Source organism: Halovibrio variabilis (assembly GCF_007991175.1).
Classification (GTDB): domain Bacteria; phylum Pseudomonadota; class Gammaproteobacteria; order Pseudomonadales; family Halomonadaceae; genus Vreelandella; species Vreelandella variabilis.
The window spans coordinates 1-55,947 of the sequence record NZ_BJXV01000020.1; the positions used below are offsets into that span (position 1 = coordinate 1).

Consider the following 55,947-nt stretch of genomic DNA (forward strand, 5'->3'; position numbering starts at 1 on the left):
CCTTATAACGGCGCTGATTCCCCGCATTGCGCCAGCTATGAATGAGTCCTTGCTGCTCGTAAAAGTGCAGGGTACTGACGTTAATGCCGCAGCGCTTGGCAACCTTGCCGACACTCCAAATCGTTTCTGCCATGACTTACCCCCTGAATCTTTTTTGCCATTTTTCCGCAAAAAATGCTTTACCTCAACTTAAGTTGAGGTTTTATCGTGGCATCTCACTTAACGCAAGGAGACGCTTATGTACTTGGAACACGTTAATCTGGTGGTTGCTGATATGAATGCCATGCTGGATTTTTACCGCGCAGTCTTCCCGCACTGGCGGATCCGCGATGAGGGCCATGGCGAGTGGTATGGCAAGCCACGCAAATGGATCCACTTTGGAGACAATGATCACTACCTGGCGTTAAGCGATCATGGCGAAGGGGAGAACCGTGATTTAAAAGGCCACAGCGTTGGGTTGGCCCACTTTGCTTATGTGACCGATAATCTCGATGCCGTTGTTACTCGATTAAACGAAGCGGGTTTTGCCATTGCCAAACCCGGCACCCCAGAACCGTTCCGCAAGAATGTCTATTTTGTCGATCCGGCCGGGTTTGAAGTAGAGTTTGTCGAGTACCTGAGTGACATCCCGACCGAGCGGAATTTAAACCGCGATGCTCAGTAAAGAACACTTTTGGCCGTTGCTCGTGCTGGAAACGCAAAGGTAGCGGCTTTCATGCCACTACAATGTGAGAAGGCGATGGTAAACAAGTCGGCGGTGTGAGCTGCACAATGCTTTTACAAGCACGGAATACAGACGCTGACGCTTATAGGAGCTCAACGATGAAGGTGTGTGCTGCTCAGCTTCGACCCATCGCGGGTAATTTTGCGCGTAACCGCGCGAAGCATCTTGAACTTATCGAGCTTGCCGTTGCGCAGCGAGCAGATGTCGTATTCTTCCCTGAGCTTTCGCTAACGGGGTTTGAACCGCGCCTTGCCGATTCCCTGGCTGTCGATATAAACGATCACCGGCTCGATGTGTTCCAGGCATGGAGCGATCAACACAACCTGTTCATCGGTGTTGGCATGCCGATCACCGTTGATGCGGGTGTTCAGATCAGCATGGTGTGGTTCACGCCGGGTAAAGCGCGTTGCCTTTACTCTAAACAACAGCTGCATGCTGATGAGCATCCCTTTTTTGTGCCAGGTTATGAACAACTTGTATTGGAGAGGGACGGCTTCAAACTGGCTCCGGGTATCTGTTACGAGTCGCTTCAAATGAGCCATGCTGATGAGGTGGCCGCCTTATCCGCCGAGTTTTACTTGGCGAGCGTTGCCAAACCCGCTGGTGGGCTAGCCAAGGCCATCGTTCATTATCCAGCCGTAGCGCGCCGGCATCATATGAGTGTGATCATGGCGAATTGTGTCGGGCCGAGCGATGATTTTATCAGCGTGGGCCAGTCGGCCGCTTGGAGTGTGCGTGGAGAATTGCTTGCGCAGATGGATGCCGAGTCGGAAGGGCTGGTTGTGCTAGACACCGTTAGCGGGCGTGCGAGTGTGGAGCAACTTGCTAATATAACGCTTTAGCCAACGCTAGAAAGTGACACGTTTGAGCTGAACAGTTGGGCGACAAAAGTAGGGCATTGATTCAATGGAACGTATAGTATGACATTATCATACTATTGCTGTTATAGGAGCGCCCACTATGAGTATGCACCGGAAAACCATCACTTTGACTGAACAACAAGACAGTTGGGTGAAAAGCCAGATTGAAAGTGGGCAGTTCGGCAATGATAGTGAATATATCCGCCATCTGATCCGTCGCGACCAGCAGGCCCAAGAGCGTCTTAACACGCTAAGGAAGGCTCTCGTTGAGGGTGAAGCCAGTGGGGAAGCTAAGCCGCTCGATATATCTGCTATCAAGGCAGCTGGGCGTAAGCGGATGAAGGCGGTTAAGTAGTGGTCAAGCTGAGCAACACACCGAAGGCGGAATCAGACCTTATCGATATTTGGGTATATACCTGCGAAGAAGGGGGTGTTGAACAGGCGGATAGATACCTGGATCAGTTAGAGGCAGGAATGAAGCAGCTGGCTAATCATCCGTCACTCGGCACGAACTACGCCCATGTTCTCCCTGGCTATCGCAGATTGCAGGTAGAGCGTCACGCCGTGTTTTATCAAGTGCTTGAAGCAGAAATTTTGGTCGTTCGTGTGCTGCATCAGGACATGGATGCGCCCCAAAGGCTTTTGGAATAGTGGCAGCTAACGTTCAAGCTTTTCACCCAGCCGCAATCTTTAGGAAAGAGGAGTTTCGAAATTGTTTGACTACACATTGATTCACTGGGCGACCTTTCTGGCAGCGGCGGTCCTTCTCAACCTTTCCCCAGGTCCAGATATTGCGTTCATTTTAGGGCAGACATTGCGCAATGGCCGTCGACATGGGGTCGCGGCGATGATAGGAATATGGACCGGTGCGGCGTTGCACGTAGTGATGGCGGCGGTAGGCCTTTCGGCAATCCTTGCCACTTCGGCCTTAGCATTTTCTATTGTTAAGTGGGTTGGTGCCGCCTATTTGATTTGGATTGGCATCAAAATGCTTCTATCGCGCGGTGATTCATTCATCTCCAATGAAGACGACAGCCATCAACGGCTGCTTTCTATCTACTGGCAAGGCGCGCTGGTTTCTGCGCTCAACCCGAAAGTAGCCGTATTTTTCCTTGCGTTCTTGCCTCAGTTTGTTGTGGAAGGTGCTGGCCCTGCAAGTGCTCAGTTATTACTGCATGGCACCCTGATTATTGTCGTGGCCGCTTGCATAGAACCGCCGTTGGTTCTTTTGGGGTCAAAGTTAGGGGTTTTCTTAAGACAGAATCGGCGAGTTGGCTTATGGATGGATCGAGGCCTTGGAGCCTTGTTCGTTGCGTTGGGCGCGCGGCTTGCAGCTAGCACAAGGTAACTGAACAGCGTTACCTTGTTGCCTTGGCTACAGACTATTCACAGGATGCCAAACTTTCCTTTTTGTCCAGGTTTTGGCATCGCTGCTGCGCGCCAACATCATTTTCAAAGCGCTGCAGTTATTAACGATTACTGTTTTTAACATAGTTCAAGTTTGACGCGGGTACTGCTTTTCGAACCGGAAAGTCTGCAATCTCTTTGCGCTCAATCGTATTTTTTAATCGCCTTTCAATGGCACAAAGATTTTTAAAGTCACTGATGTCTACAAGCGAGATGGCTTCACCTGAGGCACCCGCACGGCCGGTTCGGCCAATGCGGTGGATGTACTCTTCTGGCTGAAAAGGTAAATCGTAATTCACCACACGGCTCAGTTCACCAATATCCAAACCCCGAGCGGCCACTCCCGTGGCGACCAGATACTTGAGTTCGCCCGTTTTGAACTGAGCCAAAATCATTTCGCGCATGGCCTGGCTTCTACCGCCATGAATGGAATCCGCTTTGATGCCGCGTTTTTCCAGCTGAGCGACAAGCTTGGCCGCATTGTGTTTTTTCTCGGTAAAAATAAGTGCCTGATCCCACGCTTGTTCGTTAATCAAGTGACTCAGCAGGGCGGACTTAGTGTCTTTGTCGACTGTAATTAACCACTGTTTGATATTGGCGGCGGCGCGGACGTTGGGAGAAATGTTTATTTCATCCGCCAGATCGGTCATCTTGCTATCTGAAAAATCGTAGGCGAGGGCGCGAACGTCGTCGGTGATGGTGGCCGAAAACAGTAGGTTCTGACGTGTTTCAGGCAGGCGATCTATGATTTTCTTGATATCGTCGCCAAAACCCATGTCGACCATTCTGTCCGCTTCGTCCAATACCAAGACTTTAAGTTCATCAAAGTGCAGCGCACGCTGATGAGCCAAATCAAGCAATCTGCCCGGCGTGGCGACCAGAATATCCACCCCTGCGATTAGGCGCTCTTTTTGAGCTTCGGTATCCACACCGCCATACATCGCCATAGAGGTTAAGCGCGTGTGTTTAGCGTATTGAGCCACACTGGCTTCGACCTGAACCGCTAACTCACGGGTCGGCACGAGAATCAGCGCACGTATGCGTTTGCCACGTAACGTGCCCGCTGTACTAAACCGTTCTAGCAGAGGCAGAACAAAGGCAGCGGTTTTGCCTGTTCCTGTTTGTGCGGTAGCGATTAAGTCGTTACCCGAAAGAATGGCAGGGATCGCTTGTTCCTGGATGGGCGTTGGCGTGTTGTAACCTAGTTCGGTAATAGCTTGAACAAGAGGGGTGGATAATCCTAGTTTTGCAAATGGCATAAGGCGCCCTGACAGATTGTCGTAAGGTGTGTCGAAAATAAAAGATGAGGCAGTATAAAGTAAAAGCAGCCAACCGCTGAAGCGGAGGCTAATTGAGGCGCTAAATACCCATCCTTGGTGCCACAATTCTAACATCAACCAGCATCGGGCGGTTTATGCACGTTAACCGGCCTATCGGTCCACCCCATCCCGCTGCTCAGCCTGATCCAGGAGCACCGGGCCGCTACCAGATTCAGCCAGTTTGTTGTCAGGATTATAGAGCGGGCAATTGGCCATACTCAGGTAACCACAGCCGATTCAGCTCGTCAGATTATCGCGTAACTTTTGGAGATAAAAGCAATCCGGGCACCAAGCGGTGCCATGATGTCAATTAATTTGAAATTCCCACCGTGGACGACTAGGTTTTTAGAGCATGCGAGCTTGGACGCTCAGTCTTGCTTCAGCACTGAAGCAAGGCAAAATGCACAAGTCACGCATTCACCTGACTATTGCATTTCAATTGATTGATGAAACAAAAAGGGAGACTAATGATGCAAGCCAACGAAGTCATGACAACCCGCCCGGAGTACTTGAATGCTGACGCATCTATCCGCGAGGTGGCTAAACTGATGCGCGATACCGACTCGGGCTTCGAGCCTCTCGTGCGTGGTGAAAAGGTGGAGGGGGTACTCACTGATCGAGATATCGCCGTCCGCGGCACTGCCGAAGGCAAGAACCCTGAAGACAATGCCTTAGATATCGCAACGCAAGCCGCTCTGTATACCTTCTCAGACACCGATGTCGTCGAAGTGCTGAAGAACATGCAGGAGCAGAAGGTTCAGCGCCTACTGGTACTCAAAAGCCCGGATCAAAAAGACTTGGTAGGCATTATTACCGTGGGTGATATCGCCGATCAATGCAAAGAGGAGGCAGTGATCAAGGAGCTGGTCAACTGCGCCACACATTACCGTTAACTAAACGCTTTCATGGTCGACGGTTGCCCCGGTATGAGTGAGCGTTAAACGATGCATGGCGTGCGTACAGGCCAGGCCACGTAGAGCAGGTTGCGCTCCATGTTGATGGTGTGATTCTTTTCACTCGCTTCCGGGGCAACCACTTGATCAAACTCCAGCCCTTTGGCCATATGGGCGGTACAGATGATAATCCCACGGCCAAAGGGTGCGCTATGTCCACTTTTTAACTGCAAACGCACGCCATCCCCAAGCATCTGTTGCCAGTCTTCAACAGTCGGCGTGCGGTTATTGGGTAATAATAAGAAGGTCTGTTTAACCTCCTCCAAGCTAACGCCAACTTTCTGCGCGGCTTTTGATCACCTAAATCCGCCTTAGTGCTTCTGGTTTATAACGGCGCTGATTGCCCGCGTTGCTAGCCCTTGCTGCTCGTAAAAATCCAGGTGCTGACGTTAATCCCACCGCGCTTGGCTACCTTGCCGACACTCTTGCTTATGTGACCGATAACCTTGATGCCGTTGCCAAACCTGGCACCACAGAGCCGTTTCGCAAAAATGTCTATTTTGTTGATCCGGCCGGGTTTGAAGTGGAGTTCGTTGAGTATCTGAGTGACATCCCGGCAGAGCGCAATCTCCATCAGGATGCTCATTAATAAGCCGGTCGGCACCCCCTGTGAATATTCTGCTAAAATCCTGCAGCTTCCGGTGTAGTGAAAGCAAAAATGCTATTAGCTAGCAAGTGGCGATTCATAATTCAATGGAAGGAGCAGGCCTACCCTGACTCGGGCAAGGCATTCCGGCCTTATTTTATGCAGCTAGCTGCCAGCCTATCCCAGGTCTCAGCAGCCTTTCAGTAACGCCTTTGGCGCAGTTGACCCTCATTAGGAACCACTAAATGATTCGTAAATACCGGGAGGCAGATATTGACCAAGTTTTGGATATCTGGCTTTCAGCATCGATTAAAGCCCACTCTTTTGTTGGGCCAGCGTTTTGGAAGGCAAAAGTTAGTGAAATGCGTGATGTATACATCCCCGCGTCGGAGACCTTTGTATTTGAAGCTGATGAGCAGATAGCAGGATTTTACTGCCTTTATGGCGATACGTTGGCTGCTGTTTTTGTGTCACCAAGCTTGCAGGGGCAAGGTATAGGGTCAGCGCTGATGGACGACGCCAAAAGCAGAAGGGCGTGTTTGCAGCTCAGTGTCTACAGCCAGAACGCTCCCAGCATCAATTTTTATAAGCAACATGGCTTCATTTCACTAGGTGAGCAGATTGACGAACAAACGGGTGAACCTGAGTTCATCATGGAGCTTTACTGTTAATAACGCTGAGTGGTACAGCTGCTGAGGTCGGAGTTGATAGTGCTATCACCTCACCACAAAACCGGGAAATGATCGCCCGAAGGGCCACCCGCAAGGGGTATAATGTCATCGGCCACGAAGGGGCGGTTGCGTTGCAAGCGTTGATTTTCAGCGTTTTTTCACTTGTTACTGTTTTTAATAGAGAAAAGGTAGTCGTTCATGATTAACACCAAAATATACAAGGCAGTCTACGAACTCGCTGAAAAACTCATGAAGGCTGCCGATAAAGAGGATAGAGAAGCTTTCGATGCGCTCTATGCCGAATTGGAGGCGATTTGCACCGAGAACGAAAACACTGATAAAGATCACCCAGAGCAGTGGGAAACCCTGGCTGATTTTACAGAAGAGCTAGATGAGGCACTGGCTGTCTACGAGAAAGCCTTTGAAAAAGCCGTCGCGATCAATTCGAAAGACCACATGTCATCGATCGCGTTCTCCATGGCAAAACTGCAAGTTGAGCTAGGCCAGACCGACGCGGCGATCAATAATCTTAAAAATGCCCAAATCACCGCCAATAAAATTGAAGATGGCGAGCTTAGAGAAGAAATTGATGAGCTGCTTGAGACGCTGACGGCAGGCTAGGTTTGCTACGTTACTGATTTTCCAACTATTCATGATTGACACAGATGCACATATAGCCTGATTGTGCTGGGTTTGCCTAAGACTAGGGACACTATTTTGACCAATAATGATATTTTTCGCCGCATACGTTACACCTTTGATTTAAAAGACAGCACCATCGTGGATATCTTCGCCTTGGCAGAGGTCAGCGTGACTCAGCAGCAGGTCACTGCTTGGCTGAAAAAGGATGACGACGATGCCTTTGTGACGATGAAGAACAATGAGCTCGCGGCGTTTTTGAACGGCTTTATTAGCTTTAAGCGTGGCAAGCGCGAAGGCCCGCAGCCCGCGGCAGAATCGCAGCTGAACAACAACATGGTGTTCCAGAAGCTGCGCATTGCGCTGAATCTAAAGGCTGAAGATATTCTGGCAGCGTTTGAACTGGCTGGCTTCAATCTAAGTAACCATGAATTAAGTGCGTTTTTCCGCAAGCCCAGCCATAAGAATTACCGAGAGTGCAAGGATCAAGTGCTGCGCAACTTTTTACTCGGTATTCAGCTTCAATTGCGACCCAACCAAGAAGGCTCAGCGTTAGAATCCTAAGTTCATAGGGCTCTTGCTTGAGCGCATAACGATAGCTTTTTGTACCATGCCGCAGGGACATGAGGGCCGGCCATGGCCCTCATGTTCTCTTAAAAATACGATTAAGCTTTCACACAGACGAAAATCGCATTCCCTGAAAGCTTATCCCAGGGCTTGATAGTTTCGTAGTCGTGCTCAAACACATGCACTTCGAAGTGAGGCGCTAAGAGTGCGATTAACTCAACAAAGCTGACGGCTACCATGGGGTGTTCGTCGTTCCATACCTGGGTCGTTTCAGCGTTGGCTTTTTCAATGCTCAGCCTGAGTGACTGTTTTTCACCCTGCCCGCGATAGTGCCACCCAGAGCGGAACGTGAATAAATCGCTTCCTTGCTTGGCGGTGTGTTTAACGAATAAGTCATTATCAATTTTCTCTTTATCGACCGCGTTGAAACAGAATAGTCCGCCGGGTGTTAGCGCGCGATGCACACTGTCAATACACGCTTTGAGTTTTTCAATCTCAGCGTTGTAATGAATGGAATACAAAAAACAGGTGATTAAGTCAATGGGGCCATCAACTGCGAAATCACTCATGTCTTGCAACGAGAAGTGAGCTTCCGGGCAGCGTTTGGCCGCTATATCCAGCATGGGTTGATTGATATCCAGCCCGTGGCTTTGGTAACCGGCGTCGATAAAATGCCGCAGATGCGGGCCAGTGCCACAGGCTAAATCAAGGTGGGTAGTGCCGTCGTTACCGAAGATTTGATGAAATCTTTCAATGGCTTTGCTTTGCGCTGGGTAGTCGATATCTACGCACATCAAATCGTAGTAGCCAGAAAGGTCGGTATAGAGTGCGTTGACGGACATGGTCGCCTAATGATGGAAGCTGAAGAGGGTAGGGGCGCATGGTAAACGAGCGGGTAGGCTTTGAGAAGTTGGGATAGCGACCCGGCTGCGTCCAGCCGATAGCGGGTTAAAAGTGCTGCATCGCTGTTAAAGAAATTCTGCCAGTTTCCGATAATTATCTTAGGCCGCCAAAATTTTCTATCCGCCGCCCAATGCCACAAGAGCTAGCCATGCCCAAAACACTGAAGTTTGTCATCACCACTTTGCTTCTCGTGCTGTCCCCTGTCGCTCATTCGACCACTCAGGCGGCGGCGGAGGCGGCGGTGTTGGCGTGGCTAGAAAACATTGACAGTGGTCAATATGAACAAGCGTGGGAAAACTCCTCAACACTGCTGCAGGTGCCGCTGTCGGCTAGCATGCTGGCACGCACGGTTGGGCTAGCTCGGCGAGATTTCGGTGTGGTTGAGTCAAGGCGGCGAACGCGTGTCGTCCGAGAAACCTCAATGCCCGGCGCACCGTTTGGTGACTATATGGAATTCACGTTTCAAACACGGTTTGAAAACAAGCCGCAGATCACTGAAACCATTACCCCGCACTTAGACGGGGACACCTGGAAAGTCAGCGGCTACTACGTGCAGTAATCGGTGCCATAATCGCCAAAAAAGCGTCGCCACAAACGGTAGTTTTCAATCCAATACCCTAAACAGCTCATAACTCAGTGAGCTGTATTTGCATCCCCAACCTCCTGTTTACGTTCCCTTCATGACGAAGTGCCAAGCGGGTGCTACGTTTAATGAAAGACGCCGTTTTATTTTTTGTGCAAAACCTGTACGCAGCATATAGCCTGTAGAATAAGGTGGCACTGTGATGGCACTATTAGCGACTTCGTCAAGCTGTTAATGCGCACCGCGCGGGGGTGGAAATGCAGGCCCTTTCTTACAAATCGTACTGGCTGTGGCTACTTTGCGCGGGTTTACTGCTGGCTGCATGGTCGTTCACGTGGCAGGCCATGGCGCAAACCTCTTCGTCCAGCGCCCTGGTGCTCAATATAGATGGCGCTATCGGCCCGGCGACGAAAGACTACCTTGAGCGCGGGTTGCGCAATGCTCGCGAGCAGGGCAGTGAGCTTATCATCGTGGAGTTAAACACCCCGGGGGGGCTGGTAGAAACCACCCGCGACATGGTTACAGAAATGCTCAACGCTGATATTCCCGTGGTTATGTACGTTTCCCCTAGTGGTGCTCGGGCAGCTAGCGCGGGTACCTACCTGCTATACGGAAGCCACGTGGCGGCCATGGCACCGTCTACTCACCTGGGTTCTGCGACGCCGGTGCAAATGGGCGGTGGTGGGTTCGGCGGCGGTAGCCCTGGTGAAGAGGGTGCTGATGAAGAGGGCGAAAACGGCGCAGAGGAGTCAGAGGGCAATAGCAGTGCCATGGAACGTAAGGTGTTGGAAGATGCAGTGAGTTTTATCCGCAGCCTGGCTGAGCGTCACGACCGTAACGCCGATTGGGCTGAAGAAGCCGTGCGCGAGGCCGTCAACCTCACGGCCAATGCGGCGCTGGAACAAAACGTTATTGATGTAGTGGCGCGCGATATTGACGATTTGTTGGCGCAGATAGATGGTACGACCGTGGTGATGGAGCGAGGCGAATATACACTGGCAACGGCCGATCTCACTATTGAACGTTACGATCCCGATTGGCGTACCCAACTCCTATCGCTGATTACCAACCCCAATATCGCCTACTTCCTGATGATCATCGGCTTTTACGGGCTGATTTTTGAGCTTTCCAGCCCGGGTAGTTTATTCCCCGGCACCATCGGGGTGATTTGCCTGTTGCTGGCGCTGTTTGCTTTTCAAGTGCTGCCGATTAATTACGCCGGGCTGGCGCTCATCGTGGTAGGCATAGCGTTGATGGTCGGGGAAACCTTCATGCCCAGTTTCGGTGTACTTGGGGCAGGGGGCATCGTTGCCTTTGTGCTGGGCTCGGTGATGCTGATGGATGCCGAGTACCTGGCCATTTCGTTGCCGCTCATTGGCGGAGTCGCGCTGGTATCCAGCGGGTTGATGCTGTGGACATTAACGCGCTTTGCAACGCTGCGTCGTCGTCAGGTCCATACCGGTGCGGAGCAGCTCATTGGTGCGAGGGCTATCGCATTGGAGGATTTTGATACTAACGGCCATGTACGCCTGCACGGCGAACGCTGGAATGCGCTAAGCGATGTGCCGATCAAACAAGGCGATGAAGTGAAGGTCGTCCGCCTTGAAGGTTTAACGGTTTATGTATCGCCCGAGTAGCACTTGCCTACTGTAAGTTTCATCTTAACTGACCAATCGCAAAACGAGGTGTCCTATGTTGCTTTCATATTTAGTTCCCGTCGTGCTGGTGGTGATCTTAATCGCTGCGTCTATTCGCATTCTCCCGGAATACAAGCGAGGCGTGGTGTTCTTCCTGGGCCGTTACCAAACGGTGAAAGGGCCTGGGCTGGTCATCGTGATTCCCGCTATTCAAAAGATGCAGGTGGTCGATTTGCGCGTCATCACCATGGACGTGCCTGAGCAGGATGTGATTTCTCAAGACAACGTGACGGTTAAAGTGAACGCCGTGCTCTACTTTCGCGTCATTGACCCTGAAAAGGCGATTATCCAGGTCGAGAATTTCAGCCAGGCGACCAGCCAGCTGGCACAGACCACGCTACGTTCCGTACTGGGTAAGCATGACCTTGATGAGATGCTCTCCGAGCGCGATAAGCTCAACGACGATATTCAGGAAATCCTCGATTCCCAAACCGATTCTTGGGGCATCAAGGTGGCAAATGTCGAGATCAAGCATGTGGATTTGGATGAGAGCATGATTCGTGCGATTGCGCGCCAAGCGGAGGCTGAGCGTGAGCGGCGCGCTAAAGTGATCCATGCCGAGGGCGAACTCCAAGCTTCGAAAAAGCTGGTCGAAGCAGCCAATGTGATGCAGGAAAACTCTGCCGCGCTACAGCTGCGCTACCTGCAAACCATGAGCGATATGAGCAATAAAAACGCGTCGACCATTGTTTTCCCATTACCGATGGACATCATGGAGGCGTTCAAAGACATGAAGGCGAAGCACATGGCCCCAACGCCAGATAAAAAGCCAGATGACGGCTAGGGTTTGTTGATGTTTCGCTCACGGCGGCGCTGGTTCATTGCTGATATTTGGCGTGCTGGCCTTGGTTGTGAACGGGGCCGTTATGAGGTTAAGCCGATGCTGAAACATCAATAGGCCATAAGCTTGATTAATTAAATTTATACTTTGGTCTAAACATTCTCATTCTGAAGCCGATAATCATTAATGATACTTCAATTGAGGATGTTCAGATGTCACTTAGAAAGTCTTCTCTACTGGTTCTTTCGATTTTATTTCTTCTTTTTTTCTCCAGTATACTAACCAGCGTATGGTTGCTGGCGAGTAGTAATAACTCACTGAATGCGGTGAATAAAGAGATCCGTGTGGTGCTGTCGATTATCGATCCCATCAACCACAGCCGTACCCTTCGTGTACGCCTGATGGAATATATGAACACGGTGGAAAGTAGTAACCTCGAGTCGGCGTCAACTCTTAACGACCTGAGGGAGACCGTGGATAAAATGGATGGTGCATTTCAGGCTTACCTTGATGCGCCTAGGCTCGATGGTGAGGCGGCGTTGACGGATGCTTACCAATCCACTTATTTGGCTTACCGAGATAGGGGGATTGAGCCGCTGATTGAAGCTGCCGAAGCCAATGATCGACAACAGTTTCAACAGCAAATCGAAACAGTGGTGCAACTCGACAGGCAATTTGAAATTGAGTTGGACAATGTGCTGGCCCTGCACGAACAGAACGCTAAACGTTTAAACGATGAAGCCCAAAGCCGTTTTGTCTTGGGTATCTACCTTATTATCGCGTTCGGCGTGCTGTTTCTGATTGTGATGGCAGCTGTAGTGATACTGCTAAAACGCTCTGTGCTTACCCCTCTTGAAAATGCTAAAAAACACTGCGGACAGATTGCCGAAGGGATGTTGGCAACGCCTGTACCCGTCATAACGTCTTCTCGCAGCGAGATCCAAGACCTGATGCGCACGTTGGAACAGATGCGTCAGTCGCTGACCGGGATTATTAGTCAGATCCGCAATTCCACGCAGACAGTGTCCGATGCTTCGAAGGACATCGCCACCGGTAATGTTGATTTGGCTTCTCGAACTGACCAGCAAGCCGCTGCGCTGACTCAGACGGCTTCCAGCATGGTAGAGCTGAGCGCGACGGTAAAACAGAATAATGACAACGTTTTAGAGGCAAGCCGTTTAACCAGCGAAACGGTGGAAAATGCTAAAACCGGCGAAAAAATATCAGAAGAAGTTATCGCTACGATGGGCCTGATCAACAGTAACTCAAGGAAGATCGAAGACATTACTGGCGTCATCAATAGCATCGCCTTCCAGAGTAATATACTGGCGCTGAACGCCTCAGTTGAAGCGGCTCGTGCAGGTGAGCAGGGACGTGGTTTTGCCGTCGTAGCAGGGGAAGTGCGTAACCTCGCTAAACGCAGTGCAATTGCTGCACAAGAGATCGAAAGCCTGGTTGCCGAATCGGTTGCCAATATCCAAGCAGGTTCAGGTCAAGTTTCTCAAACGGGGAAGGCTATCGCGACGATTATCGACTCAATTAGTCGGGTGAATATAAAGATGGAACACATTTCTGCTGCGTCGGATGAGCAAAGCCAGGGCATTAGCCAGGTCGAGCAAGCGGTAACAGAAATGGACGGTGTGACGCAGCAGAACTCAATACGGGTGCAGGAAACAGCCGCCGCTGCCGCCTCGCTGGAAGAACAGGCGCTTCATCTTATGCAGGCCGTGTCCACTTTCTGCCTGGCTGACAATACCCAAAATCAGCTACCAGCCGGCGGGAAACTTGCACTTGGACATGGCGTAACGGTGTAAACCTGCACTACTTATTGCCAATAAATGTCGCAGACGATAAGTTTTAAAGATCAGGGAGGCGAGAAACAGCAATACTTAGCAGTCGTTTAGAAGCTCCACCGTCAGGTGGAGCGTTAAATCTTGATGCACTAAAGCCAGCAGGGTGGTCATATTAACGTCGTCAAAGCCTGCATTCCCAGCGCTACTATTAACACAACAACTCCTGCCACCAAACTAGTGAGCATGGCATGACGTTTCCATAAAATCAGTACGCGGTGACCAAAGCGGTAAACTAGCCAGGCCAGACCGAAATAACGTAGGCCGCGGGCGATTAGCGTTGCCAGTGCGAATAGCAGGATCGGGTAGCCAGAAAGCCCTGCAGTAATCATTGCAAGATGGTAGGGAAGGGGTAAAAAGCCAACCGATAGAATGGCAATAAAGCCATATTGATCGAAAAATGTTTGGAAGGCCTGGTAGCTCTCCTGCATATCCAACGATTCAATAAACCACGTTCCCACTGACTGATAAAGCAGCAAGCCAACACTGTAGCCAACCAGTGAAGCTATTAAACACCCAGCAGTGGTGACGGTTGCTAACCGCCAGAGCCGCTGCCTATTGACGGCCATTAGCGGGATTAGCACAAGCTCCATGGGGATAGGTAGAATAATAGTTTCCAGAAAGGAAAGAGTGCCCAAAAGCCACAGCATATTGTTTGAGCCGTTGATACGCTCGAACCACTGCCTCGGTTGTTTGAAGAGGATGGCCATATTAGCCTGCTTTACGTAGCGGGATTAATGCGGCGGTAAATAGACGCTAATAGGCTATAGAGGCCAAAGGCAAAGAGCCCCACCGCGACAAATGCAAGCAACCACTGTCCGTAGGGTTGGCTTCGCAGCGTGCTAAACACTTCACTAATACCGCCTGCTTCATTAGGGTTGATTTGATAAGCGGCAATGATAAAAAAGCTACCCACGATGACAAATACAAGACCACGGATTACTAAGCCGAAACGGCAAATTGGATAGGCCCACTGTTGAGTCTGTGTCGGCATAGCGAAATGTTTGTCGAATTTGGCCGTGTAGCCTTTAAATGCGTGCGCAATACCCACGCCAATCATGACTAAGCCAACCCCGCCTACCAGCCAGCGCCCGAAAGGCTGCTGCATCAACCAGCCCGCCACGCCTTGAGAGCCGCCGCCAGAACCACCTGAAGATCCTCCGAATTGGAAGATGAGACTGGCAGCAAAAAAGGCCAGCAGAAGGTGGGTGATGGCACTCACCATCAGACCTGTGCGAATAGCGAGGCCTTTGGCATCAGTGCCATGGTGGTCAGCATCGTTGACCGCCTGAATGGTGCGCCACATAGCGTAACCAACCAAGCCTATTGCCATGATCGCTAACAGTATTTTTCCAAAGGGGGCAGTAAGCACTCGTTCTAATGCACCACGGCTGCCCTCTGTTTGCCCGCCTTGACCAAACGCAGCCAAGGCGGCGAGGCCACCCACTAATAGATACACGATGCCCCTGGCAGCGTAGCCCATGCGGGCGAAAAGCCTGACCGCATCACGCTGATTGCTGGTTGTCATATTGTTGGCCATGACGTCCTCCTGACTCACAATGGCGTTGCTAAATGTCCGTATATGAATGGCTATCTATACTGTGGGTGTAGCATGCTATTGTCTAGCGTGGTGGAGGGTGGACGGTGCTTGATTGTGGCTATTCAGTCAGTAAACGATAGTACTGATTTTATAAAGGCAAGTGATTTTAAGCTAAACAATTCTTATACGAATTTCTAGTCTTAATTAAACTACTAATGCCCAAATACTGACCAGCCGGTACGTTGTACAAACATTTCCAGCGCTTGGGTGCCTAATAAGCTGTTGCCGTAGCTATCTAATCCCGGCGACCAGACGGCGATAGAACCATGGCCTGGCGCTATCGCCAGAATGCCGCCACCCACGCCGCTTTTGCCGGGCAGGCCGACGCGAAAGGCGAACTCTCCCGACGCATCGTAGTGCCCGCACATCATCATTAGTGAGTTGATACGTCGCGCCCGCTGGGGCGCAACTACGCGCATATCGCTGGGTTTGTTGATGCCATCCGAGGCCAAAAACAGCCCGGCATGAGCAAGTTGTTCGCAGCTCATGGCAATCGCGCACTGGTGGAAGTAGGTGCCCAGCACCTTATCGACATCGTGGCGAAGATGCCCAAACGCCTTCATAAAGTGTGCCAGAGAGGCGTTGCGGTCGCGGTGAGCCATTTCAGAGGCAGCCACAGCGGGGTCGAAACAGATGCAGTCGTCATCGGCGACATAGCGTACAAAGCTTAGAATTTCGCCTAGGGTCTCTTTGGGTTCATGCCCCATCATGATCGCATCGACCACCGCAATGGCACCGGCATTGATAAACGGATTACGCGGTTTGCCGCTTTCGTGTTCTAGCTGAACGATCGAGTTGAACGGGTCGCCTGAGGGTTCGCGGCCCACTTTTGACCAGAGTGAATCGCCCATCTGCCCCAGCGCGATGGTCAGCGTAAAGACTTTCGAGATACTCTGAATCGAGAAGGGCGTGGTCGCACAACCCGCCGAGTAAACGTTGCCATCCACAGTGGCGAGCGAAATAGCAAACTGCTGTGGGTCAACATGGCCAAGCTCGGGGATATAGTCGGCAACCTTGCCACGCTGTTCTGCTTTCGCCATGGCGGCTGCAATGTCATTGATCAAGTCTTGCATGGGCGTATCGTGTACCGTCGATTGAGGCGGGGCATTACCCTAGCGAAAATTGGTAAAAAAGTCTGTTAAACAGTGTGTTTAACAGAGCGTCTTATTATCCGCCAGTGCGCAAGATTCGGGTCGGTAAATAGCCCGTGAACGCTTAGGCTGATAGAGAACTAAGCGGCCCGCTATGCAATGGCTAGAGAGACAACACAATGAACGACTATGCGCGTATCGAAAAAGCCATGGCCTATATGGTGGCCCACGCGGCAGAACAGCCCAGCTTGGCAGTGGTAGCTGCTCACGTTCATTTGAGCGCTTTTCACTTCCAGCGGCTGTTTTGCCGCTACGCAGGCATTAGCCCCAAACGTTTTTTACAGGCGTTGACCTTAGAGCGCGGCAAGCAATTGATTCAATCATCCACTTCGCTGCTGGATATTGCCCATACCTTGGGGCTTAGCGGTGGCTCGCGGCTTTATGATCACTTTGTGCAGCTGGAGGCGGTTACGCCCGGCGAGTTTAAACGCCAGGGGGAGGGAGTGGAGATCGCCTACGGCGTGCATGAAACGCCGCTTGGCAACCTATTCGCCGCGGTAACACCCCGAGGTATCTGCCGAATGGGGTTTGTCGATGCGACTGATTCAAAAGCGTTATTGGCGAGGCTGGCCAAAGAGTGGCCGCGCAGCACCTTTCAGCATAGCCCTGAAACCACCCGCTATGCGGTGGAAAGGCTGTTTAATCGAGCCGACGAGGGCGCTGCCGCTTTGTCACTGCACGTAGCGGGCACTAACTTCCAAATAGCGGTTTGGCGGGCGCTGCTGACCATTCCTGAAGGCCAGCTGGCGAGCTACTCACATATCGCCCAAGCGTTGGGCACGCCTAGATCTTCTCGTGCAGTGGGTAATGCGGTGGGCGCTAACCCCATCGCGCTATGGATTCCCTGCCACCGGGTGATTCAACAAAGCGGCGCGCTAGGCGGCTACCGCTGGGGGGCGGCGAAAAAGCAGATGGTGCAAGCCTGGGAACTGGCGCAGCTAGGTGCTACACCACACTGAGCGCTGTCTATAAAACGGTATTTCAGTGCGCTATGAGGCTATGGTTATGAATGACAAGGCCATTTAAGAGGATACAACCAGTTTAAATGTTGATGCAATTGTAAACAGGTAGCAAGGTAAAAACTGCCTATTAATCAATTGAAATCAGTTCTTAGAATCAATACATTTAAAATCTACATTAGTATTGTATTTTGTAGCTTATTTTAACCCACAGTTAACCGTTTGCATTATTTTTCAGGTTTTTTAAACATTAGTTTTAATTAAATTTTTACTAAAAAATGGTGAATAAAAAAGGTTGTTCATAGGTTGATTGTTTGAAGTCAATTAGTATTAAATACGCTCGCCTCTCCCTCCGGTAGCTTACCTAGCGAGCGTTATTGCCTAATGATAATCTTTTCCCCTCGATTGTCTGTAATGTTTGACAAGCACACGCTTTTTTTGGCTGTCGCTGTTGCGCTGGGCAGCATTTCGTTGACCGCTTGCAGCTCAGGCGGTGGGGGCGTTAGCAGCAACACGGCTCCTTCAGATAGCGGTTCGACGACCAATATAGCCCCAAGCGAGCCTCTTAGCGTACGTGTGGCAGTCGCCGATACGGGTTTTGATGTGGATGACATCGTCAACAGCGAGTTGGTGATTGATAGCCTGAATATCTATACGGGGAGTACGGATGTCAGCGGAGGCGACGAATGGCACGGTAACGTGGTGGCGTCGACCATTACCGGTGGTTCGTTAGGCAATGCGCGCCTTGACCTGTTGAAAGTCGCTAACAGCGATGGCGACACCTTTAATAACGCACTGGATTACGCCATTGGAGAAGCTGCCCAGCGTGGCGCGAGAGTCATCAATGCCAGCTTTTCACGACGTCTTGAAGCAAGCGACTCGAAGCTCGCGTTTAACGGCGTAACATCGTCTGAGTCTTACCAACGAGTGGTAAGCGCCAACCAAGGGAAAGGCGCGATCTACGTGGTAAGCGCGGGTAATGATGGTGATGCGATTGATACCCAGGGTCGGCCAATTTATGCGAGCCAGCCCGAACTTTTTGACATGATGCTGATTGCAGTGGGGACGTCGCAGGATGGCCAAATTCACCCTGCCAGCAGCTATCCGGGGGAAGACACTGAGCTCCAGCGGCGTAGTATCGCGACTGACTTTGCTAATCCAGCGGTAGGTGCACAGGGAACGTCTATTTCAGCCGCCAGAATTTCTGAGTATGCGGCCGGTATTGTGGGTCAATGGCCTCATTTGACCGCACAACAAGCGAGCCAGCACTTATTGGATACGGCCAGCCAAACCAGCGTGCTTTATCAGCAAAATACGTGTGGCGATGCCGCGAATTTAAACTGTGGCACTTTTTACCTTGGCCAGGGGGAAGCCGATATAGACGCTGCATTAGCGCCAGATGGTGATTTGATAGTGCCTCAAAGCGATCGCGTGATGGCAGGCGGTGATTTGGCTGAGGTGTCTTATATGCAGCTTTCAGCAGCCTATGGTGATTCGCTGTCGGAGTCGGGCGTATTAGATGGCGTCGCTGTATTTGACTCCCTGGGGCGTGACTACCAAATGAACCTGGGACATCAAACGCAGCAGCGCTTAAGCCGTGCGCACCATTTACGTGATCAGATGGAGCGGATGTCGCTTACGTCGGCGCAGGCCACGCAAACGGAATCGATGCAAACGGATAATTTCCACTTTGCCTCGAGTGTGAATGCGGCGGGCGATGTGCTAAGTAGCCGTTTCGATGGCAGCGTTGGTAATGCCACCCTAAGCGCGTTCAACTACGCGGGTAACCAGATTGATCCAACAAGCGGGTATGCGGCTTCGGGTATGATACCGATGATTTCATTCCAGTCTGGCGCGGCGATTACCAATGCGTTTGAAAGCGTTAACGGCATAGAAGCGCGTTATTCTTTGACCGATAAGCTGAGTATCTCTACTTCCTATTGGGCGGGTGATGTTGAAGACGATATGAGTATCGGTAATGACTATCGTGCCAACCGCTCTGACGTTGAGTTAGCCTACCAACTAACGCCGGTCTTCACCCTGACAACGCATGTGGGCCGCTTGAATGAGGAAAATGGCCTGCTCGGTGGCAACGGCGCGGGGGCTCTTGCGTTTGGTGAGCGCAATCAGATGACGTTTACCGGTGCTGGTTTACAGGCGAAAGTAGCTAATGGGGTTGCCGCCTTTGCCGACTTTGAGCAGGGGCGCGGCGATGCCGAGGGGAGCGGTTTGATCGCCCACATTAACGATATTAGTGCCCAGGAAATGGCCGTTGGGCTTCAGTGGCAGAAGAACGATGAGCGAGCAGCGCTAACACTCCGCCAGCCTTTGCGCATTGATAGCGCGACGGCGACATTCGATGTACCCATTGGCCGCACTTTGGAAGGCGATGTACGCCGCGAAACGCGTGAAGCGTCGCTGTCACCTTCGGGTCGCCAAATGGATATCGAACTAGGCTATGCGTTCAAGCCCAGTGAACGTAGCCAGCTGCAGTTTAACTTGCTACATACGTTGGAACCGGGTCATAACGCTAATGCCAGCAGCGATAGCGCTGCAATGGTGAACTATCGTATTGATTGGTAGCAACACTCAGCGCGGCGACTGGTCTATGGGGAATGCTGCAGAGAGCGTCCGCTAGCCGTTGTTGCGCCGTTAACCCTCTCCCGCTACAGTCTCGCTCTTGTACACCTGGGCGAGACATTTTTATGGCCACATTGATGATTCAAGGCACCACCTCGGATGCAGGTAAAAGCACCGTGGTGGCTGCGCTCTGCCGTGCCTTGGCAAGGCGAGGAGTCTCGGTGGCGCCGTTCAAACCCCAGAATATGGCATTGAACAGCGCCGTAACCGAGGACGACGGCGAGATTGGCCGCTCCACTGCGTTGCAGGCACAGGCGTGCTATTTAGCCCCCCACAGCGATATGAACCCGGTGCTTCTAAAGCCGGAAACCGACCGGGGTGCCCAGGTGATTTTGCGCGGCAAGGTGCATGGCCATATGGACGCACTGGATTATCATGCCTATAAACGCATCGCTAAAGACAGCGTGATGGCGGCATGGCAGGCGTTGGAGAGTCGCTTTGACGTCATTATTGCCGAAGGCGCGGGCAGCCCCGCTGAAATCAATCTTCGTGAGGGCGATATTGCCAATATGGGCTTTGCCGAAGCGGCTGATTGCCCGGTATTGCTCGTCGGTGATATTGACCGCGGTGGGGTATTTGCCCAATTGGTGGGCACGCTGGCGCTATTGAGTGAGAGCGAGCAGGCGCGCACGCAGGGCTTTATTATTAACCGCTTTCGTGGCGATATGGCGCTTCTAAACCCTGGGCTTGAGTGGTTAGAGGAGCGCACAGGAAAGCCGGTGCTGGGTACGCTGCCCTATCTACAGGGGCTTGTGTTAGACGCGGAAGATAGCATCGGCCTGACACAGGCTGAAAAGCGCAGCATGGTGCTTAAGATTATTGTGCCAGCGCTGCCGCGAATCAGTAATCACACCGACTTTGACCCTTTGCGTCTGCACCCACAGGTAGCGTTGTCCTTTGTTGGGCCAGATCAACCGATTCCCGCCGCTGATGTGATCATTCTGCCCGGGAGTAAAAGCACCGCGAGCGATCTTGAGTGGTTAAAAAACGAAGGGTGGGATAAAGCGATTAAGCGCCACCTGCGCTATGGCGGTAAGGTGCTGGGTATCTGCGGGGGCTTTCAAATGCTGGGCGAGTGGGTGGAAGACCCTGACGGGTTAGAAGGCAAGCCAGGAAAAGTGGCGGGGTTGGGGCTATTGCCACTGACCACGCGCATGGTGGCAGGCAAACAGCTGCGTAATGTCAGCGGTGTGACAATGGCTGAAGGCGCGAACGTCACGGGCTACGAGATTCATAACGGTGTGAGCGAAGGTGCGGCACTGAGTACGCCGCTATTTGATATAGGCGGCCAACCAGAAGGGGCTATTAGCGAAGACGGCCAAATAATGGCTACCTACTTACATGGATTATTTGACCATCCGGAAGCCTGCCAAGCGCTGCTTACCCGATTAGGGCTCAAGGAGGCAGAACATGTCGATTATCAAGCCCACCGAGAGCGTGAGCTTGACCGCTTAGCCGACATGATTGAAGCCCACGTTGATGTAAGCTCCGTTATTGCGTTGCTGGGAGTTGGCGTTTCGCCATCACGGTGATTTCAACGCTGCTACCGCCGCAAATAGTAGGCGATTCGGTGCAGGTGCGCGCAGGGTAACGCCCTGGTTCAAAGTATTCCGCATAAACGCTATCCAACTCTTGGATATTATGTAGATCCGTCAGGTGGATATCCACCCGTACTATGTCCGCCAGGCTTCCGCCTTCCATTTCGAGCATGCGGGATAGCGCACGCATCACAAGCCGCGTCTCTTCTTTCACATCACCCTGGGCGGAGTGACCGTTGGAAAGGTCGTCAACAGTAAGCCCTGAAATAAACACATAATGGTCATCTACCACCATGTGGCTACCGGGAAAACTGGGTGCAGGCAGAGTAGGGTCGTTCGTAAATGTTGCCATTGAAGTTCCTTCTAAGTCACTGGTCACGATTACGCGATATCAGACAGGTGGGTATGCTTAGGGTTCAGTAAAAACCACATTGTCTAGGCTTAATCTATAGCATAATGCGCTGTCAAAACGGCGATGATTGCTCTAGGCTTGCGGTTTTTCTATCGGCAGGGGGCGTAAAATGAAGGTCGTACACGTTAGCAAAGAGACCGAACGCGATGCTTGTTTGGCACGCTTATGCGCCGAGGTATACGGTCAACAGGCCGGTCTGACGCCATTAGTCGTGTTTACCGGTACTTGCAGTGTGCTGTTTCCTCAACAGGCCGCGCGTCTATTTGCTGCCGTCAATGGCCAGGGTAAACCTCAAGCGCTGGCGCTGCTAGTGTTAGACGAGGAGGGCGAGGGCATGACGGTGACCCACACCTGCGCGCTTGATCATGCCGAAGCCCTGCAGCGCTTGATTAGTGAGCTTACCTTGAAAGCGCCGCTTCGTGTCGAAGTGGATAACGCCGAACAAGAAGCGTTCTATCAGGAGAGTGGTATCAAGCGTTGGTTTGGTGGAGCCGGTGGAAAGCGCATCGGCTTGGGCGCTCGCCACCCCGCTAAAAGCATCAGCGAACTGGCACCGACTCTGGGCTTGGATGAAGCGCTCATTCTGCGTCGCTTCAAACACGACCCAAAAGCCTTTGAGCAGGCTAAACAGGCATTTTTAGCCGGGCTTGATAACTTTCCTACCGTCCTATAGAACGCTGTGTTGCTGATCGAACATAAAAGCTGACTACTTCTTCGCCAGTTCGCGCATGGCGGTTTCCAGGCCTTCCATGGTCATCGGGTACATACGGTCGTCAATGATCTCGCGGATTAACTGGGTTGAGTAGGTGTACTCCCAGGCTCGGGGCGGCATTGGGTTCAGCCACGCCAAGCGGGGAAACGTTTCGCATAACCGCTTAAGCCACACACCGCCCGCTTCGTCGTTAAAGTGCTCTACGCTACCGCCGGGGTGGGTGACTTCATAAGGCGACATAGCGGCATCGCCGACAATCACGACCTGATAATCCGCACCGTAAGTGTGCAAAACATCCATGGTGGGAATGCGCTCGTTGCCGCGGCGTAGATTGTTACGCCAAACGCCTTCGTAAAGGCAGTTGTGAAAGTAGTAGTGTTCCAGGTGCTTGAACTCTGAGCGGGCGGCAGAGAAGAGCTCTTCGCAGACACGAATATGGTCGTCCATTGAGCCGCCGACGTCTAAGAACAGCAATACCTTAACGGCATTATGGCGTTCCGGGCGCATCTGCACATTGAGTAGCCCGGCATCCTTGGCGGTTTCGCGGATGGTGCTGTCCACGTCAAACTCCTCCAAGGCCCCTTGGCGGGCAAACTTGCGTAGGCGGCGTAGCGCCATTTTGATATTGCGGGTGCCGAGCTCTAGCGAGTCATCATAATCGCGGAAGCGCCGCTCGTCCCATACCTTGGTAGCGCGTCGATGACGCGAGCCGTCCTGGCCAATACGAATGCCTTCCGGGTTGTAGCCGTAGGCGCCAAAGGGGCTGGTGCCGCCGGTACCAATCCATTTATTGCCCCCCGCGTGGCGCTCTTTTTGCTCCTCCAGGCGTTTTTTAAACGTCTCAATAAGCTCTTCGAGGCCACCCAGCGATTCGATCTTGGCTTTCTCTTCGTCTGTGAGTTGCTTCTCAAATTCCCGACGCAGCCACTCATCGGGGATTAACGCTTCAATGGCGGCGTCCATGTCCTCAAGCCCCTCAAACCAAGCGGCAAAGGCGCGATCAAAGCGGTCAAAGTGGCGTTCATCCTTGACCATTACCGTGCGCGCCACCTGATAGAAGGCTTCCATATCGGCGAACACCACGCCGCGCTCCACTACCGCGTGGAGATCCAGCAGCTCGCGCAGCGATACCGGCACACCGGCGCGTTTTAAGGTCTCAAACAGGCCAATAAACATGGCTTAGCGGCCTCTGCCTTTCTGGCGACGCAGCATAAACGCCAGGCGTTCAAGCAGCTGGGTGTCCTGCTCGTTCTTGACCAAGGCGCCGGCCATGGGCGGCAGCGCTTTGGCCGGGTCGCGGCTGTAGAGCGCTTCTTGGGCGATATTGTCCGCCATTAACAGCTTGAGCCAATCAACCAGCTCAGACGTTGACGGTTTTTTCTTTAGCCCGGGGGCGTCGCGTAGTTCAAAAAAGACCTCAAGGGCTTCGCCGACCAGCTTAGGGGCGATATCCGGGAAGTGCACATCGACAATCGCCTGCATAGTCTCTCTATCAGGGAATTCGATATAGTGGAAAAAACAGCGGCGCAGGAACGCATCCGGCAGCTCTTTTTCGTTGTTCGAGGTGATAACGATAATCGGGCGCTGCTCGGCGCGAATAGTTTCGCCAGTTTCATAGACATGAAACTCCATACGATCCAGCTCTTGGAGAAGGTCGTTGGGAAACTCGATATCGGCTTTGTCGATTTCGTCGATCAGCAAAACAACGCGTTTGTTCGCGGTAAACGCTTCCCACAGTTTGCCAGGCTTGATGTAGTGGGCGACATTCTCTACGCCTTCAACGCCTAGCTGGGAGTCACGCAGGCGGCTGACGGCATCGTACTCGTACAGCCCCTGGGCCGCCTTGGTGCTGGATTTGATATGCCAGGTAATCAACTGCGTATCGAGAGATTCAGCCAACTCTTCAGCCAGCAGGGTTTTGCCGGTACCCGGCTCGCCTTTGATTAACAGCGGCCGCTCAAGCACCACGGCAGCATTGACCGCCTGTTTCAGCGCATCGGTGGCGATATAGGAAGAAGTGGATTCAAACGCCATGGGAGAGCCTCGGCTTGTCGAAAGCGGGGTTATAAAAGGATAAAGGGATTCAAACAAGTGTACGTGAGGCTAAACCTCAAGGCCAACTAGCGAATTAAGCCATGGGTGCTTAGCCCTGTCAGTTCGGTGGAACAATGCCTTAGTGGCTCTTGCCGTTATTCGGCGTAGATCATTTTGCGGGTCATGCCACCATCGGCCACGAAGTTTTGGCCGGTCACAAAGCGGGCCTCATCAGAAAGCAGAAACCTGGTGAGTGATGCAATATCGTCGGGTGTGCCAACGCGACCGGCAGGGTGTTGCGCAAGGTCTATTGAGCGGTGCTCCACCGGCTGTTGACGGCTTGGCTTTTGCCAGTCGCCAACTTCTATCCAGCCAGGGCTAATCGCGTTCACGCGAACGTCGGGGCCGAGGCTGACCGCCAGCGCGTGGGTGAGCGCCACAATACCGCCTTTACTGGCAGCGTAGGCTTCTGTATCAGGCTCAGACTGTAGGGCACGCGTCGACGCCATCATCACGATGCTACCCTGCTGTTTGCGCAGGTGTTTTGCTGCGTGCTTGGCGCACAGGAATGCACCGGTAAGGTTGGTATTTAAATACGCCTGCCAAGTAGACAGGGTTAATGCTTCAACAGGACCATGAAACGGGTCGGCAATACCGGCGTTATGCACCACACCGTCCAGCTGACCAAAATGGCTGACAGCCTGGGTAAGGCTGTCGATTACGTGCTGCTCATTGCTAACGTCGGCGACCAGCGTTAATAGCCGTTCGCTGTGCTTCAAACGGCTGGTCGCCGCGCTTAGCGCCTCTTGGTCGATATCCGTGATCACCACACGGTAGCCGGTATTAAGCAGGTAGTGGGCGATACCAAGACCAATCCCCTGAGCACCGCCCGTCACATAAACTGTTTTGTTATCTTGCATTGGCTGCCTTCCCTAGCGTTTGAGCGTTAGTCACGGATGCGCATTGATCAAACAAAGATTAACGATGGCGGCCTCAAATGCCAAGCGCAACCGATTAGCCTGCCTGCTGAGTTTCTCGCTTTCGCGATTCTCTAGGACGACGGTTGGGAAGGCGCTGCCTCGCTATGAGGCATAGCGGGTTAAAAACGCGCGTTGTTGGTGCGTATTGTGGCTGCGCGTTGGGAGTGAAGGGAGGAGAATGTTTTCGTTGCAACACGATGTATTTTTTAAGATATTGAATTTTAAGTATTTTTAAAAAATTGGCACACAGTTCGCTATATAAAAAGTAGAAAGTAAATGAATAGAGATGCTTAAGCTATATGTTTAACAGACTGTTAAACATAGACTGTTAAACATAGACTGTTAAACAAAGTTCTCTCCCTTCTTTGCTACATCGCTCCGGTAAGTGACGGTAGGCGATAAACTGAGTGAGCTGGCGTGCTCCACCTGGGTCCCCTTCGGGGGACTTTTTTTATGCGTGGATTTTATGCGTGGATTTTATGCGTGGAAAAATTATCAGGGGTGAATTACCTATAACGATATTTTACAGAATGTTTGGAAACACTGTTCTAATACTATATACTGTATAGGTAAGCCGGATATCCGGCACTGCAATACCTAAGCGCAAGGAACTGCGCGCAGCGATAATAGGATGACCCTGATGAGTAATATGAAATTAATTTCTGCCGCTGTAATCACTGCTGGTTTCGCACTGGCAAGCCAAGCGGCTCTCGCTTATAACGCCGGTGACGTTTTCGTCCGTGGTGGCGTTGCCCAAACGGATACGGGTTCAGGTAATGGCGATGTAGCGGGCGAATCACTGAGCGTAGATGAAGCACGTGGCTTCACCTTCGGCGCTGGTTACCTGTTGACTGATAAGGTTGGTGTTGAACTCAACAGCTCTGAGAAATTTGAGCATGACCTCAGCACTGCCACTCAAAGCGATGCAGGTAGCGTTGATCGCCTGCCGGTTAACCTGATGGTGAACTACTATCCGATGGGCGGCCTGGATTCACGCGTACAGCCTTACGTTGGCGCCGGTCTGAACTACACGCGCTTCTCTGGTGAGCCAAGCGGTTTGGACATTGACGACAGTTACGGCGCGATTGGTCAAGTGGGTGTGGATCTGGCCGTAACTGATAATATTATGCTTAATGGTTACGCAAGCTACGCGGACGTTAACGCAGACATCAGCGGTGGTGGTGAAGTCGATATGGAGCCAGTCACCGTTGGCGGCGGCGTTACCTACCGCTTCTAGGCTTAAATTGCTGCAGCATCGTCAATCAACGCCCGGCCTTGCGCCGGGCGTTGTGCGTTTTAGGGGATAGAAAAGCGCTTCTTCGGTAATAGAAGGGAGCGTTAGGGGGTTAGCTTTTTATAGCCGCTTTCTGTCACCGCCACGTTATCTTCGATGCGGATACCGCCACAGGGCATAAGCTGATCGACCAACGGCCAGTTAATAGCCACTGAGGTATCGCGCAGTGGGGCAAGTAGCATATTAATAAAATACAACCCAGGCTCAACGGTGACGACCATGCCTGGGCGCAGCGTCCGTGTTAGTCGCAATGCAGGGTGCTGCTCGGGCGCAGGGGCGGGTGTGCCATCCGAGTGGCGTAATCCAGCCACATCGTGGACTTGCAGGCCCAGCGAGTGGCCCAGCCCGTGGGGGCAGAATGCTGTCGTGACGCCATCTTCAACCGCTTGTTCGGCGGTGCCTTTGTAGAGAGCGTGGGCGACTAAAATTTCCCCTAGCTGGTAATGCATCTGTTCGTGAAGGGTAACAAAGTTCACTCCTGGAGCGACCCCTTTTAGCAGCTCGTCTTTTAACTCATGCATCGCGTTAACCAGTTCGCCAAACACCGCGGGGGCGTCGGGGCCTGCATACGTGCGGGTAATGTCAGCGCAATAACCGCGGAACCGACGGCCCGCATCGACTAACAGGCTGTAACGGTGCTTAGGGGCGTTAAGAGCGTAGTGTTGGTAGTGGAGAACACCGGCATGCTCATTTAAACCAATAATATTTTGATAGGGTACATGGGACTCGCGCTGACGGCTGGCCGTTAGGTAGGCCAGTTGAATATCCAACTCACTGGCGGCACCTATAAAAGCGGCTTGTGCTGCCTGGTGGCCCGCTATCGCTAAGCGGTTGGCTTCACGTATACAGGCAATTTCATAGGGTGTTTTAAACAGACGTAGCTCGTCAAGGGCACGAAGAAGGCGCTCGGGCTGAAAGGCTGCTTTTGACGTCGGCTGGTTGCTGGTAGTGAGTGGCTCAATGTCGCCAATAATCGCGGCATTTGCGCTTAACGGCGGCGTGATTTTGTCACTGCCTAGTTTGTCACTACATAGGTGAACGTCGAACTCGGCGACCCATGGCTCATCCGGCAGTTGGGTCGGTAAGTGCCAAAAATCCGTCGGCGCATATAAGTAAAGCTGGGGGCGCTTTTCTGGCTGAATAACCAGCCAGCTGTGCTGCACATCGGCTAAGCCTACCCAATGCATAAAATGCCCGTAGGTTTGAAAGGGAGGCGCCTGGTCGTCGGCAAAATGTTCCCTGGCGTGACCACTGTAAATCGCCAAGCTATCAACCCCTTGGTCAGCCAAAATAGTCGCATAAGCACGCTGTAATTGTGCGACATGATCGAGTTGCAGGTTAAACAGAGTGGTCGACATGCAAAAGTGTTCCTCAAGTGCGTGGAGAGGCGAGTTCGCTCCAGAACCCGTCGAGTTCAGCGTGGCGATGCGTCTGGTGCCGGTAGAGCCTTAGCTCCATGGGCACATCCCAGCGGCTATCGCCTGCCCTTACCAGCGTGCCCTGGGCAAGCTCGGCGGCGACGTTGCGCTCTGGCAGCCAGCTCATGCCGTAGCCCAGCAGCACCAGCTCTTTAATACCCGCCGCGTAGAGATTTTCACTCTGCGCGTTTAAGTAGGTGCTTTGAGGGAGTCTGGCCAAGTGCGCTTTAACGGCAGACCCCAGCAAACCACGCTTGGGGTAGGCAAGCCAGGGCACCGGTTGGTGGCGTGAACCCGGCAGCAGCGCGCGCGGTTCTCCGGCTGGGTTCAGCCCCGTCACCGGAATCAATCGTTCATGACCGATGACGCGATGGGTGCAGGCACTGGTGTCAATATCCAGGTCGCAGCGCCCAATCGGCCAGTAGCAGATCGCCAGGTCGCACTCGGCCCGGGTTAAGGCTTGAAAGTAGTCACTCGCCACCCAGCCGGTCGCCCGCAAATAAGGCTGTACGCGATCCTGCCAGCCGGTGGAAGCCAGCCATTCGGGTAAAAAATGCGCCAGCAGGCTTTGCGGTGCAGCCACCATAATCCGCCGCTTTTGGCCGGCATTAATCTCGCGCACACGTTCACGGGTCAGCCTTACTCGCTCGGTCACTTGTTCACACAGGGTTAAAAATTCATCCCCTGCGGGGGTCAGCGAGAGCGGCAGCGTTTGTCGGTTAATCAGCGTCACCCCCATCTCCTCCTCAAGCAACTTAATGCGTCGGGAGAAAGTCGGTTGGGTGACGTGCTGATCATCTGCTGCGCGTGAGAAATGCCGCGTTCTGGCCAGGGCAATAAAATCTTCTAGCCAGCGAATTTCCATGCGCTACCTCTTAGCATCTGGGGTCGCTGTGTCCAATAGGGCACGCGGTTCATAGGCGTCCTTCTTCGACAGCGTGGCACGCTACACGGGTTCCGTCATTCTGGGTTTGCAGCACGGGAATTTCCTGCTTACAGCGCGTATTGGCATGCGGGCAGCGGCCGTGGAACACGCAGCCACTCGGCAAGTTAACCGGGGTTGGCACCTCACCGGTAAGACGAATGTGCTGAGGGCGGTCATCTTTTAGCCGCGGAATCGCCGAAAGAAGCGCCTGGGTGTAAGGATGGCGCGGCTTGTCAAACAGCGTCGCCGTGCTGGCAATTTCACACACTGTACCTAAGTACATCACCGCCACGCGGGTGCCAAAGTGCTCGACCACGGCTAAGTCGTGGGTGATAAACAGATAGGTCAGGTTGCGCGCTTGCTGGGCTTCCATCAGCAGATTGAGCACCTGGGCTTGAATCGAGACGTCCAGCGCGGAAATAGGCTCATCGGCGACGATAAACTCAGGGTCAACGGCCAGGGCGCGAGCAATGGCGATACGTTGGCGCTGACCGCCGGAGAACTCGTGGCCAAAGCGCATGCCCCAGTCCGGGTCGATGCCCACCGAGTGCATGACATCTTCCACCTTGTCGACAATCTGTGCCCGTTTCCAATCCGGGTGGTGCAGGCGCAGCGGCTCTTCCAGGGTTTGCTGAATGGTCATGCGTGGGTTGAGCGACGCATAGGGGTTCTGGAAAATCATCTGCATGCGCTTACGATAGGGCAGTAGCTGGCGCGAGCTTAAGTTGTCAATGCGGTTGCCGTCGTAGCGAATTTCCCCCTCAGACGGCGTAAGCAGCCCCATCACCGTGCGCGCTACGGTGGATTTGCCACAGCCGGACTCGCCCACCACGCATAGGGCTTCGCCGCGTTTGATATCCAAATTGACACCGTTAATCGCGTGGACGTGCTCCTGGTGGCGAACCAGCTTGCCGCCTTTAAAGCGCAGCTGCTCGAGGAAGTCGCCGGATAGCGAGAAACGCTTTTTCAGATCGCGAATCTGCAGCAGCGAGTCAGCGCTCTCTTCGTTCTGAGTGGGGGGCACGTTAAGCGTTTGTGCAGGGGCACTCATAAGGTTTCTTCCTTCAAACGGCGATCTTCAAGCATTTCAGCCACCATGTGACACGCCACCTGGCAGTTGCCGGATTCGACAAACCCAGGCACCTGCTGGGTGCAGGCGGGGCGTGGCTGGCCGTCGGCGCGGTTGATAAAGTCGCAGCGTGGGTGAAAGGCGCAGCCGCTCGGCAGGTTTGAAAGCGACGGCATGCTGCCGCGGATCTGGTTGAGCTTTTCGCCGGGCGTGGCCATCTGCGGCAGGGCGTTGATTAACCCTTGGGTATAGGGGTGTTGCGGGTCGTTAATGATTTCCCGGGTGGGGCCTTGTTCAATCACCCGGCCCGCGTACATCACCAGCATACGCTGGGTGACCTGGCTGACCACCCCCAGGTCGTGGGTAATGAGAATCAGGCCTACGTTGTGCTGCTCGCAAAGATCCAGCAGCAACGCCATGATCTCGGCTTGAATCGTTACATCAAGCGCCGTAGTCGGCTCGTCGGCAATGATGATGTCGGGGTCGAGTAGCAGCGCAATGGCGATAATAATCCGCTGGCGCATACCGCCGGATAGCTCATGAGGATACTGATCCAAACGCGTTTCCGGCGAGGGGATTTGTACCTGTTGCAGCTTATCCAAGGCAATCGCGCGAGCCTCCTTGGAGGCAATGCGCCGGTGGGCTTTTAAGCATTCAACCATCTGTTCGCCAATCGATAACACCGGGTTGAGCGTCATCATTGGGTCTTGAAAGATCATCGAAATGCGATTGCCGCGTACTTTGCGCAGGCCGCGCTCGGACAGGCGGTTAAGCACCTGCCCATCGAAGGTGACGCTGCCACCGGCGATAAAGCCCGGCTTGGCGATTAAGTTGAGCAGCGAGAACGCGGCGACTGACTTGCCCGCGCCAGACTCACCGACAATGCCTAAGCGCTCACCGCGCTCAAGGCTAAAACTAATATCGCGCAGGGCATGGACATCGCCATGGCGCAGCGCAAAGCGGACATCGAGGTTGTTGACGTCAAGTAGTGCCATGGTGTCCTCAGCCTTTGTAGAGTCGTGGGTTCATGACATCACGCAGCCAATCGCCGAGTAGATTGATCGACAACACCAGTACGACGAGTACCGCCCCGGGAATCAAGGTGATCCACCAGGAGCCGGACTGGATGTAGTCAAAGCCCGATTTGATCAACGAGCCCAGCGACGGGTGTGTCTCCGGCATCCCCAGCCCCAGAAACGACAGCGCCGCCTCTGAAATGATCGCATTGGCAATCTGCACGGTGGAGATAACAAAAATCGGCGATAGGGTGTTGGGCAGCACATGGCGGAACATAATCCGTTTGCTGCGCAGGCCCATCACGCGGGCGGCATCCACGTACTCTTTGTTTTTCTCTGCCAGCACCGAGGCGCGCACGGTACGGGCATATTGTGGCCATTCAGCCAGCCCGATAATCAGGATCAGCATCATTACCGCGTATTGGCTATAGAAGGCGCTGCCCATGGTGGCTTTGACCAGGGCGCCCACCACGATAGCGACCATCAAGGTCGAGAACGACAGCTGAATATCGGCAAGGCGCATCAACAGTGTATCCACGCGCCCGCCAAGGTACCCCGCCATTAGGCCAAAGGTAACGCCCAGTAGCGATTGCAGAAACACCGCGCCAAAGCCAATTAGCAGTGAGACGCGGGTGCCATAGAGCACAATCGACCATAAGTCGCGGCCTTGCGCATCGGTGCCCAAGGCATAGCGATCATCGGCGCCATCAATCCAGAAAGGTGGCAGCTCAGACGACATGATGTCGATCTGGGCGAGGTCGTAAGGGTTGGTTGGCGCTATCAGCGGTGCGGCAAAGGCGGCAATCACCATAAAGATAAACACAGCCAGGCAGAGCTGGGCAGTGCGGTCACGTTTAAAGCTGTACCACATGTAGGAGTCGCGCAGGCGCTCCCAGCGGCTGGGTGAAGCATTGGTCGTCGTGGTCATGCGGGCTTCCCAGTCAGTTTAACGGTGGGGTTCACCATGCCGTAGATCAGATCCACAATCGTATTGGTGACCACAAATATGACGCCGACAATCATCAGGTAGGAGACGATGAGCGGAATATCGGCACGATTAATCGCATCCAAAAACATCAAGCCCATGCCGGGCCATTGGAAAACGGTTTCGGTCAAAATGGTGTAGGCCACCATGGTGCCAATCTGCACGCCCCCCACAGTAATCACCGGCAGCATGGTGTTCTTGAGGGCATGGACAAAATACACCCGACGCATGGAGATGCCTTTGGCCCGCGCGTATTTCACATACTCCGACTGCAGCACTTCCATCATTTCAGCGCGGATCAGGCGAATAAACAGCGGTAGCATGATAGAGGCCAGCGAGACGGCCGGAAGTACTAAGTGTTGTAGGCCATTCCAGGTGGCCAGATTGGTATCCCAGTTACCCACGACGTTGACCAGTTCATAGCCACGGCCAAAGGAGGGCATATTGCCTTCGGTGGAGAACAAAGCATTCAGCCACGCCCCCCAGCCGGTACTTTCGGGGAAAAGCGTCACGGTAACGCCAATGGCGAAAATTTGAATCAGTACGATGGCGGTCAAAAACACCGGAATGGAGATGCCGATAATCGATACGCCCATAAACAGTCGTGAAATCGGTGAACGCGGTTTAATGGCGCTATACACACCGATGGGGACTGAAAACAGCACAATGATCAGCGTTGACGCAAACACCAGCTCCAGCGTCGCTGGCAAGTGGCGGGCAATCACTTCTAACGCCGGTTCCCGGTAGAAATACGAATTGCCAAAATCGCCTTGAACGGCGTTTTTGGCAAAGCGAACGTATTGGACCAGGAAGGAGTCATTCAGGCCCAGGCGCTCGCGAATTTCTTCACGTTCGCTTTCCGGCACCGACTGACCCACCATCTGCAGTACGGGGTCACCCAGGTTATCCTGGATGGCGAAGGCCAGCACGCTGATGACAAACATCACCAATATCGCGTGCATCAGCCGCTTGATTAAAAAGGCAATCATGGCGTACGCCACCTATATAAAGGGTTCAACAAAGGGAGCAGGGGGAGTGTTGTGCAGTGTTCAGCGATGCGAAACGCAAGACAAAAGGCTTCGCTCCCTAAACACTTAGGGAGCGAAGTATCTTAGCAGCTAATGCTTGCCGTTAATTGTCTTACAGCTAACGCTACGTGACTAGCCCAACGCTATATTACTGATTAGCGTTGGATGGTTTAGTCGTCGCTGCTGTCAATCACAAGATCGCCCAGGTATGGGAAATCAAGGGCATTGACCACCGGCTCGATATTAACCCCGTCGGTGGCGGCGTAGGCAAGGTTCTGCCAATGCAGTGTGATATAACCGACGTCTTCGTAGAGCATGGCTTCGGCTTCACGCAGCATCTCATTGCGTTTTTCCAGATCGGTTTCGCTATCCGCCGCGGTGACCAGGGCATCGATCTCTTCGTTGCAGTAGCTGCCGTAGTTGTACTGACCGGCACCGGTCTCTTCATCAATGCAGAAGGTTAGATATTGGAAAAAGTTGGCGGTGTCTTCGGTGTCGGCGTGCCAGCCGATCATCGCCATATCAGACTCACGCGTATCGTACTCAGGCCAATATTGGGCCAGTGGCATGGTGCGCAGGTCAACGTCAATGTTGATTTGGGCCAGCATGTTCGATACCGCTTGGGCAATCTGCGCATCGTTCACGTAGCGGTTATTCGGGGCGATCATTTCAATGCTGAAGCCGTCTTCGTAGCCCGCTTCGGCCATTAGCTCCTGGGCACGCTCAATATCGTAGCGTGGTGTTAAATCCGGGTTATGGCCGGAGTAACCTTTGGGTGACATCTGTCCGGCTGGATTCGCGAAGCCGCGCATTAGGCGGTCGGCAATGGCCTCTTGGTTAATGGCTAGATCAACCGCTTGGCGAACGCGGGCATCCTGGAAAGCCTCGACGCGTTCTTCGTTCATTTGAAAGCCAATAATGCGCGTACCGTCAACCGTGACTAGATTGACATCATCGGCTTCACGTACGCGCTCCAAATCGTTGGGCGGAACGGCGTCAATGAAATCGACGCCACCCGAGAGCAGTGCGGCTACCCGTGAGGCGTTCTCGGCGATGGGTGTTAGCACAATCCGAGAAACGTTGCCTTCGCTTTCGGTATCCCAGTAATCTTCAAAGCGTTCAAAATCTACCCGTACACCCTGGCGACGGTCGGTGACGATGAACGGACCGGTACCGGATACGTTGCGCGAAGCAAAGGAATTTCCAGCCTTAACGATTTCAGCTTTGTCGCTGCCGTCGTCGGTTTCACCGCTGTAGAACTCGCTATCCATCGGAAAGATGTAGGTCGCCAGGTTAAGTAGCAGCGGGTAAGGCTCGGTGGTGACGATCTCAACGGTGTAGTCGTCAACCGCTTCGGCGCGGGCCACCGGTTCAAAAATGGCCCGGTAGTCAGGGCTTTCCTTTAAGCGCTCAATGGTCCATACCACGTCTTTAGCGGTGAACTCGTTGCCGGAGTGGAAGGTAACGCCTTCACGCAGCGTCATCCGCATAGTCGTTTCGTCAACCTGCTCCCACTCGGTGGCCAAGCGTGGCTCAAATTCGAAATCTTTGGTCCAACGAATAAGCGGATCAAAAGCCATATGGGAGAAGCGTAGCACGCCGCCAGAGAGCTGTTCATGCAGATCGAGTGTTTCCGGGTCAGCGGAATAACCAATGCGCAGGGTTTCAGCGCTTGCGGCCATCGGCAGCAACGTCGTACCCGCCACCACGGCACCGATAACGGAAGCCAGTAAGGTCTTCTTGAGCGTCATATTCGTTCCCTTGGATCGTTGTTTATTGTTCATTTTACTGGCGACCTCCCGCGTAAAATGTAGAAAATGCCAGTAAAACAGACACGGTCAGCTGGTAAGCTGTGTTTGCAACATACGCCTACAGCTTAGGTTAACAACATAGAGAATGCCTATCGCGACATACAATCGAAATAATGACAGGCATCATTCGTCTGCTAAATGACAAGGCTTATAGCGGCACATTAGGTATTTGTTTTTAGACTAAAGTAGCAATTTAGAGAGCTGGTAAAGTCGACGGGAGACACCGCATGTGGAAACAAATTGGGGTAGCGTTAATCGCTTCTTGGCTGCCTGTCAGTGGTTTTGCCACTGAGCCTGCCGATCAACCCAACCCTGAAATAAAAGGGACGTTGGATGGTGAACGACGCGAGTGGTTTATTTTAAGTCATGGCGATGACTCAAATGCCTCATTTGTCGAGTTAGGCGACGATATCACTATTGATATCACTGGCTCCGTTGATGATGAGGCGTGGGAGGGTGAAGAGGCGCTCTCGATTAGCCTGACCGTTAATGAAGGGCAGTTGATCAGCGCGGTGGTACTTCACTCTATTGGGACTACTGTTTCCCCGCCGCTATTCACCTCTGAAGGCGGAGACGTTGCAGTAACACTAACTCACTATGAACGTACCAGTCATACGGTTCACGTGGCTGGAAAAATAGAGGGGTTGCTGGCGCTGCAAGTCGAGCTGGGAGAATCACCAAGCCAGGAAGAGGGCATTGAGATTGACGTGGCGTTCGATGTGGAGGCACAAAAAGTAGAGTTCTAAACCTCCAGGTCGACGTACGTCGACCTGGTGATAAGGCCTCAGTGGCCACTCGTATTAATCAACTGTTAAACAGAGGTTGCTTCACCAAACTGCTTTTGCAACCAGGCAATAATGGTATCGGACTCGTACATCCACTCCTCGCGCCCATCGTCATGGGTAATTTTCAAGCAGGGGACTTTGACTTTACCGCCGCCTTCCAACAGCGCCTGTTTGTGGTCAGGGTCGAGCTGGGCATCGCGCCGCTCAATGTTTAAGCCTAAGCGCGCCATCTCTTTACGTACTTTGATACAAAACGGGCAGGTGCGGAATTGGTACAGCGCAAGCTTCTGGCACGCTTGATCCACCTTGGCCTGTTCTTCAGCCGTACGCTCAACGGATTTAGGTGTGGAGAGCTTCTCGGAAATCAGCATGACCGGAGCAAGCACCAAGCGAAGGCCACGGAAAAAATAGCGAATTAAAACGCGCATCGTAAGGCTCCTATGGCTGATGTTGGGGATGATATCAGCATGACGAGTGGAAAAGGCCACCATGGCCAATCAATAAACACTGACCGCATCCTGCAACAACTGAAGGAATTTGTCACTTGAGGGCCGTTTTGCCAGCGCTTATAGCGTTGAGGTGATGAGCAAGTAGCGTCAACATGCTAGGCTAGATAGCTATTTTTACGCCATTTTTTTGGCTTTTATTGAATGAGTTTACCGGCTACTGAAAGGGCAAGAGCCATGCATCTACATATTATGGGTATCTGCGGCACCTTTATGGGCAGCCTGGCCCTATTGGCGCGCGAGCTAGGGCACCAGGTGAGCGGCTCTGACCAACATGTTTACCCGCCCATGAGTGTCCAGCTAGTAGAGGCGGGCATTACCTTAATGGAGGGTTACCACGCCGAACATCTATCGCCAGCAACCGGTCCTGTGCCTGATCTTGTGATTGTCGGCAATGCAATGTCGCGCGGCAATGAAGAGGTTGAGGCGCTACTCAATAGCGGCCTGCCGTATACCTCGGGAGCGCAGTGGCTGGCGGAACACGTACTGCCCGGTCGGCGGGTGATTGCGGTGGCAGGTACTCACGGCAAAACCACCACCGCGAGCGTGTTGGCTTGGCTGTTAGAAAGTGCCGGGCTGGCGCCAGGGTTCTTAATCGGTGGGGTACCGCGTAATTTTGGCGTGTCGGCGCGGCTAGGCGATCCCCAAGCGCCGTTTGTAGTCGAAGCCGATGAGTACGACACTGCCTTCTTCGATAAACGCTCCAAATTTGTTCACTATCGTCCGCATATTGCCATCCTCAACAACCTTGAGTTTGACCACGCCGATATTTTTCCCGATCTAGCCGCTATTGAACGCCAGTTTCATCACTTAGTGCGCACCGTGCCGAGTCAGGGCCACTTGTTAGTCGCCGATGAGCAGCCCGCGCTTGAACGGGTACTTGCCCAGGGCGTTTGGACGCCGGTGGCGCACTTTGGCGACCAGGCCGCAAGCGCATGGCAGCTTAGACTAGAGCGCGACGACGCCAGCCGCTTCCAGGTAATTTACAGCGGTGATGAGCCCGGCCAGGATGAAGACGGGGTCGTTGAGTGGACGCTGACCGGCGAGCATAACGCCCGCAATGCGCTGGCAGCATTGGCGGCAACGCATCGGTGCGGGGTTGATTTGGCCCGTGGCTGTGCCGCGCTGGCGCGCTTTGAAACGCCCAAAAGGCGCCAGGAAGTGCGCGGTGAAATTAACGGCATCCAGGTCATCGATGATTTTGCCCACCACCCCACGGCAATTGCCGCCACGCTGAAAGGGCTGCGTGCGGCGACAACCAAAGGGCGCCTTTTGGCGGTTATTGAGCCGCGCTCCAACACCATGCGTTTAGGCGCCCTGCGGGAACGGTTAATTGAGAGCGTGGCTGACGCCGATGCGGTGTTCTGGTTTCAGCCCGCCGGGCTCGACTGGTCGATGGACGAACTGGTCGCCACGCAAGGCGATCAGGCGCAGCTATATAGCGATATCAATCGCTTGGTGAACGCAGTGGTCACTCAAGCGTCACCCCTAGACCGCATTGTGGTGATGTCCAACGGTGGTTTTGAAGGCGTACACGAACGTTTGCTCGCCGCTTTAGCGTTAGCCAAGGAGGGCAGAGCGTGACAGAGAGAGCCGATGCCTCGTTCAAAAAACCGATTACCGTGGCGCTCACTGGCGCCTCAGGGGCGCAATACGGTTTACGCCTGATCGATGTCCTAATCGCCGCCGGTCATGAGGTATGGGTGATGATTTCGAAAGCGGCGCACATGGTGATTGCCACGGAAACCCCTTTTTCGCTACCTGCACAGCCCCAGCGCTTGGTAGAGGCGTTGAGCGAACGCAGTAGGGCGCGACCCGGTCAGATTCGCTGCTTTGGCCGTGAAGACTGGATGGCGCCGGTGGCGTCAGGCTCGGGTGCCCCCTCTGCCATGGTGGTTTGCCCGTGCTCTACCGGCACGCTTTCTGCCGTGGCAACGGGGGCCAGCAATAACCTGATTGAGCGTGCCGCTGACGTGGCGATTAAAGAGCGCCGAACGCTGGTGCTGGTGCCGCGGGAAAGCCCGCTTTCACCGATTCACCTGGAACACATGCTGGCGTTGAGCCGCTTGGGTGTCGTTATCCTGCCTGCCGCACCCGGATTTTATCACGGCCCACAACGCATCGATGACCTGATTGATTTTATCGTGGCGCGGATCCTCAACCAGCTGGGAATCGAGCATGCGCTGGTGCCTCGCTGGGGTGAGGTTGGTAACGCTGCCAATACTCCAGCCGTTAAGGATGACTAAGCTATGATGTCGTGGGCCACACTTTCGGTTTTTGTGCCAACGTTTTTGTTTGTTTCGCTGACCCCTGGTATGTGCATGACGCTGGCCATGGTGCTGGGGATGACCCAAGGCGTTAAGCGCACGCTGTGGATGATGATCGGCGAGCTGCTGGGCGTTGGCTTAGTGGCCGCCGCCGCTGGCGCAGGGGTGGCCGCCTTGATGCTGCGCCAGCCAGAGCTGTTTGTGCTCTTCAAATGGGTAGGCGGTGCTTACTTGGGTTATTTGGGCATTATGATGTGGCGCTCACGGGGGCGTATGGCGATTCCCAGTGAGCTGGATACGGGCCCACCGGCAAGCCCCCTGCAGTTAGCCATGCAAGGCTTTGTTACGGCGGTGGCTAACCCCAAAGGCTGGGCGTTTTTTATGGTTCTGCTGCCGCCCTTTTTGGACAGTAGCCGCCCCTTGCCAGGCCAGCTTAGCCTGCTGATTGCGGTGATTTTAACCATCGAGTTCGCCAGCATGCTGGTCTACGCCACTGGCGGCAAAACGCTTCGCAATGTGCTTGGCAAAAGTGGCAATGTGCGGTTGCTGAACCGCATCGCCGGGACGCTGATGATTGGCGTTGGTCTCTGGTTGGCGCTTGGTTAATTTACCCCTAAACGGGGGGTAACAGCCCGACACGGGCGCTGATAAGCGCTATCGATGCCACACTGAGCAGATGCCAGGGGCAGGGGCGCAAGCTGGGACGCGGCTGCTGTTGCCAGTGAAGCAGCGTCAGGGCGCACACCACCAGCCCTAATAGCGCTCCGCCCACCAAGTCACTAAACCAGTGAACGCCCACTACCAGCCGCGAAAACGCCATGGGTAGCGCCAAGGCTAGGGCGACCCAATAGGCCCAAAAACGTTGTTGATGGGGCATCTCGGCCGCCACGAACGCCGCTGCAAGGCCCAGGAGCACCACGGCGGTTGACGTATGCGCACTGGGATAGGAAAAAGAGCCGATTAAGTAATCGGGTGTTTCTGGCCGCGGGCGGGCAAAGATGGCCTTCCCTGCGATATTGCACAGCGCCACCCCGCTAAAGGCGCCACTCCAGTGCAGTAATGCATCCCAGCGTTTGCGTGTGAGCAGCCATATCGCCCAGGGCAGTACTAGGGCGGTAATGCCTAAGCTGTCGCCCATACGAGCGAACAGAGTGCCAGCGGCGTAGGCAAGATCACTATGCGCCCAGGTAAACAGGCGTTGCGCGAGTAAGTCGATGGCAAGCGGGCCCTGATGGGCCATCACGAGCAGTGTCCAGCCTGACAGGCTGCCCAGCGCTATGACCAAAAGCAGCAGCGAAGCCAGCGGCACATCCCCTGATTGGCTCATGGCGAGCCATGGCCTGCGTAGCAGCGGTAGGCGACGAATGCTTCCGGCAATCGCCCGGTAAAGCCTGCCATGCCGCGAGGCTTGGTGGCGTCCCCAGGAGAAAATGACGGCGAGGACAATAATGATAACCGCTAAGGTGAGTAACGCCGCTTCAAGGCCCGGCGGTAGGTTTAAATGCCGCTGCCAGGCGCGTCCCAGCAAGTAGCCGGGGAGTACATAGGCCGGTGCCCAAAGCGCTGCAGAGGTTAAGTTGGCCCAAATAAACGTCCGTGGTGGCATCCGCATCATGCCAGCGACCAACGGAATAATGGGTCGTACCGGCCCGACAAAGCGGCCGATAAACACCGACCATATGCCATAGCGCTGAAAGAATCGCGCCCCGCGACCTAACCACTCGGGATGCTGGGACAGTGGCCAGCGCTGTGTGACCTGTTCGCGATGCTTAAAGCCCAACGCAAAACTGATTCCATCGCCTAAAACAGCGCCTATAAAAGCGGCGCCGACTAACCAGGCTAGGCCAATATCCTGATGCCCCGCCAACGAAGCGACCGTGGTTATGAGCATGACGCCGGGTACTAGCAAGCCCACCAGCGCGAGGGATTCAACTAACGCGATCACTAGTGCCAGGCAAAGTAGTAGCAGGGGTGAGAGCGTTAGTGCAGACAACGTATCGGCGAATGGCACATGTCTCTCCTGCTAAAACAGATGCTAAAATAAACGGTTGCAACGCTAAGCATTGGCTAACGCGGAACCGCGTGCTTCAAGGCGCTTTACATAGCGCTCAAAGCTCTCAGCGTGACACGGCATGCAAGCCGCAATGCGAGCTTCAAGTTGACCGGTTTCTACCAACACGCACTGTGAAAGTGCTCGCTGTAGGCGCTCGCGCACCAGTAGGGCACCGCTCTCACTGGTATCCGGCAAGACGAGCCAAAACGTGGCGTTATCCGCACGACCCAGTACGTCATGATCGCGACAGCGGCTGTTCACTTCGCTACACAGAGCCGCTAATAGCGCTGATTGCGCGCGAGGGCCAAACTGCTCCTGGGCCATATCCAGCTGGGGTAAGTGCAGCACCAATACCGCTAACGGCTGATTAAGCATCGCGGCGCGTTGGTATTCACTGTTAAGGCGCTCCTTTAGTGTATCGATATGGTAGGCACTACAGTCGCTGTCGTTGGGGTCGGTCGCACGCAGTAACGCGCGACGGCGCGCGTGTTCCCACCGCGGTAAGGCAAGTAGCAGTGTCAAAGCGACATAGCTGAGAAGGATCGTCGGCGGGGCGCTAGCGACTGCTGGGGATAGCCACCATACGGGCCCCATCGCGATATTGATCAAAATCGCCGCCCATAGGGGGAGCAGTAAAAAGGCGGCGGTAATCGGTAACCCCAGCCAGATAGGCGACACCTGGGGCTGATAGTAGAAGGCGCCCAAGACGACAGAATAGGTACAGCAAAGTAAAATGATACGCGGCAGTTCGGCGGCTAGCCCCTGGCCGAGATGCAGCAACAGTGCCGCTACCAATAGCAGCGTCGTGAAGGTGGGGATCAGCAAGTCGCGGTACTCCCCCATGGCATATAGCCACATGGCATAGCTGGCCATGAGCGCGATGCTGACGCCGTAGGCGAGCGTCATCAAACGCTTTGGGGTGCGGTTCTCAGTCATGTGGTATTCTGCTCTCGATCGGCTGGTAGCTTGCATATTTCAGACATGGTGAGCGTTGCCGGTTCGATATCACTTAACGCCAGGTGTTTGCTGATGGTATTAGGCGGCATGTCGGCCAGTAGCAGACTGCGCCGCTGAGCGGCTTCGCTGGGCGAGCGCGAGAGCATCAAGGTGGCAAGCGTGGTGCCGTCAAGGCGATAGACATTCTCAAAAACGTGGGTGAGTTCGCACAGCTTTTGCGCCGTGGGCCAAAGCTGACGGCGTTTCACGTGTAGAATTAACACCTCAGCGTGAATGCCCTCGCGTTCACAGCGGGTCTGGTCGCGATGAACGTCGCGTAACAGCTGCTCACCCGGCCACAGGTTAAGGCCTGGAATCAAGCGTAATCGCTGGCGAATGGAGCCGTTTATATCAATCAGTAGCCTAGCCCGGGTTAAGGCGAGCAGGCCAAGTGCTAACAGTGAACATAGCAGCAGTATAAAGGCAGGGCCGTCCATCAGAGGCGCCACCATCGCCGAACTGACCAGCGCCGCGCAGAGGTTAAAGGCGATTGCCCAGCGGTTTTGGGGCAACATAAGCATGGCGGCCCATGCCCAGATCAACATCCCATGCCGCTCTGGAGCGGCCGCGATTAGCCCTACCAGCAACAGGCCGGGCACGACTTGCCACGGTAGCCCTCGCGCGCGGCGATGGCTAAAATCGAGTACCAGCGCGGTCATCAATAGCCAGCCAATAGCCAGCCACAGCACTACAGCGGCATCGGTGGGGGAGTCAGGTATCCAGAGCGCCAGGGCCACGGCAGCGGCGAGAAGGTTGGCGCGTAGCAGTCTGATTTTGTACTTGCTTTGCATGGTGGCTTACTATTCGCCCTGTATCATCAGATGTATCGAAGCAAGTGAGCGAGCGCAGAATGACAAACGTACACGGCACACATGAGCACTTTAATCATCCTCAGTATAACGTTGAATTGGCGTCAAATAAGCCCAGCCGTAAAAAACGCTTAGCTTAGCACGCTGGATAACCCTGTTAGCTATTAAAGTCTGTATTACCCTTAGCACTGATTAAGGGGGCATTTTAAACCTGAGTATGCGCGACGACGCATGGAGATCGCATGAGCGTTTCAACACCGTTCCAAGCCGAGGCCCTTCAGCACCTTTCTGCCGGTAACGTTGCCGCCTATATGCAATCCCTGGGGCAGGCGGCGCGGCGGGCCGCCAGTGAGCTGCGCCGCGCCGACTCGGGGTTAAAAAACCGTGCCTTAACCGCTATGGCGCAACGTCTTACAGCGGCGCGAGGAAGTATTTTAGCGGCCAACGCGAAGGATTTGCAGCGCGGCCGGCAGAACGGTTTGGAAAGTGCGCTACTGGATCGTTTAGCACTGGATGATGCGCGTATCGATGGCATGATTGAAGGCTTGCACCAAGTGGCCGCTTTACCCGATCCGGTAGGCGAAATTGACGACATGCGTTACCGGCCTAGCGGCATTCAGGTGGGTAAAATGCGCGTACCGCTGGGCGTTATTGGGATTATTTATGAATCACGGCCTAATGTCACCATGGAAGCCGCTAGCCTGTGTTTGAAATCAGGCAACGCCTGCATATTACGCGGCGGGTCTGAAGCGAGCGAATCGAATGCGGCGATTAGCGACTGCATACAGGCCGGGCTCGCTGATGTGGGGCTGCCCGCCGGCAGTGTGCAGGTAGTCGCGACGACCGATCGGGCGGCAGTGGGCAAGATGATCAGCATGCCAGAGTATGTGGATGTGATTATTCCGCGCGGGGGGAAATCGCTGATTGAGCGCATCTCCCGTGAGGCACGGGTGCCGGTCATCAAGCACCTGGACGGCGTGTGCCATGTCTATATTGATACCACCGCCGACCCGGCCAAAGCACTAGCCATCGCGGTTAATGCCAAAACGCAGCGCTATGGCACCTGCAATACCATGGAAACCTTGTTGGTGGACGCGCCGGTTGCTGATTTATTGTTGCCAGAGCTTGCCCGCGCCTATGCGGAGCACGAGGTGGAACTACGGGGTTGCCAGCGCACGATGGCACTATTGCCCCAAGCGACGGCCGCCACCGAGGCCGACTGGTCGGCAGAATACTTGGCGCCGGTTTTGGCGATAAAAATCGTCGATGGGATTGACGAGGCAATGGCGCATATTGAGCATTACGGCTCTCAGCACACTGACGCCATTGTCACCCAGGATTATTCGCTTGCACGGCGTTTTATGGCGGAAGTCGACTCCAGTTCGGTGATAGTTAACGCCTCGACCCGCTTTGCCGACGGTTTTGAGTACGGTTTAGGCGCAGAGATTGGCATTTCAACCGATAAGCTGCACGCCCGTGGCCCGGTCGGTTTAGAGGGGTTAACGACACGTAAATATGTGGTGTTTGGTGACGGTCAGGTGCGCGAATGAGACATGGGGCGAATAATCTGGCGCCGCGTGTCGGCATGCTGGGCGGCACCTTCGATCCCGTACATTTGGGTCATTTGCGCAGCGCGGTGGAGTTGCACGAAGCGCTGGCGCTTGATCGTTTGCACATGATACCCGCCCAGCAGCCGCCGCTCCGCGGGCGGCCTCAGGTATCAGCCCAGCAGCGTCTGGCGTTGTTGCAGGCGGGTATTGGTGACACGCCTGGGCTGCTCGCCGATGATCGCGAACTGCAGCGTGAAGGGCCTTCCTATAGCGTTGATACGCTTACTGAGCTACGCGCTGAGTATGGAGAGCAGGCGCGCCTGGTCATGGCGATTGGATTTGACGCCTTTTTGCGGCTCGCTCAATGGCACCAGCCCGAACGCCTGTTTGAGCTGGCCCACCTGGTGGTGATTGCCCGCCCTGGCTATAGCGATTCGTTACCTGCGGCCTTAACGGAACTGGTTGGAAAGCGTAGAGTCGATAGCGTAGAGACGTTGATGCTAAAGCCGTTTGGCGGCTACCTAACGCTGGCGCTGCCATCATTAATGGCGATCTCGGCAACCCATATACGCCAGCGTATAAGCGCGGGTAAAAGCGTGCGCTATTTGGTGCCGGCGCCGGTCGAGCAGGCTATTCAGCACCACGGACTTTACCAGCAGCGCGAATAGCGCTGGCAGTCAGCAAAGAAGCCGTTACAATGGCCGGCTTTATTGGCCGATTACCCCATGAGGTTGTCTTTAGGAGTCATGCACATCGATACATTGAAAAGCCTAGCGATTGACGCGCTAGAAGAACTGAAAGCACGCGACATTACCCAGTTGGATGTTGCCAAATTAACCGAGGTCACCGATCTAATGCTGATCGCCAGTGGCACCTCTACGCGCCATGTGGAAGCGATTGCCCAAAACGTGGTTGAAAAAGCCAAAGCGGCCGGTCTAGGTCCTTTAGGGGTAGAAGGTGGCGATAACGCTGACTGGGTGTTAGTCGACCTTGGCGATATTGTGGTGCACGTGATGATGCCCGAAGCGCGCGTACTCTACGACTTAGAGCGGCTATGGGCCGACCTGCCCAGTGATTCAGGCGCTATTGATGCGTCACTTGAGCGCTTCCGAGAGCGGGCCAGTATGTCATGAAGATCCGGCTGTTAGCGGTCGGTACTAAAATGCCCGCCTGGGTTGAAGAGGGTGTGGAAACCTACCGCAAACGGCTCCCGCGGGATTTTAATCTCGCTATTGAAGAAATTTCGTTAGGTCAGCGCGGCAAAAATGCCGATATCGCCAAAGCCCGTGCCCAAGAAGCACAGCGCATTCGCGATAAGCTTCGCGGTGATGAATACCTTGTGGCGTTAGAAGTGAAAGGTAAGCCCTGGACTACCGAGCAGTTAGCCCAGGAAGCCGACATCTGGCGAATGACCGGTCGCGATGTTGTGTTACTGGTCGGTGGTCCCGATGGGCTTGAACCTTCGCTCTCGGCGATGGCTGAAAAGTCCTGGTCCCTTTCCCCGCTAACGCTACCTCATCCTTTGGTACGTATTATGCTGGCCGAGCAGCTTTACCGCGCTTGGACATTGCTGGTGGGACACCCTTATCACCGCTAACGGCGGACTGACATGGTGAGCGATCGCTGTTGAGGACCTGCTGCGCCTTTTGTTTGATTTGATAGTTTGATTTGAGAGTCATCGTTGCCATGCTCAAGCGCTCCAACACGCTAAAGAACTCCGAGCAAGAACTGCGTATTTTCCGTGTTAGAGCACTGCTCGCTGTTTTAGTCGTGTTGACCCTGTCAAGCCTCTTGATGGGACGCCTGGTTTATTTACAAGTGGTTCAGCATGATTTGTACAGTACGCGCTCGGAAAATAACCGGGTCCGCGTCGAGCCATTGCCGCCTAACCGCGGTTTAATCTACGACCGTAACGGCGTTCTGCTGGCGGAAAACCGGCCGACCTATAACCTGACCATCGTGCGCGAGCGGGTCGATGATCTCGACGAAACCCTGGCGCTATTGATCGAGCTGCTTGAACTGCCTGAGGAAGAAATTGAGGCCTTCAACATCCGCTCACGCCAGCGCCAGCGCCCCTTTCAGCCGGCACTCCTGACGAGCGACCTGAGCGAAGATCAAATTGCCCGCTTAGCGGTCAATCGTCATCGCCTGCCTGGTGTTGAAGTAGAAGCTCAGCCGCTACGTTTCTACCCCGATGCTGAAATCATGGCGCATACGCTGGGTTATGTCGGCCGTATTAATGCAGAAGAGATGAAAACGCTGGATGCGGGCCGCTACGCAGGCACCCATTTTATTGGTAAAACCGGCATCGAACGCTTCTACGAAGAAGCGTTACACGGCCAAGCCGGTTTACGTAAAGTAGAAACCAATGCTCGCGGTCGGGTATTGCGCGAGCTGGGGCGCACTGATCCGGTGCCGGGGGAGAACCTGACCTTAACGCTGGACAAGTCGCTGCAAACGCTGGCTTACGAACTGCTTGACGGTCGTCGCGGCTCTATTGTGGCCATCGCGCCAGCCACGGGTGAAATCCTTGCCATGGTATCGACGCCTGGGTTTGACAGTAATCAGTTTGTCACGGGTATTGATGTTGCTTCCTACCGCGATTTGCAGCAAGACCTTGATCTGCCTCTGTTTAACCGCGCGACACGCGGTCGCTATCCGCCCGGCTCTACGATTAAGCCCTTTCTCGCTTTAGCCGGTTTGGTGGAGGGCGTTATTACCCCTGATAGCACTATTAATGATCCCGGGTATTACCAATTGCCTAACGATTCCCGCCGCTATCGCAACTGGTTGCGTTGGGGGCACGGGCGAGTAGATTTAGAGCGAGCGTTAGCGGTATCTAATAACACCTATTTTTATACCCTTGCGCATGATTTGGGCATTGATGATTTGCATGATCAAATGAGCAATTTTGGCTTTGGTCAACGCGTTGCCCACGACGTACAGGGTGAAAGTGGCGCGTTAATGCCCTCGCGTGATTGGAAGCGTGGGCGCTTCAATCAGCCTTGGTATCCCGGCGAAACGCTATCGGTGGGCATTGGCCAAGGCTATTGGCAAGTAACGCCGTTGCAGCTGGCTAGCGCCACGGCGACGCTGGCCAATCGGGGTCATTGGGTCAAGCCAAGGCTGGCTCACAAAATTGGCGATACGCCTGTCGCTCAAGATTTACCCGATAGCTTAGACGATATCCAGCTCACCAATGACAGCTGGTGGGACCGCGTTTTCAGTGGTATGGAGAAAGTTCTTAGTGGCAGTGAAGGAACGGCACGGCGAACAGGCGTTGGCCTGGAATACCGTATGGGCGGGAAGTCAGGCACGGCTCAAGTATTCTCACTGGGCCAGGATCAGCGCTATAACGCCGATGAGTTAGAAGAGCGGCTGCGCGATCATGCTCTGTTCATTGGCTTTGCACCCCTGGAAGATCCCCAGATTGCCGTCTCCGTGATTGTCGAAAACGCCGGGGGCGGTAGTACCCATGCGGCACATTTGGCGCGAGCCATGACGGATGCCTGGCTATTGGAAGACGATGCGCCTGACGTAGAGGAAGTACGCGAAGTGTTAGAAGAAGATGATGCCAACGTGGAGGGTAACTAAACCATGCCGTGGCATTATATAGCCCGTTCAATGCGTGGCCACCCTGTCCGTCCACCCGAAAGCGGGATTGCGCGGCGTAAAAGTATTTGGGAGCGCATCCACCTCGACCCCTGGCTGCTTGGCTTATTGTTAGTGCTGATGGGCGGGGGCTTGATCGTTTTGTACAGCGCGTCCGGTCAGTCTATGGATGCGGTCATTGCCCAGGGCGTGCGTTTTTGTATTGCTATAGTGGTGATGGTGATTATTGCCCAATTTTCGCCCTCCACGTTTTTACGCTGGGCTCCGCTGGCCTACGGCGTAGGCGTTGCCATGCTGATTGCCGTTGATGTGGTGGGCGATGTGGGGATGGGGGCGAAACGGTGGTTGGAAATACCTGGCGTGATTCGTTTTCAGCCTTCAGAAATGATGAAACTCGCGGCCCCATTGATGGTGGCGGCTTATCTTAATCGTTGCGAATTGCCGCCACGGCTGCGCGATATCGTGGTGTGTCTAGTGCTGATTGGCGTACCCGTAGTGCTGACCGCGATTCAGCCTGATTTGGGTACGTCGCTGCTGGTGTCCAGTGCCGCGCTGATCGTGGTGTTATTAGCAGGCTTGTCATGGCGCTTAATCGGGTTTATCAGCGCGCTGGGGGCGGCGGGTATACCGCTGCTCTGGATGAATATGCATAACTATCAGCGTCAGCGCGTGTTGACTTTTTTAAATCCCGAAAGCGATCCATTGGGGGCAGGGTGGAACATTATCCAGTCGACCACTGCAATCGGGAGTGGTGGGATATGGGGTAAAGGTTGGCTTCAGGGTACCCAGTCGCAGCTGGAGTTTTTACCTGAACGGCATACGGATTTTATTATTGCCGTACTCGGTGAAGAGTTCGGCCTCATCGGTATGCTGGTGCTATTAGGCGTTTATTTATTAATCGTCAGCCGTGGCTTATGGATGGCGAGTACCGCGCAAGATACCTTTGGTCGTCTGGTGGCAGGCAGTATTATTTTAACGTTTTTTATCTATGTGTTTGTCAATATGGGTATGGTGAGTGGCATCCTGCCCGTCGTTGGCGTGCCACTGCCGTTAGTGAGTTATGGCGGTACCTCAAGCGTGACCTTGTTAGCCGGTTTCGGTATTCTCATGTCGATACATGCCCACCGTCGGCTGCTGTCGCGTTAGGGTAACGTGCTTGATTAGTGCGCTTGTCGCTCGGGAATGGACGATGTTGGCATACAGTTCAAGGAGTGGAGAGTTAATGAACAGGGTTCAGAGTAAGACAAGCCGCTACTTGTTGGCAGCGTTGATGTGCTGGGCAACGCCCGCAGCGTTTGCTGATTCGCCATCATCGAATTCGCCGCCACACGTTGATCCTCAACAAAATGCTGATAGCCAGGCTCTGATGGACGAGCTGGTAGAGCAGGGAATGCCGCAAGCGTGGCTGGAAGAGGCGCTTGGGCGGGCGAGTTATACCCAAAGCGTGTTAGACGCTATGGAGGGAGCCGCCGAGCGGCGACTTCGTTGGCATGAGTACCGCGATATTTTTATCACCCAGCAGCGTATTGAGGAAGGCGTAGCGTTTATAGACGCCCATGCCGACGCCTTGGCTCGAGCCGAAAGTACCTACGGCGTGCCAGCGGAAGTTATTACCGCCATCATCGGGGTGGAGACCTACTACGGTCGGCATAAAGGCCAGCATCGCGTACTGGATTCGCTGGCCACGCTAGCGTTTTATCACCCGTCGAGAGGGGCATTTTTTCGCGGCGAGCTGGCGGCATTTTTACGTATAGCGTACGAGCAGCAGGTCGACCCTACCCAGCTACAGGGTTCGTATGCGGGCGCTATGGGGTATCCGCAATTTATTCCCACCAGCTATCAAGCCTACGCCGTCGATTTTGACGACGACGGCCTGCGTGACCTCTGGGAAAACCCGGTTGACGCCATCGGCAGTGTCGCTAACTACTTTGCTGAGCATGGTTGGAAACTGGGCGGGGCTATTTATCATCAGGCCAGTGGCCCAGCGGTATTGCCGGAAGACCTGTCATTTAATCAAATAACGCCACCTGAGATGAGCGTTGCTCAGCTAGCGGCCCATGGGCTTACGCCCAATGAGCCGCTCGATAACGAATTGCTTGTGATGCCGCTGGCACTTGAATTTGCCGATGGTGAAACTCGCTACCGTCTTGGCGAGTATAATTTTTACGTCATTACCCGCTACAACCATAGCCATCTTTATGCCATGGCGGTAGCCGAGTTGGCAGAGGCGATTGCCGAATTGCACCATGAGCTACATGAGGATGAGGCATGAAAAGCAAACTGATGACGACCCAGCGGGCGGTCGGTGTGATTGCCGTGTTAGCGCTGGTCAGCGGCTGTGCCAGCCATGCCCCCCGGCGGGTCGACGTGCCCGATTCTACTCATCAAGCTGCAGCTCCCGCTACTCCTGCCGCTGGCACCAGTGGCGGCCGCTATGCCATGAGTGGTGATGCCTACCCGCTGGAGCCACCGGATGTGACCAAAGTGCCTGACGCCGTGCCTCGTATTGAGCCGCCTTCCCGAGCGGGCAACCGCTCTAGCTATGAAGTGTGGGGAAAAACCTACCACGTACTGCCTGATGCAACCGGTTACGAAAAACAGGGGACGGCGTCTTGGTACGGTGAAAAGTTTCATGGCTACGCTACCTCAAACGGTGAAATCTACGACATGTATAAAATGTCGGCCGCACACCGTTCGCTGCCGCTGCCCACCTTCGCACGGGTGACCAGCTTGGATAACGGGCGCTCGGTGATTGTCAGGGTAAATGACCGGGGGCCGTTTCATAGCGACCGTGAAATAGACCTTTCCTACGCGGCGGCGTCGCGGCTGGGGTTTCTTGATAACGGCACCGGACGGGTTAAGGTTGAAGCGATCAATCCTGAGCAGTGGCTGGCACGCCAAGTCGGTGGTGAGGCGCCCGCACAAGCGCCAACGCCTGGCCCTTCAGCGGGTGAGGTGACGTCGTCGCCATCAGGCAGCGATGCAACGGGTGCGGTTTATCTACAAATTGCGGCCCTGGGCAATCCTGACGGTGCGCAAGCGCTGCAGCAGCGCTTAGAGGATGCTCAGCCACACGCCGTGCGAGTTGTCAGTGACACCGACATCTATCGTGTCCAAGTCGGCCCCCTCAATCCTGGGCAAGCGTCAACGGCACGCGAAACACTGCGACAAGCAGGGTTCCCCCAGGCTTTTGTTGTGCGATAATTCATCCCCCCTAATATATTTCTTGTGGCGCGTCTTACACGCCGCTGTATTTTACAAATAAGCTTTGCAAGTAAGCTTTCAAGTAAGTGAGACTGACGTTATGAACGTGTTTACATCCATTGGTCGCTCGGCACGCCTATGCTTTTTTGCTGCCATGGTGACGGTCGCTGCCCCGGCGTCCGCTCAGGTGATCCCACAGCCGCAAACGATAATTCCTGCAGCCCCCCAGCTAGCGGCGAGTTCCTGGATACTCATGGATGCGAACAGTGGGCGCATTCTCGCTGAGCATAACTCGGATGAGCGCCTTCCCCCAGCAAGCCTGACCAAGCTGATGACCGCGTATTTGGTCGAGCGTGAGCTGGATCGTGGCACCATTAATCTCGATGATATGATCAACATTAGCGAGAATGCCTGGCGCACCGGCGGCTCGAAAATGTTTATTGAGGTGGGCGATCAAGTGTCAGTGGATGATCTCCTCCATGGCATCATCATCGTGTCGGGTAACGATGCCAGCGTGGCCATGGCCGAGCACTTGGCGGGTGGCGAGGCGCCGTTTGCAGATCTGATGAATCAGCATGCCACGCGACTGGGCATGAATAACACCAATTTCCAGAACGCTACCGGTTTGCCGGGCGAAAATCACTACTCAACTGCCCACGATATGGCACGGTTATCGCAGCACATCATTAATGATTACCCCGATCACTACGAAATTTACTCCCATCGGACCTTCTCTTATGGCGGTATTGATCAGCCTAATCGCAATCGCTTGCTGTGGCGCGACCCGTCGGTCGATGGCCTAAAAACCGGCTGGACCACAGAGGCCGGTTACTGTCTGGTATCATCGGCTAAGCGTGATGATATGCGCTTGATTTCAGTGGTCATGGGCACCGGCTCTGATGAGGCGCGGGCTCAAGAAACCCAAAAGCTGCTCAGCTACGGTTTCCGCTTTTTCGAAACCATGAAGCTCTACGAACGTGGGGCTGTACTGGCAACGCCACGCGTTTGGGGGGGGGATATCAACGAGCTGCGGGTGGGCGTTGATGAAGAAGTCTTTATGACCCTGCCGCGTAACCGCAATGAAGAGCTTCGCGCGCGCCTCAACCTTAACCCGGATCTACAGGCGCCGGTTGCTGTCGGCGACGAGGTCGGTACCCTGGAAGTGCATCTAGGCGACGAGGTGGTCGGTGAGCGTCGTTTGGTAGCCCTTGAAAACATTGAAGAGGGCGGCTTGTTCAAGCGTCTTTTTGATCAGGTGCAGCGCTTTTTTAGTAATTTGATTAGTCGTTTTACGGATTAATCAGTCCTTAATCACCGTACCCTGATTGGCTCCCATGTGTGCCTGTCAGGTACGCAGTTTCGAAAAATAGGTTTGCCATGAAAAAAAATGCTCCTCAAGGCTTGCGCGATTTGCGCCAGCCGACGGTGCAAGCACCGCCTAAAATCACCTTTCCCTGTGATTATTCGTTAAAAATCGTTGGTGATGCCGCCGAGGATTTTCCGGCCTGCGTGTGCCAAGTGATCGTGCGCCATGCGCCCGATTTCGATGCCACCACGATGCAGGTGGTTGATAGTCGCAACGGACGTTTTCAATCGGTACGTGTCGTTATCAGGGCAACCGGCGAGGGGCACATTAAGGGGCTGTTTGACGATCTTAAGGCCACGGGTCGTGTTCACATGGTGGTGTAATCGTGAACGACTCAGTGCCCATAGAGTTACACAATTTGGGTCGCCAAGCGTATGTTCCCGTATGGGAGGCGATGCGCGCCCTGACTGATAACCGCGATCCACACACGCCGGATCAGTTCTGGCTAGTTGAGCATGACCCGGTGTTTACCCAAGGGCAGGCGGGTAAGCCCGAACATTTACTCATGCCAGGCGATATCCCAGTGGTGCATGTGGATCGTGGTGGGCAAGTCACCTACCACGGCCCTGGGCAAGTGGTGCTTTATCCGCTGTTGGATGTGCGGCGTGGCAAAATTGGCGTACGCCACTTAGTCACCGCTCTCGAAAACGCAGTGATTGAGGTGTTGAGTAGCTATGGGGTGAGCGCACGAGCACGCCCCGATGCCCCCGGTGTTTATGTGGTGACAGCGCTGGGTGAGGCTAAGATTGCCTCGCTGGGGTTGCGTATTCGGCGGGGGGCAAGCTTTCACGGCGTGGCATTAAACGTCGACGGCGATCTAGCGCCTTTTTTGCGTATTAACCCCTGCGGCTATGCGGATATGCCGATGGCAAAGCTGGCTGATTTTGTTTCAATACCTAGCGATCATCAGGTAGGTGAGCAGCTTGCCAATGTGCTAGCCGCACAGTTAAGCCGTCATTTGGTGCGTGTTGATCGCTCGCCGCTATAACTCGCCACTATAAAAAGGGAGCCATCAGCTCCCTTACGGTAGTCAGGCTGGTAGCCTGAGAAGTCGCGAGCTAAAGCTACCTCCCACTCCCACTCTGGTAGAGATAACTCTACACAGAGTGACGAAGCGCCATTTCAGTGGGCTCTATAAAGCGTTAGAGCTATGCTTAGCCTACGTTTAATGCCGGGATAAGGTCAGGGTTTGCTTCCTGCTGCTGGCCAGGGACCGCGGCAGGTGAGGCAAGCCCCAGGTTGTTTTTCTCGAACACGCGGTCAGCGCGATAGCTGGAGCGCACTAACGGGCCCGAAGGGACTTCCATAAAGCCTTTTTCCAGGCCAATCACGCGATAGCGATCAAACTCTTCAGGCGTTACCCAACGCTCAACCGCCAGGTGGTTCTTGGTTGGCCGTAAGTACTGCCCGAGGGTGACGATATCCACGCCAATTTCGCGAAGGTCGTCAAAGGTTTGCAAGATTTCTTCGTCGGTCTCGCCCAGCCCCAGCATGATACTGGTTTTGGTGATGATATCGGGGCGGTAGCGTTTAGCGTGGGCAAGTACATCAAGGGTTTTGCGATATCCCGCCCGCCGATCGCGTACGCGTCCGGTTAGCCGTTCAACGGTTTCAACGTTTTGAGCAAATACCTGCAAACCAGAATCGACGACCCGTTCAATCGCCGTGGTTTCGCCATCAAAGTCGGGGGTTAAGGCTTCCACTACCACATCGGGCGTGCGCGTTTTAATCGCGCGAATGCAGTTGGCGTAATGCGTGGCACCGCCATCGTCAAGGTCGTCACGGTCTACCGAGGTCAAGACGATGTAGCGCAACCCCATTAATTCGACCGACTTGGCGGTGTTTTCGGGTTCGTCATGGTCTAACCAGCCCTGCGGGTTGCCGGTGTCGACGGCGCAAAACTGGCAGGCGCGCGTACAGACGGAGCCCATGAGCATGATGGTCGCCGTGCCGTTGCTCCAACACTCGCCCATATTGGGACAATGGGATTCAGCGCAAACGGTGCTTAGACGGTGCGTGGCGACATTTTTCTTAACCGCTTCAAAGCGCTCGCCGCCTGGGATCTGTGCTCGAAGCCACTTCGGCTTGCGCTCAAGAGACGGGGCCTCTGCCTGCTCTTTGCGCTGCTTCATACCATCTTTAATCACCGTCATGCCATGTTCGTTGCGGAATTTTTCACCGCTAGACACGCGCTGCGAGGGATTATTGCTCATAGGGACAGAGCCTCTCTAATGTGAGATAGGCAGGGTAGTGAGAAAAACGATTGAGTCGCTGCGTTGCTCTCTGATCACCTGCCAATTGATACGTAGCTCGCTGGGTAATCGGCCAAACTAATACCTTAATGTAACATATCTTGCCAATAACGGGACACCGTAGGGCGTTATGTTTGCGGCGGCCCTCTCGTGTCGTTGGTGTGAAAAGTCGGGGTTAATGATCGACGTTTTGCGGGTAGTAGCCTAAACTATATTGCGTTGCAGCATCATCGCTTTCGGGTCCTGATGCCTGTGCATCAACCCAATGGGGGAACCTATGAACTTTCTCACCAATCCATTGCTTGCCGCTACCGCTATTACAGACGGATGGTCAAAGCAACAAAATGGTCACTCTACCCTTCCCGGTAGCGCAGCGCTCGCGTCGCTGTTTGATCCATTCGGATTTGGCCGTGCGGCTTTCGATTACTGGCGCGACAGCGCCGAGCGCAGCATTCTGTACTTGGATGTCATGCGCGAGCGAGGCAATCAATATCTTGAGCACATGGAGCAAACCAAGCCTAATGTGCTGGGGTTCGATACTGAAGTGTTAGTGGACGGTCGGACGCTGCCGCGCCCAACCAACTACGAGCTATTGCGTGTATTGCCCCATGAAGGTACTGAAATCGATCAGCAAAAACGGCCCTTTGTGGTGGTCGACCCGCGCGCAGGGCACGGGCCAGGGATTGGCGGTTTTAAACCTGACAGCGAGTTGGGCGTAGCGCTCAAAGCGGGTCACCCCTGTTATTTCATTGGTTTTTTGCCGTTTCCAGAGCCGGGGCAAACCGTCGAGGATGTGGTTGAGTCGGAAGTCGCTTTCTTGCGCCACGTGATTGAGCTTCATCCAGAGACGTCCGAAAAACCCATGGTGGTAGGTAACTGTCAGGCGGGCTGGCAGCTGATGATGGCCGCTGCCTTAGAGCCGGACGTTTTCGGTCCTATTCTGATTGCCGGGGCCCCGCTTTCCTACTGGGCGGGCGAACACGGCAAAGCGCCTATGCGCTACACCGGTGGCATGGCCGGGGGCAGTTGGATTACCGCGCTCACCAGCGATATTGGCAATGGCCAGTTCGATGGCGCATGGCTGGTGCAGAATTTTGAGCGCCTCAACCCGGCCAATACCCATTGGAAAAAGCAGTATCACCTCTACGACAATATCGACACGGAAGCGGGTCGCTACCTTGAGTTCGAGCGCTGGTGGGGCGGCCACGTTGTCTTGGGGGGAGAAGAAATCCAGTATATCGTCGATAACTTGTTTATCGGCAACCGGTTATCCACCGCGCAACTGGTCACTCACGATGGGCGTCGCATTGACCTGCGCAATGTGCGCTCGCCAGTGGTGGTGTTTTGTTCGCGTGGCGATGACATTACCCCGCCGCCACAAGCGCTGGGCTGGGTTCGCGATCTTTATGAAGACGTAGATGACATTGTCGCCAAT

General features: G+C 54.1%; 56 protein-coding genes and 2 pseudogenes (1 of these 58 only partly in view). 35 read left to right on the top strand and 23 right to left on the bottom strand.

Features of this window, described 5'->3' with window-relative positions:
* Positions 1–133 (bottom strand): MerR family DNA-binding transcriptional regulator (locus HVA01_RS14960; RefSeq protein WP_146876212.1); only part of this gene is annotated, 133 nt, incomplete at its 3' end.
* Between the two features lie 105 nt (positions 134–238).
* On the opposite strand from HVA01_RS14960, the gene HVA01_RS14965 reads away from it, so the two are divergent.
* The 5 genes from HVA01_RS14965 to HVA01_RS14985 all read left to right on the top strand — a co-directional run bounded on the left by HVA01_RS14965 (position 239) and on the right by HVA01_RS14985 (position 2,932).
* The gene (locus tag HVA01_RS14965) at positions 239–664 is read left to right on the top strand and encodes a VOC family protein (RefSeq protein WP_146876213.1); all 426 of its coding nucleotides are present in this window, start codon (positions 239–241) and stop codon (positions 662–664) included.
* A 158-nt stretch (positions 665–822) separates the two neighbouring features.
* Entirely contained in the window at positions 823–1,566 is a 744-nt protein-coding gene (locus tag HVA01_RS14970) for a carbon-nitrogen hydrolase family protein (protein ID WP_146876214.1), read from the top strand.
* Positions 1,567–1,684: 118 nt separating this feature from the next.
* A complete protein-coding gene (locus tag HVA01_RS14975) occupies positions 1,685–1,939 on the top strand; it encodes a type II toxin-antitoxin system ParD family antitoxin (RefSeq protein WP_146876215.1) in 255 nt (84 codons plus the stop codon).
* Positions 1,939–2,235, top strand: a complete 297-nt coding sequence (locus HVA01_RS14980; protein WP_146876216.1) for a type II toxin-antitoxin system RelE/ParE family toxin — start codon at positions 1,939–1,941, stop codon at positions 2,233–2,235. Before HVA01_RS14975 ends, HVA01_RS14980 begins: the two co-directional genes overlap by 1 nt.
* Before the next feature lie 61 nt (positions 2,236–2,296).
* Entirely contained in the window at positions 2,297–2,932 is a 636-nt protein-coding gene (locus HVA01_RS14985; protein ID WP_146876217.1) for a LysE family translocator, read from the top strand.
* 121 nt (positions 2,933–3,053) lie between these two features.
* Here the strand turns inward: HVA01_RS14985 and HVA01_RS14990 are convergent, their stop codons facing one another.
* Positions 3,054–4,250: a DEAD/DEAH box helicase gene (locus tag HVA01_RS14990; RefSeq protein WP_146876218.1), complete on the bottom strand. Its 1,197-nt coding sequence runs from the start codon at positions 4,248–4,250 to the stop codon at positions 3,054–3,056.
* A 527-nt stretch (positions 4,251–4,777) separates the two neighbouring features.
* On the opposite strand from HVA01_RS14990, the gene HVA01_RS15000 reads away from it, so the two are divergent.
* Positions 4,778–5,203, top strand: a complete 426-nt coding sequence (locus HVA01_RS15000; protein ID WP_246129667.1) for a CBS domain-containing protein — start codon at positions 4,778–4,780, stop codon at positions 5,201–5,203.
* A gap of 44 nt (positions 5,204–5,247) precedes the next feature.
* Here HVA01_RS15000 and HVA01_RS17705 read toward each other — a convergent pair whose 3' ends face one another.
* Complete coding sequence (locus HVA01_RS17705; RefSeq protein ID WP_246129669.1) at positions 5,248–5,529, bottom strand: ATP-binding domain-containing protein; 282 nt, start codon at positions 5,527–5,529, stop codon at positions 5,248–5,250.
* A 161-nt stretch (positions 5,530–5,690) separates the two neighbouring features.
* Between HVA01_RS17705 and HVA01_RS15010 the strand changes: the two are divergent.
* The 4 genes and pseudogenes from HVA01_RS15010 to HVA01_RS15025 all read left to right on the top strand — a co-directional run.
* A pseudogene (locus tag HVA01_RS15010) lies at positions 5,691–5,852 on the top strand (VOC family protein); the annotation flags it as partial.
* Between the two features lie 242 nt (positions 5,853–6,094).
* Complete coding sequence (locus HVA01_RS15015) at positions 6,095–6,520, top strand: N-acetyltransferase (RefSeq protein ID WP_146876219.1); 426 nt, start codon at positions 6,095–6,097, stop codon at positions 6,518–6,520.
* Between the two features lie 198 nt (positions 6,521–6,718).
* Positions 6,719–7,141 (top strand): tetratricopeptide repeat protein, encoded by a 423-nt coding sequence (locus HVA01_RS15020; protein ID WP_146876220.1) that lies wholly within the window; start codon positions 6,719–6,721, stop codon positions 7,139–7,141.
* Between the two features lie 96 nt (positions 7,142–7,237).
* Positions 7,238–7,723, top strand: coding sequence for a YehS family protein (locus HVA01_RS15025; RefSeq protein ID WP_146876221.1), 486 nt, complete (start codon positions 7,238–7,240; stop codon positions 7,721–7,723).
* Between the two features lie 101 nt (positions 7,724–7,824).
* Here the strand turns inward: HVA01_RS15025 and HVA01_RS15030 are convergent, their stop codons facing one another.
* Positions 7,825–8,568, bottom strand: a complete 744-nt coding sequence (locus tag HVA01_RS15030) for a class I SAM-dependent DNA methyltransferase (protein WP_146876222.1) — start codon at positions 8,566–8,568, stop codon at positions 7,825–7,827.
* A gap of 209 nt (positions 8,569–8,777) precedes the next feature.
* On the opposite strand from HVA01_RS15030, the gene HVA01_RS15035 reads away from it, so the two are divergent.
* The 4 genes from HVA01_RS15035 to HVA01_RS15050 all read left to right on the top strand — a co-directional run bounded on the left by HVA01_RS15035 (position 8,778) and on the right by HVA01_RS15050 (position 13,504).
* Positions 8,778–9,188, top strand: coding sequence for a DUF4019 domain-containing protein (locus HVA01_RS15035; RefSeq protein WP_146876223.1), 411 nt, complete (start codon positions 8,778–8,780; stop codon positions 9,186–9,188).
* Positions 9,189–9,469: 281 nt separating this feature from the next.
* Positions 9,470–10,849 carry an NfeD family protein gene (locus HVA01_RS15040; RefSeq protein WP_146876224.1) on the top strand — a complete coding sequence of 460 codons (1,380 nt, stop codon included), beginning with the start codon at positions 9,470–9,472 and terminating at the stop codon, positions 10,847–10,849.
* Positions 10,850–10,904: 55 nt separating this feature from the next.
* Positions 10,905–11,693 carry a slipin family protein gene (locus tag HVA01_RS15045; protein ID WP_146876225.1) on the top strand — a complete coding sequence of 263 codons (789 nt, stop codon included), beginning with the start codon at positions 10,905–10,907 and terminating at the stop codon, positions 11,691–11,693.
* Positions 11,694–11,902: 209 nt separating this feature from the next.
* Positions 11,903–13,504 carry a methyl-accepting chemotaxis protein gene (locus tag HVA01_RS15050; RefSeq protein WP_146876226.1) on the top strand — a complete coding sequence of 534 codons (1,602 nt, stop codon included), beginning with the start codon at positions 11,903–11,905 and terminating at the stop codon, positions 13,502–13,504.
* A gap of 329 nt (positions 13,505–13,833) precedes the next feature.
* Here HVA01_RS15050 and HVA01_RS15055 read toward each other — a convergent pair.
* The 3 genes and pseudogenes from HVA01_RS15055 to HVA01_RS15065 form a co-directional block, all read right to left on the bottom strand.
* Positions 13,834–14,250, bottom strand: a pseudogene (locus HVA01_RS15055) (YqaA family protein); the annotation flags it as partial.
* 11 nt (positions 14,251–14,261) lie between these two features.
* A complete protein-coding gene (locus tag HVA01_RS15060; protein ID WP_146876228.1) occupies positions 14,262–15,080 on the bottom strand; it encodes a DUF1206 domain-containing protein in 819 nt (272 codons plus the stop codon).
* A 212-nt stretch (positions 15,081–15,292) separates the two neighbouring features.
* A complete protein-coding gene (locus HVA01_RS15065) occupies positions 15,293–16,213 on the bottom strand; it encodes a glutaminase (protein ID WP_146876229.1) in 921 nt (306 codons plus the stop codon).
* 197 nt (positions 16,214–16,410) lie between these two features.
* Between HVA01_RS15065 and HVA01_RS15070 the strand changes: the two genes are divergently transcribed.
* The 3 genes from HVA01_RS15070 (at position 16,411) to HVA01_RS15080 (ending at position 21,422) form a co-directional block, all read left to right on the top strand.
* Positions 16,411–17,250: a bifunctional transcriptional activator/DNA repair enzyme AdaA gene (locus tag HVA01_RS15070; protein WP_146876230.1), complete on the top strand. Its 840-nt coding sequence runs from the start codon at positions 16,411–16,413 to the stop codon at positions 17,248–17,250.
* 414 nt (positions 17,251–17,664) lie between these two features.
* Positions 17,665–19,833 carry a S8 family peptidase gene (locus tag HVA01_RS15075; RefSeq protein WP_146876231.1) on the top strand — a complete coding sequence of 723 codons (2,169 nt, stop codon included), beginning with the start codon at positions 17,665–17,667 and terminating at the stop codon, positions 19,831–19,833.
* Positions 19,834–19,955: 122 nt separating this feature from the next.
* Entirely contained in the window at positions 19,956–21,422 is a 1,467-nt protein-coding gene (locus HVA01_RS15080) for a cobyric acid synthase (RefSeq protein ID WP_146876232.1), read from the top strand.
* Here the strand turns inward: HVA01_RS15080 and HVA01_RS15085 are convergent.
* Positions 21,382–21,780, bottom strand: coding sequence for a RidA family protein (locus HVA01_RS15085; RefSeq protein WP_146876233.1), 399 nt, complete (start codon positions 21,778–21,780; stop codon positions 21,382–21,384). The genes HVA01_RS15080 and HVA01_RS15085 overlap by 41 nt on opposite strands.
* 169 nt (positions 21,781–21,949) lie before the next feature.
* Between HVA01_RS15085 and HVA01_RS15090 the strand changes: the two genes are divergently transcribed.
* Positions 21,950–22,513, top strand: a complete 564-nt coding sequence (locus tag HVA01_RS15090) for a hypothetical protein (protein WP_146876234.1) — start codon at positions 21,950–21,952, stop codon at positions 22,511–22,513.
* A 33-nt stretch (positions 22,514–22,546) separates the two neighbouring features.
* On the opposite strand, the gene HVA01_RS15095 is transcribed toward HVA01_RS15090, so the two are convergent.
* The 3 genes from HVA01_RS15095 to HVA01_RS15105 all read right to left on the bottom strand — a co-directional run bounded on the left by HVA01_RS15095 (position 22,547) and on the right by HVA01_RS15105 (position 25,506).
* On the bottom strand, positions 22,547–23,728 hold the full coding sequence (locus tag HVA01_RS15095) for a vWA domain-containing protein (protein ID WP_146876235.1): 1,182 nt from the start codon (positions 23,726–23,728) through the stop codon (positions 22,547–22,549).
* 3 nt (positions 23,729–23,731) lie between these two features.
* Positions 23,732–24,586, bottom strand: a complete 855-nt coding sequence (locus HVA01_RS15100; protein ID WP_146876236.1) for an AAA family ATPase — start codon at positions 24,584–24,586, stop codon at positions 23,732–23,734.
* Positions 24,587–24,741: 155 nt separating this feature from the next.
* Positions 24,742–25,506: an SDR family oxidoreductase gene (locus HVA01_RS15105; RefSeq protein WP_146876237.1), complete on the bottom strand. Its 765-nt coding sequence runs from the start codon at positions 25,504–25,506 to the stop codon at positions 24,742–24,744.
* A 700-nt stretch (positions 25,507–26,206) separates the two neighbouring features.
* On the opposite strand from HVA01_RS15105, the gene HVA01_RS15110 reads away from it, so the two are divergent.
* Positions 26,207–26,803, top strand: coding sequence for an OmpW/AlkL family protein (locus HVA01_RS15110; RefSeq protein WP_174787788.1), 597 nt, complete (start codon positions 26,207–26,209; stop codon positions 26,801–26,803).
* Positions 26,804–26,904: 101 nt separating this feature from the next.
* Here HVA01_RS15110 and pepQ read toward each other — a convergent pair whose 3' ends face one another.
* The 7 genes from pepQ to HVA01_RS15145 form a co-directional block, all read right to left on the bottom strand.
* Positions 26,905–28,218: a Xaa-Pro dipeptidase gene (gene pepQ, locus HVA01_RS15115; RefSeq protein ID WP_146876239.1), complete on the bottom strand. Its 1,314-nt coding sequence runs from the start codon at positions 28,216–28,218 to the stop codon at positions 26,905–26,907.
* Positions 28,219–28,231: 13 nt separating this feature from the next.
* Positions 28,232–29,143 carry a LysR family transcriptional regulator gene (locus HVA01_RS15120; RefSeq protein WP_146876240.1) on the bottom strand — a complete coding sequence of 304 codons (912 nt, stop codon included), beginning with the start codon at positions 29,141–29,143 and terminating at the stop codon, positions 28,232–28,234.
* A 49-nt stretch (positions 29,144–29,192) separates the two neighbouring features.
* Positions 29,193–30,254 carry an ABC transporter ATP-binding protein gene (locus tag HVA01_RS15125; protein ID WP_146876241.1) on the bottom strand — a complete coding sequence of 354 codons (1,062 nt, stop codon included), beginning with the start codon at positions 30,252–30,254 and terminating at the stop codon, positions 29,193–29,195.
* Positions 30,251–31,267, bottom strand: coding sequence for an ABC transporter ATP-binding protein (locus HVA01_RS15130; protein ID WP_146876242.1), 1,017 nt, complete (start codon positions 31,265–31,267; stop codon positions 30,251–30,253). The genes HVA01_RS15125 and HVA01_RS15130 overlap by 4 nt, the downstream gene beginning before the upstream one ends.
* A 7-nt stretch (positions 31,268–31,274) precedes the next feature.
* A complete protein-coding gene (locus HVA01_RS15135) occupies positions 31,275–32,216 on the bottom strand; it encodes an ABC transporter permease (RefSeq protein WP_146876243.1) in 942 nt (313 codons plus the stop codon).
* Entirely contained in the window at positions 32,213–33,262 is a 1,050-nt protein-coding gene (locus HVA01_RS15140; RefSeq protein WP_146876244.1) for an ABC transporter permease, read from the bottom strand. Before HVA01_RS15140 ends, HVA01_RS15135 begins: the two co-directional genes overlap by 4 nt.
* A 209-nt stretch (positions 33,263–33,471) precedes the next feature.
* The gene (locus tag HVA01_RS15145) at positions 33,472–35,052 is read right to left on the bottom strand and encodes an ABC transporter substrate-binding protein (protein WP_146876245.1); all 1,581 of its coding nucleotides are present in this window, start codon (positions 35,050–35,052) and stop codon (positions 33,472–33,474) included.
* Positions 35,053–35,339: 287 nt separating this feature from the next.
* Here HVA01_RS15145 and HVA01_RS15150 point away from each other — a divergent pair, with 287 nt between their 5' ends.
* The gene (locus HVA01_RS15150; protein WP_146876246.1) at positions 35,340–35,858 is read left to right on the top strand and encodes a hypothetical protein; all 519 of its coding nucleotides are present in this window, start codon (positions 35,340–35,342) and stop codon (positions 35,856–35,858) included.
* A gap of 65 nt (positions 35,859–35,923) precedes the next feature.
* Here the strand turns inward: HVA01_RS15150 and HVA01_RS15155 are convergent, their stop codons facing one another.
* Positions 35,924–36,325, bottom strand: a complete 402-nt coding sequence (locus HVA01_RS15155) for a glutaredoxin family protein (RefSeq protein ID WP_146876247.1) — start codon at positions 36,323–36,325, stop codon at positions 35,924–35,926.
* A 255-nt stretch (positions 36,326–36,580) separates the two neighbouring features.
* Here HVA01_RS15155 and mpl point away from each other — a divergent pair, with 255 nt between their 5' ends.
* The 3 genes from mpl to HVA01_RS15170 are packed head-to-tail and all read left to right on the top strand — an operon-like array spanning position 36,581 to position 39,276.
* Positions 36,581–37,987: a UDP-N-acetylmuramate:L-alanyl-gamma-D-glutamyl-meso-diaminopimelate ligase gene (mpl, locus tag HVA01_RS15160; RefSeq protein WP_146876248.1), complete on the top strand. Its 1,407-nt coding sequence runs from the start codon at positions 36,581–36,583 to the stop codon at positions 37,985–37,987.
* On the top strand, positions 37,984–38,649 hold the full coding sequence (locus HVA01_RS15165) for a flavin prenyltransferase UbiX (protein WP_146876249.1): 666 nt from the start codon (positions 37,984–37,986) through the stop codon (positions 38,647–38,649). The genes mpl and HVA01_RS15165 overlap by 4 nt, the downstream gene beginning before the upstream one ends.
* Before the next feature lie 3 nt (positions 38,650–38,652).
* On the top strand, positions 38,653–39,276 hold the full coding sequence (locus tag HVA01_RS15170) for a LysE family translocator (RefSeq protein ID WP_174787789.1): 624 nt from the start codon (positions 38,653–38,655) through the stop codon (positions 39,274–39,276).
* A 7-nt stretch (positions 39,277–39,283) separates the two neighbouring features.
* Here the strand turns inward: HVA01_RS15170 and HVA01_RS15175 are convergent, their stop codons facing one another.
* Genes HVA01_RS15175 through HVA01_RS15185 form a run of 3 tightly spaced genes read right to left on the bottom strand, consistent with a single transcriptional unit; the run spans position 39,284 to position 42,510 of the window.
* Positions 39,284–40,681, bottom strand: a complete 1,398-nt coding sequence (locus tag HVA01_RS15175) for a bifunctional DedA family/phosphatase PAP2 family protein (protein ID WP_146876250.1) — start codon at positions 40,679–40,681, stop codon at positions 39,284–39,286.
* Positions 40,682–40,726: 45 nt separating this feature from the next.
* On the bottom strand, positions 40,727–41,659 hold the full coding sequence (locus HVA01_RS15180) for a diguanylate cyclase domain-containing protein (RefSeq protein WP_146876251.1): 933 nt from the start codon (positions 41,657–41,659) through the stop codon (positions 40,727–40,729).
* Positions 41,656–42,510, bottom strand: a complete 855-nt coding sequence (locus tag HVA01_RS15185) for a DUF3054 domain-containing protein (RefSeq protein WP_146876252.1) — start codon at positions 42,508–42,510, stop codon at positions 41,656–41,658. The genes HVA01_RS15180 and HVA01_RS15185 overlap by 4 nt, the downstream gene beginning before the upstream one ends.
* Before the next feature lie 260 nt (positions 42,511–42,770).
* Between HVA01_RS15185 and HVA01_RS15190 the strand changes: the two genes are divergently transcribed.
* The 11 genes from HVA01_RS15190 to lipB all read left to right on the top strand — a co-directional run bounded on the left by HVA01_RS15190 (position 42,771) and on the right by lipB (position 53,248).
* Positions 42,771–44,078 (top strand): glutamate-5-semialdehyde dehydrogenase, encoded by a 1,308-nt coding sequence (locus HVA01_RS15190; RefSeq protein WP_146876253.1) that lies wholly within the window; start codon positions 42,771–42,773, stop codon positions 44,076–44,078.
* Positions 44,075–44,746 carry a nicotinate-nucleotide adenylyltransferase gene (nadD, locus tag HVA01_RS15195; protein ID WP_146876254.1) on the top strand — a complete coding sequence of 224 codons (672 nt, stop codon included), beginning with the start codon at positions 44,075–44,077 and terminating at the stop codon, positions 44,744–44,746. The genes HVA01_RS15190 and nadD overlap by 4 nt, the downstream gene beginning before the upstream one ends.
* A 78-nt stretch (positions 44,747–44,824) precedes the next feature.
* Positions 44,825–45,211 carry a ribosome silencing factor gene (gene rsfS / locus HVA01_RS15200; RefSeq protein ID WP_146876255.1) on the top strand — a complete coding sequence of 129 codons (387 nt, stop codon included), beginning with the start codon at positions 44,825–44,827 and terminating at the stop codon, positions 45,209–45,211.
* Complete coding sequence (gene rlmH / locus HVA01_RS15205) at positions 45,208–45,675, top strand: 23S rRNA (pseudouridine(1915)-N(3))-methyltransferase RlmH (protein ID WP_146876256.1); 468 nt, start codon at positions 45,208–45,210, stop codon at positions 45,673–45,675. The genes rsfS and rlmH overlap by 4 nt, the downstream gene beginning before the upstream one ends.
* Positions 45,676–45,764: 89 nt before the next feature.
* Positions 45,765–47,672 carry a penicillin-binding protein 2 gene (gene mrdA, locus HVA01_RS15210; protein WP_146876257.1) on the top strand — a complete coding sequence of 636 codons (1,908 nt, stop codon included), beginning with the start codon at positions 45,765–45,767 and terminating at the stop codon, positions 47,670–47,672.
* 3 nt (positions 47,673–47,675) lie between these two features.
* Positions 47,676–48,836 carry a rod shape-determining protein RodA gene (rodA, locus tag HVA01_RS15215; RefSeq protein ID WP_146876258.1) on the top strand — a complete coding sequence of 387 codons (1,161 nt, stop codon included), beginning with the start codon at positions 47,676–47,678 and terminating at the stop codon, positions 48,834–48,836.
* Positions 48,837–48,912: 76 nt separating this feature from the next.
* Positions 48,913–49,962: a lytic murein transglycosylase B gene (mltB, locus tag HVA01_RS15220; protein WP_146876259.1), complete on the top strand. Its 1,050-nt coding sequence runs from the start codon at positions 48,913–48,915 to the stop codon at positions 49,960–49,962.
* Positions 49,959–50,894: a septal ring lytic transglycosylase RlpA family protein gene (locus HVA01_RS15225; RefSeq protein WP_146876260.1), complete on the top strand. Its 936-nt coding sequence runs from the start codon at positions 49,959–49,961 to the stop codon at positions 50,892–50,894. The genes mltB and HVA01_RS15225 overlap by 4 nt, the downstream gene beginning before the upstream one ends.
* A 100-nt stretch (positions 50,895–50,994) precedes the next feature.
* A complete protein-coding gene (locus HVA01_RS15230) occupies positions 50,995–52,194 on the top strand; it encodes a D-alanyl-D-alanine carboxypeptidase family protein (RefSeq protein ID WP_146876261.1) in 1,200 nt (399 codons plus the stop codon).
* A gap of 77 nt (positions 52,195–52,271) precedes the next feature.
* Positions 52,272–52,583, top strand: a complete 312-nt coding sequence (locus tag HVA01_RS15235; RefSeq protein WP_146876262.1) for a YbeD family protein — start codon at positions 52,272–52,274, stop codon at positions 52,581–52,583.
* A gap of 2 nt (positions 52,584–52,585) precedes the next feature.
* Positions 52,586–53,248, top strand: a complete 663-nt coding sequence (gene lipB, locus HVA01_RS15240) for a lipoyl(octanoyl) transferase LipB (RefSeq protein WP_146876263.1) — start codon at positions 52,586–52,588, stop codon at positions 53,246–53,248.
* A 166-nt stretch (positions 53,249–53,414) separates the two neighbouring features.
* Here the strand turns inward: lipB and lipA are convergent, their stop codons facing one another.
* Positions 53,415–54,473: a lipoyl synthase gene (gene lipA, locus HVA01_RS15245; RefSeq protein WP_146876264.1), complete on the bottom strand. Its 1,059-nt coding sequence runs from the start codon at positions 54,471–54,473 to the stop codon at positions 53,415–53,417.
* 316 nt (positions 54,474–54,789) lie between these two features.
* Between lipA and HVA01_RS15250 the strand changes: the two genes are divergently transcribed.
* Positions 54,790–55,947, top strand: the 5' end (the start) of a protein-coding gene (locus HVA01_RS15250) for a DUF3141 domain-containing protein (RefSeq protein WP_146876265.1). It continues 1,338 nt past the right edge of the window; 1,158 of the gene's 2,496 nt are visible here — the first part of the coding sequence; it begins with the start codon at positions 54,790–54,792; its stop codon lies off the right edge, out of view.

What these genes read in the sequence shown, in the direction of transcription:
- HVA01_RS15020 (WP_146876220.1), top strand. Translation starts at nt 6,719, where the DNA reads ATGATTAACACCAAAATATACAAGGCAGTCTACGAACTCGCTGAAAAA.
- HVA01_RS15065 (WP_146876229.1), bottom strand. Translation starts at nt 16,213, where the DNA reads ATGCAAGACTTGATCAATGACATTGCAGCCGCCATGGCGAAAGCAGAA.
- HVA01_RS15105 (WP_146876237.1), bottom strand. Translation starts at nt 25,506, where the DNA reads ATGCAAGATAACAAAACAGTTTATGTGACGGGCGGTGCTCAGGGGATT.
- HVA01_RS15050 (WP_146876226.1), top strand. Translation starts at nt 11,903, where the DNA reads ATGTCACTTAGAAAGTCTTCTCTACTGGTTCTTTCGATTTTATTTCTT.
- rodA (WP_146876258.1), top strand. Translation starts at nt 47,676, where the DNA reads ATGCCGTGGCATTATATAGCCCGTTCAATGCGTGGCCACCCTGTCCGT.
- HVA01_RS14975 (WP_146876215.1), top strand. Translation starts at nt 1,685, where the DNA reads ATGAGTATGCACCGGAAAACCATCACTTTGACTGAACAACAAGACAGT.
- HVA01_RS14990 (WP_146876218.1), bottom strand. Translation starts at nt 4,250, where the DNA reads ATGCCATTTGCAAAACTAGGATTATCCACCCCTCTTGTTCAAGCTATT.
- HVA01_RS15225 (WP_146876260.1), top strand. Translation starts at nt 49,959, where the DNA reads ATGAAAAGCAAACTGATGACGACCCAGCGGGCGGTCGGTGTGATTGCC.
- HVA01_RS15235 (WP_146876262.1), top strand. Translation starts at nt 52,272, where the DNA reads ATGAAAAAAAATGCTCCTCAAGGCTTGCGCGATTTGCGCCAGCCGACG.
- HVA01_RS15135 (WP_146876243.1), bottom strand. Translation starts at nt 32,216, where the DNA reads ATGACCACGACGACCAATGCTTCACCCAGCCGCTGGGAGCGCCTGCGC.
- HVA01_RS15230 (WP_146876261.1), top strand. Translation starts at nt 50,995, where the DNA reads ATGAACGTGTTTACATCCATTGGTCGCTCGGCACGCCTATGCTTTTTT.
- HVA01_RS15145 (WP_146876245.1), bottom strand. Translation starts at nt 35,052, where the DNA reads ATGACGCTCAAGAAGACCTTACTGGCTTCCGTTATCGGTGCCGTGGTG.
- HVA01_RS15130 (WP_146876242.1), bottom strand. Translation starts at nt 31,267, where the DNA reads ATGGCACTACTTGACGTCAACAACCTCGATGTCCGCTTTGCGCTGCGC.
- mltB (WP_146876259.1), top strand. Translation starts at nt 48,913, where the DNA reads ATGAACAGGGTTCAGAGTAAGACAAGCCGCTACTTGTTGGCAGCGTTG.
- HVA01_RS15015 (WP_146876219.1), top strand. Translation starts at nt 6,095, where the DNA reads ATGATTCGTAAATACCGGGAGGCAGATATTGACCAAGTTTTGGATATC.
- HVA01_RS15085 (WP_146876233.1), bottom strand. Translation starts at nt 21,780, where the DNA reads ATGGCAACATTTACGAACGACCCTACTCTGCCTGCACCCAGTTTTCCC.
- HVA01_RS15070 (WP_146876230.1), top strand. Translation starts at nt 16,411, where the DNA reads ATGAACGACTATGCGCGTATCGAAAAAGCCATGGCCTATATGGTGGCC.
- HVA01_RS15060 (WP_146876228.1), bottom strand. Translation starts at nt 15,080, where the DNA reads ATGGCCAACAATATGACAACCAGCAATCAGCGTGATGCGGTCAGGCTT.
- HVA01_RS15110 (WP_174787788.1), top strand. Translation starts at nt 26,207, where the DNA reads ATGAGTAATATGAAATTAATTTCTGCCGCTGTAATCACTGCTGGTTTC.
- HVA01_RS15095 (WP_146876235.1), bottom strand. Translation starts at nt 23,728, where the DNA reads ATGTTTATTGGCCTGTTTGAGACCTTAAAACGCGCCGGTGTGCCGGTA.
- pepQ (WP_146876239.1), bottom strand. Translation starts at nt 28,218, where the DNA reads ATGTCGACCACTCTGTTTAACCTGCAACTCGATCATGTCGCACAATTA.
- HVA01_RS15040 (WP_146876224.1), top strand. Translation starts at nt 9,470, where the DNA reads ATGCAGGCCCTTTCTTACAAATCGTACTGGCTGTGGCTACTTTGCGCG.
- HVA01_RS15080 (WP_146876232.1), top strand. Translation starts at nt 19,956, where the DNA reads ATGGCCACATTGATGATTCAAGGCACCACCTCGGATGCAGGTAAAAGC.
- HVA01_RS15150 (WP_146876246.1), top strand. Translation starts at nt 35,340, where the DNA reads ATGTGGAAACAAATTGGGGTAGCGTTAATCGCTTCTTGGCTGCCTGTC.
- rlmH (WP_146876256.1), top strand. Translation starts at nt 45,208, where the DNA reads ATGAAGATCCGGCTGTTAGCGGTCGGTACTAAAATGCCCGCCTGGGTT.
- HVA01_RS14970 (WP_146876214.1), top strand. Translation starts at nt 823, where the DNA reads ATGAAGGTGTGTGCTGCTCAGCTTCGACCCATCGCGGGTAATTTTGCG.
- HVA01_RS15100 (WP_146876236.1), bottom strand. Translation starts at nt 24,586, where the DNA reads ATGGCGTTTGAATCCACTTCTTCCTATATCGCCACCGATGCGCTGAAA.
- HVA01_RS15185 (WP_146876252.1), bottom strand. Translation starts at nt 42,510, where the DNA reads ATGCAAAGCAAGTACAAAATCAGACTGCTACGCGCCAACCTTCTCGCC.
- mpl (WP_146876248.1), top strand. Translation starts at nt 36,581, where the DNA reads ATGCATCTACATATTATGGGTATCTGCGGCACCTTTATGGGCAGCCTG.
- HVA01_RS15170 (WP_174787789.1), top strand. Translation starts at nt 38,653, where the DNA reads ATGATGTCGTGGGCCACACTTTCGGTTTTTGTGCCAACGTTTTTGTTT.
- HVA01_RS15155 (WP_146876247.1), bottom strand. Translation starts at nt 36,325, where the DNA reads ATGCGCGTTTTAATTCGCTATTTTTTCCGTGGCCTTCGCTTGGTGCTT.
- HVA01_RS14965 (WP_146876213.1), top strand. Translation starts at nt 239, where the DNA reads ATGTACTTGGAACACGTTAATCTGGTGGTTGCTGATATGAATGCCATG.
- HVA01_RS15035 (WP_146876223.1), top strand. Translation starts at nt 8,778, where the DNA reads ATGCCCAAAACACTGAAGTTTGTCATCACCACTTTGCTTCTCGTGCTG.
- HVA01_RS15180 (WP_146876251.1), bottom strand. Translation starts at nt 41,659, where the DNA reads ATGACTGAGAACCGCACCCCAAAGCGTTTGATGACGCTCGCCTACGGC.
- rsfS (WP_146876255.1), top strand. Translation starts at nt 44,825, where the DNA reads ATGCACATCGATACATTGAAAAGCCTAGCGATTGACGCGCTAGAAGAA.
- HVA01_RS15090 (WP_146876234.1), top strand. Translation starts at nt 21,950, where the DNA reads ATGAAGGTCGTACACGTTAGCAAAGAGACCGAACGCGATGCTTGTTTG.
- HVA01_RS15120 (WP_146876240.1), bottom strand. Translation starts at nt 29,143, where the DNA reads ATGGAAATTCGCTGGCTAGAAGATTTTATTGCCCTGGCCAGAACGCGG.
- HVA01_RS15075 (WP_146876231.1), top strand. Translation starts at nt 17,665, where the DNA reads ATGTTTGACAAGCACACGCTTTTTTTGGCTGTCGCTGTTGCGCTGGGC.
- HVA01_RS15000 (WP_246129667.1), top strand. Translation starts at nt 4,778, where the DNA reads ATGATGCAAGCCAACGAAGTCATGACAACCCGCCCGGAGTACTTGAAT.
- HVA01_RS15045 (WP_146876225.1), top strand. Translation starts at nt 10,905, where the DNA reads ATGTTGCTTTCATATTTAGTTCCCGTCGTGCTGGTGGTGATCTTAATC.
- HVA01_RS15030 (WP_146876222.1), bottom strand. Translation starts at nt 8,568, where the DNA reads ATGTCCGTCAACGCACTCTATACCGACCTTTCTGGCTACTACGATTTG.
- mrdA (WP_146876257.1), top strand. Translation starts at nt 45,765, where the DNA reads ATGCTCAAGCGCTCCAACACGCTAAAGAACTCCGAGCAAGAACTGCGT.
- lipA (WP_146876264.1), bottom strand. Translation starts at nt 54,473, where the DNA reads ATGAGCAATAATCCCTCGCAGCGCGTGTCTAGCGGTGAAAAATTCCGC.
- HVA01_RS15140 (WP_146876244.1), bottom strand. Translation starts at nt 33,262, where the DNA reads ATGATTGCCTTTTTAATCAAGCGGCTGATGCACGCGATATTGGTGATG.
- HVA01_RS15125 (WP_146876241.1), bottom strand. Translation starts at nt 30,254, where the DNA reads ATGAGTGCCCCTGCACAAACGCTTAACGTGCCCCCCACTCAGAACGAA.
- HVA01_RS15190 (WP_146876253.1), top strand. Translation starts at nt 42,771, where the DNA reads ATGAGCGTTTCAACACCGTTCCAAGCCGAGGCCCTTCAGCACCTTTCT.
- nadD (WP_146876254.1), top strand. Translation starts at nt 44,075, where the DNA reads ATGAGACATGGGGCGAATAATCTGGCGCCGCGTGTCGGCATGCTGGGC.